54 protein-coding genes and 6 pseudogenes (1 of these 60 running past the window's edge) are annotated in these 56,030 nt (G+C 68.2%); 25 read left to right on the forward strand and 35 right to left on the reverse strand.

Features of this window, described 5'->3' with window-relative positions; genetic code table 11:
- Window positions 1-249: 249 nt before the first annotated feature.
- On the reverse strand, window positions 250-621 hold the full coding sequence (locus tag ACWIHY_RS26815) for an excalibur calcium-binding domain-containing protein (protein WP_454378239.1): 372 nt from the start codon (window positions 619-621) through the stop codon (window positions 250-252).
- Window positions 614-937, reverse strand: a complete 324-nt coding sequence (locus tag ACWIHY_RS26820) for a hypothetical protein (RefSeq protein ID WP_454378240.1) — start codon at window positions 935-937, stop codon at window positions 614-616. The genes ACWIHY_RS26815 and ACWIHY_RS26820 overlap by 8 nt, the downstream gene beginning before the upstream one ends.
- 496 nt (window positions 938-1,433) lie before the next feature.
- Here ACWIHY_RS26820 and ACWIHY_RS26825 point away from each other — a divergent pair, with 496 nt between their 5' ends.
- On the forward strand, window positions 1,434-2,210 hold the full coding sequence (locus ACWIHY_RS26825; RefSeq protein ID WP_454378241.1) for a hypothetical protein: 777 nt from the start codon (window positions 1,434-1,436) through the stop codon (window positions 2,208-2,210).
- Between the two features lie 868 nt (window positions 2,211-3,078).
- On the opposite strand, the gene ACWIHY_RS26830 is transcribed toward ACWIHY_RS26825, so the two are convergent.
- The 5 genes from ACWIHY_RS26830 to ACWIHY_RS26850 form a co-directional block, all read right to left on the reverse strand.
- Window positions 3,079-4,131, reverse strand: coding sequence for a hypothetical protein (locus ACWIHY_RS26830; protein WP_454378242.1), 1,053 nt, complete (start codon window positions 4,129-4,131; stop codon window positions 3,079-3,081).
- Between the two features lie 54 nt (window positions 4,132-4,185).
- Window positions 4,186-4,410 carry a DUF6087 family protein gene (locus tag ACWIHY_RS26835; protein WP_454378243.1) on the reverse strand — a complete coding sequence of 75 codons (225 nt, stop codon included), beginning with the start codon at window positions 4,408-4,410 and terminating at the stop codon, window positions 4,186-4,188.
- Window positions 4,411-4,480: 70 nt separating this feature from the next.
- Entirely contained in the window at window positions 4,481-5,296 is an 816-nt protein-coding gene (locus ACWIHY_RS26840) for a class I SAM-dependent methyltransferase (protein WP_454378244.1), read from the reverse strand.
- The gene (locus ACWIHY_RS26845) at window positions 5,293-5,571 is read right to left on the reverse strand and encodes a DUF6087 family protein (RefSeq protein ID WP_454378245.1); all 279 of its coding nucleotides are present in this window, start codon (window positions 5,569-5,571) and stop codon (window positions 5,293-5,295) included. The genes ACWIHY_RS26840 and ACWIHY_RS26845 overlap by 4 nt, the downstream gene beginning before the upstream one ends.
- 4 nt (window positions 5,572-5,575) lie before the next feature.
- A complete protein-coding gene (locus ACWIHY_RS26850) occupies window positions 5,576-6,949 on the reverse strand; it encodes a Tat pathway signal protein (protein WP_454378246.1) in 1,374 nt (457 codons plus the stop codon).
- Window positions 6,950-7,102: 153 nt separating this feature from the next.
- Between ACWIHY_RS26850 and tgmA the strand changes: the two genes are divergently transcribed.
- Genes tgmA through tgmC form a run of 3 tightly spaced genes read left to right on the forward strand, consistent with a single transcriptional unit; the run spans window position 7,103 to window position 9,545 of the window.
- The gene (gene tgmA, locus ACWIHY_RS26855; RefSeq protein ID WP_454378247.1) at window positions 7,103-7,369 is read left to right on the forward strand and encodes a putative ATP-grasp-modified RiPP; all 267 of its coding nucleotides are present in this window, start codon (window positions 7,103-7,105) and stop codon (window positions 7,367-7,369) included.
- A gap of 5 nt (window positions 7,370-7,374) precedes the next feature.
- Window positions 7,375-8,355, forward strand: a complete 981-nt coding sequence (gene tgmB / locus ACWIHY_RS26860; RefSeq protein WP_454378248.1) for an ATP-grasp ribosomal peptide maturase — start codon at window positions 7,375-7,377, stop codon at window positions 8,353-8,355.
- Window positions 8,352-9,545 carry an ATP-grasp peptide maturase system methyltransferase gene (tgmC, locus tag ACWIHY_RS26865; protein WP_454378249.1) on the forward strand — a complete coding sequence of 398 codons (1,194 nt, stop codon included), beginning with the start codon at window positions 8,352-8,354 and terminating at the stop codon, window positions 9,543-9,545. The genes tgmB and tgmC overlap by 4 nt, the downstream gene beginning before the upstream one ends.
- Before the next feature lie 498 nt (window positions 9,546-10,043).
- Here the strand turns inward: tgmC and ACWIHY_RS26870 are convergent, their stop codons facing one another.
- On the reverse strand, window positions 10,044-11,186 hold the full coding sequence (locus tag ACWIHY_RS26870; RefSeq protein ID WP_454378250.1) for a Fic family protein: 1,143 nt from the start codon (window positions 11,184-11,186) through the stop codon (window positions 10,044-10,046).
- 131 nt (window positions 11,187-11,317) lie between these two features.
- On the opposite strand from ACWIHY_RS26870, the gene ACWIHY_RS26875 reads away from it, so the two are divergent.
- Both ACWIHY_RS26875 and ACWIHY_RS26880 read left to right on the forward strand, forming a co-directional pair.
- Window positions 11,318-11,503 carry a hypothetical protein gene (locus ACWIHY_RS26875; protein WP_454378251.1) on the forward strand — a complete coding sequence of 62 codons (186 nt, stop codon included), beginning with the start codon at window positions 11,318-11,320 and terminating at the stop codon, window positions 11,501-11,503.
- A gap of 151 nt (window positions 11,504-11,654) precedes the next feature.
- A pseudogene (locus ACWIHY_RS26880) lies at window positions 11,655-11,940 on the forward strand (transposase); the annotation flags it as partial.
- Window positions 11,941-12,428: 488 nt separating this feature from the next.
- Here the strand turns inward: ACWIHY_RS26880 and ACWIHY_RS26885 are convergent.
- The 3 genes from ACWIHY_RS26885 to ACWIHY_RS26895 all read right to left on the reverse strand — a co-directional run bounded on the left by ACWIHY_RS26885 (window position 12,429) and on the right by ACWIHY_RS26895 (window position 14,046).
- Window positions 12,429-12,560 (reverse strand): hypothetical protein, encoded by a 132-nt coding sequence (locus tag ACWIHY_RS26885; protein WP_454378252.1) that lies wholly within the window; start codon window positions 12,558-12,560, stop codon window positions 12,429-12,431.
- A 641-nt stretch (window positions 12,561-13,201) separates the two neighbouring features.
- A complete protein-coding gene (locus tag ACWIHY_RS26890; protein ID WP_454378253.1) occupies window positions 13,202-13,426 on the reverse strand; it encodes a hypothetical protein in 225 nt (74 codons plus the stop codon).
- 239 nt (window positions 13,427-13,665) lie between these two features.
- The gene (locus tag ACWIHY_RS26895; protein ID WP_454378254.1) at window positions 13,666-14,046 is read right to left on the reverse strand and encodes a hypothetical protein; all 381 of its coding nucleotides are present in this window, start codon (window positions 14,044-14,046) and stop codon (window positions 13,666-13,668) included.
- 766 nt (window positions 14,047-14,812) lie between these two features.
- On the opposite strand from ACWIHY_RS26895, the pseudogene ACWIHY_RS26900 reads away from it, so the two are divergent.
- A pseudogene (locus ACWIHY_RS26900) lies at window positions 14,813-17,492 on the forward strand (Helicase associated domain protein).
- 139 nt (window positions 17,493-17,631) lie between these two features.
- On the opposite strand, the gene ACWIHY_RS26905 reads toward ACWIHY_RS26900, so the two are convergent.
- Complete coding sequence (locus ACWIHY_RS26905) at window positions 17,632-17,841, reverse strand: hypothetical protein (protein ID WP_141754356.1); 210 nt, start codon at window positions 17,839-17,841, stop codon at window positions 17,632-17,634.
- 411 nt (window positions 17,842-18,252) lie between these two features.
- A complete protein-coding gene (locus tag ACWIHY_RS26910) occupies window positions 18,253-18,903 on the reverse strand; it encodes a hypothetical protein (protein ID WP_454378255.1) in 651 nt (216 codons plus the stop codon).
- Window positions 18,904-18,963: 60 nt separating this feature from the next.
- Between ACWIHY_RS26910 and ACWIHY_RS26915 the strand changes: the two genes are divergently transcribed.
- Complete coding sequence (locus ACWIHY_RS26915; protein ID WP_454378256.1) at window positions 18,964-19,131, forward strand: hypothetical protein; 168 nt, start codon at window positions 18,964-18,966, stop codon at window positions 19,129-19,131.
- 189 nt (window positions 19,132-19,320) lie between these two features.
- On the opposite strand, the gene ACWIHY_RS26920 is transcribed toward ACWIHY_RS26915, so the two are convergent.
- Window positions 19,321-20,940 (reverse strand): hypothetical protein, encoded by a 1,620-nt coding sequence (locus ACWIHY_RS26920; protein ID WP_454378257.1) that lies wholly within the window; start codon window positions 20,938-20,940, stop codon window positions 19,321-19,323.
- A gap of 492 nt (window positions 20,941-21,432) precedes the next feature.
- On the opposite strand from ACWIHY_RS26920, the gene ACWIHY_RS26925 reads away from it, so the two are divergent.
- The 3 genes from ACWIHY_RS26925 to ACWIHY_RS26935 all read left to right on the forward strand — a co-directional run bounded on the left by ACWIHY_RS26925 (window position 21,433) and on the right by ACWIHY_RS26935 (window position 24,610).
- Window positions 21,433-22,332, forward strand: coding sequence for a hypothetical protein (locus ACWIHY_RS26925; protein WP_454378258.1), 900 nt, complete (start codon window positions 21,433-21,435; stop codon window positions 22,330-22,332).
- Window positions 22,333-23,398: 1,066 nt separating this feature from the next.
- Window positions 23,399-23,866, forward strand: coding sequence for a hypothetical protein (locus ACWIHY_RS26930; protein ID WP_454378259.1), 468 nt, complete (start codon window positions 23,399-23,401; stop codon window positions 23,864-23,866).
- A 480-nt stretch (window positions 23,867-24,346) separates the two neighbouring features.
- Entirely contained in the window at window positions 24,347-24,610 is a 264-nt protein-coding gene (locus ACWIHY_RS26935; protein ID WP_454378260.1) for a hypothetical protein, read from the forward strand.
- A 35-nt stretch (window positions 24,611-24,645) separates the two neighbouring features.
- On the opposite strand, the gene ACWIHY_RS26940 is transcribed toward ACWIHY_RS26935, so the two are convergent.
- The 8 genes and pseudogenes from ACWIHY_RS26940 to ACWIHY_RS26975 form a co-directional block, all read right to left on the reverse strand.
- A complete protein-coding gene (locus ACWIHY_RS26940; protein WP_454378261.1) occupies window positions 24,646-24,846 on the reverse strand; it encodes a cold-shock protein in 201 nt (66 codons plus the stop codon).
- 354 nt (window positions 24,847-25,200) lie between these two features.
- Window positions 25,201-26,055 (reverse strand): annotated as a pseudogene (locus tag ACWIHY_RS26945) (DEAD/DEAH box helicase); the annotation flags it as partial.
- 375 nt (window positions 26,056-26,430) lie between these two features.
- Window positions 26,431-26,634, reverse strand: a complete 204-nt coding sequence (locus tag ACWIHY_RS26950) for a cold-shock protein (RefSeq protein ID WP_014061102.1) — start codon at window positions 26,632-26,634, stop codon at window positions 26,431-26,433.
- Window positions 26,635-27,054: 420 nt separating this feature from the next.
- Complete coding sequence (locus tag ACWIHY_RS26955; RefSeq protein WP_454378262.1) at window positions 27,055-29,613, reverse strand: hypothetical protein; 2,559 nt, start codon at window positions 29,611-29,613, stop codon at window positions 27,055-27,057.
- Between the two features lie 392 nt (window positions 29,614-30,005).
- Complete coding sequence (locus ACWIHY_RS26960; protein ID WP_454378334.1) at window positions 30,006-30,371, reverse strand: STAS domain-containing protein; 366 nt, start codon at window positions 30,369-30,371, stop codon at window positions 30,006-30,008.
- Window positions 30,372-30,551: 180 nt separating this feature from the next.
- Window positions 30,552-30,878, reverse strand: a pseudogene (locus ACWIHY_RS26965) (STAS domain-containing protein); the annotation flags it as partial.
- Window positions 30,875-31,252 carry an STAS domain-containing protein gene (locus ACWIHY_RS26970; RefSeq protein WP_454378263.1) on the reverse strand — a complete coding sequence of 126 codons (378 nt, stop codon included), beginning with the start codon at window positions 31,250-31,252 and terminating at the stop codon, window positions 30,875-30,877. The gene ACWIHY_RS26970 and the pseudogene ACWIHY_RS26965, both read right to left, overlap by 4 nt.
- A 116-nt stretch (window positions 31,253-31,368) precedes the next feature.
- Window positions 31,369-31,965, reverse strand: a complete 597-nt coding sequence (locus ACWIHY_RS26975; RefSeq protein ID WP_454378264.1) for a hypothetical protein — start codon at window positions 31,963-31,965, stop codon at window positions 31,369-31,371.
- A gap of 492 nt (window positions 31,966-32,457) precedes the next feature.
- Between ACWIHY_RS26975 and ACWIHY_RS26980 the strand changes: the two genes are divergently transcribed.
- Window positions 32,458-33,627 carry a serine hydrolase domain-containing protein gene (locus ACWIHY_RS26980; protein WP_454378265.1) on the forward strand — a complete coding sequence of 390 codons (1,170 nt, stop codon included), beginning with the start codon at window positions 32,458-32,460 and terminating at the stop codon, window positions 33,625-33,627.
- Window positions 33,628-33,852: 225 nt separating this feature from the next.
- Here the strand turns inward: ACWIHY_RS26980 and ACWIHY_RS26985 are convergent, their stop codons facing one another.
- From ACWIHY_RS26985 to ACWIHY_RS26995, 3 genes are all read right to left on the reverse strand, one after another.
- Window positions 33,853-35,337 carry a peptidoglycan D,D-transpeptidase FtsI family protein gene (locus ACWIHY_RS26985; protein WP_454378266.1) on the reverse strand — a complete coding sequence of 495 codons (1,485 nt, stop codon included), beginning with the start codon at window positions 35,335-35,337 and terminating at the stop codon, window positions 33,853-33,855.
- 188 nt (window positions 35,338-35,525) lie between these two features.
- Window positions 35,526-35,918, reverse strand: coding sequence for an MmcQ/YjbR family DNA-binding protein (locus ACWIHY_RS26990; protein ID WP_454378267.1), 393 nt, complete (start codon window positions 35,916-35,918; stop codon window positions 35,526-35,528).
- Between the two features lie 742 nt (window positions 35,919-36,660).
- On the reverse strand, window positions 36,661-37,194 hold the full coding sequence (locus ACWIHY_RS26995) for an AAA family ATPase (protein ID WP_454378335.1): 534 nt from the start codon (window positions 37,192-37,194) through the stop codon (window positions 36,661-36,663).
- 150 nt (window positions 37,195-37,344) lie between these two features.
- Between ACWIHY_RS26995 and ACWIHY_RS27000 the strand changes: the two genes are divergently transcribed.
- A complete protein-coding gene (locus ACWIHY_RS27000; RefSeq protein ID WP_454378268.1) occupies window positions 37,345-37,623 on the forward strand; it encodes a hypothetical protein in 279 nt (92 codons plus the stop codon).
- A gap of 99 nt (window positions 37,624-37,722) precedes the next feature.
- Here ACWIHY_RS27000 and ACWIHY_RS27005 read toward each other — a convergent pair whose 3' ends face one another.
- Entirely contained in the window at window positions 37,723-39,561 is a 1,839-nt protein-coding gene (locus ACWIHY_RS27005) for a glycoside hydrolase family 15 protein (RefSeq protein WP_454378269.1), read from the reverse strand.
- Between the two features lie 719 nt (window positions 39,562-40,280).
- On the opposite strand from ACWIHY_RS27005, the gene ACWIHY_RS27010 reads away from it, so the two are divergent.
- The gene (locus tag ACWIHY_RS27010; RefSeq protein ID WP_454378270.1) at window positions 40,281-40,706 is read left to right on the forward strand and encodes a hypothetical protein; all 426 of its coding nucleotides are present in this window, start codon (window positions 40,281-40,283) and stop codon (window positions 40,704-40,706) included.
- Window positions 40,707-41,266: 560 nt separating this feature from the next.
- Here ACWIHY_RS27010 and ACWIHY_RS27015 read toward each other — a convergent pair.
- From ACWIHY_RS27015 to ACWIHY_RS27025, 3 genes are all read right to left on the reverse strand, one after another.
- Window positions 41,267-41,728, reverse strand: a complete 462-nt coding sequence (locus ACWIHY_RS27015) for an LppU/SCO3897 family protein (protein WP_454378271.1) — start codon at window positions 41,726-41,728, stop codon at window positions 41,267-41,269.
- Window positions 41,729-41,891: 163 nt separating this feature from the next.
- Entirely contained in the window at window positions 41,892-42,095 is a 204-nt protein-coding gene (locus ACWIHY_RS27020; protein WP_454378272.1) for a hypothetical protein, read from the reverse strand.
- 233 nt (window positions 42,096-42,328) lie between these two features.
- Window positions 42,329-42,802 (reverse strand): MarR family winged helix-turn-helix transcriptional regulator, encoded by a 474-nt coding sequence (locus ACWIHY_RS27025; protein WP_454378273.1) that lies wholly within the window; start codon window positions 42,800-42,802, stop codon window positions 42,329-42,331.
- 84 nt (window positions 42,803-42,886) lie between these two features.
- Here ACWIHY_RS27025 and yczE point away from each other — a divergent pair, with 84 nt between their 5' ends.
- On the forward strand, window positions 42,887-43,537 hold the full coding sequence (yczE, locus tag ACWIHY_RS27030; protein WP_454378274.1) for a membrane protein YczE: 651 nt from the start codon (window positions 42,887-42,889) through the stop codon (window positions 43,535-43,537).
- A 13-nt stretch (window positions 43,538-43,550) separates the two neighbouring features.
- Window positions 43,551-44,117: an NADPH-dependent FMN reductase gene (locus ACWIHY_RS27035; RefSeq protein WP_454378275.1), complete on the forward strand. Its 567-nt coding sequence runs from the start codon at window positions 43,551-43,553 to the stop codon at window positions 44,115-44,117.
- Between the two features lie 46 nt (window positions 44,118-44,163).
- Here the strand turns inward: ACWIHY_RS27035 and ACWIHY_RS27040 are convergent, their stop codons facing one another.
- The gene (locus ACWIHY_RS27040) at window positions 44,164-44,385 is read right to left on the reverse strand and encodes a helix-turn-helix domain-containing protein (protein WP_454378276.1); all 222 of its coding nucleotides are present in this window, start codon (window positions 44,383-44,385) and stop codon (window positions 44,164-44,166) included.
- Window positions 44,385-44,570 (reverse strand): annotated as a pseudogene (locus ACWIHY_RS27045) (DUF2975 domain-containing protein); the annotation flags it as partial. The pseudogene ACWIHY_RS27045 and the gene ACWIHY_RS27040, both read right to left, overlap by 1 nt.
- 317 nt (window positions 44,571-44,887) lie before the next feature.
- On the opposite strand from ACWIHY_RS27045, the gene ACWIHY_RS27050 reads away from it, so the two are divergent.
- The 5 genes from ACWIHY_RS27050 to ACWIHY_RS27070 all read left to right on the forward strand — a co-directional run bounded on the left by ACWIHY_RS27050 (window position 44,888) and on the right by ACWIHY_RS27070 (window position 48,234).
- Window positions 44,888-45,262 (forward strand): VOC family protein, encoded by a 375-nt coding sequence (locus ACWIHY_RS27050; protein ID WP_454378336.1) that lies wholly within the window; start codon window positions 44,888-44,890, stop codon window positions 45,260-45,262.
- Between the two features lie 140 nt (window positions 45,263-45,402).
- On the forward strand, window positions 45,403-45,573 hold the full coding sequence (locus ACWIHY_RS27055) for a hypothetical protein (protein ID WP_454378277.1): 171 nt from the start codon (window positions 45,403-45,405) through the stop codon (window positions 45,571-45,573).
- A 230-nt stretch (window positions 45,574-45,803) separates the two neighbouring features.
- Entirely contained in the window at window positions 45,804-46,166 is a 363-nt protein-coding gene (locus tag ACWIHY_RS27060) for a hypothetical protein (RefSeq protein WP_454378278.1), read from the forward strand.
- 358 nt (window positions 46,167-46,524) lie between these two features.
- On the forward strand, window positions 46,525-47,517 hold the full coding sequence (locus ACWIHY_RS27065; RefSeq protein WP_454378279.1) for a GlxA family transcriptional regulator: 993 nt from the start codon (window positions 46,525-46,527) through the stop codon (window positions 47,515-47,517).
- Between the two features lie 93 nt (window positions 47,518-47,610).
- A complete protein-coding gene (locus ACWIHY_RS27070; RefSeq protein WP_454378280.1) occupies window positions 47,611-48,234 on the forward strand; it encodes an isochorismatase family protein in 624 nt (207 codons plus the stop codon).
- Window positions 48,235-48,472: 238 nt separating this feature from the next.
- Here the strand turns inward: ACWIHY_RS27070 and ACWIHY_RS27075 are convergent, their stop codons facing one another.
- Window positions 48,473-49,591, reverse strand: coding sequence for a M20 family metallopeptidase (locus ACWIHY_RS27075; RefSeq protein ID WP_454378337.1), 1,119 nt, complete (start codon window positions 49,589-49,591; stop codon window positions 48,473-48,475).
- A gap of 86 nt (window positions 49,592-49,677) precedes the next feature.
- Entirely contained in the window at window positions 49,678-50,004 is a 327-nt protein-coding gene (locus ACWIHY_RS27080) for a LuxR C-terminal-related transcriptional regulator (protein WP_454378281.1), read from the reverse strand.
- On the opposite strand from ACWIHY_RS27080, the pseudogene ACWIHY_RS27085 reads away from it, so the two are divergent.
- Both ACWIHY_RS27085 and ACWIHY_RS27090 read left to right on the forward strand, forming a co-directional pair.
- Window positions 49,957-50,174, forward strand: a pseudogene (locus tag ACWIHY_RS27085) (carboxymuconolactone decarboxylase family protein); the annotation flags it as partial. The gene ACWIHY_RS27080 and the pseudogene ACWIHY_RS27085 sit on opposite strands and share 48 nt — an antisense overlap.
- A gap of 173 nt (window positions 50,175-50,347) precedes the next feature.
- On the forward strand, window positions 50,348-50,737 hold the full coding sequence (locus ACWIHY_RS27090; RefSeq protein WP_454378282.1) for a VOC family protein: 390 nt from the start codon (window positions 50,348-50,350) through the stop codon (window positions 50,735-50,737).
- Between the two features lie 410 nt (window positions 50,738-51,147).
- Here ACWIHY_RS27090 and ACWIHY_RS27095 read toward each other — a convergent pair whose 3' ends face one another.
- The gene (locus tag ACWIHY_RS27095) at window positions 51,148-53,517 is read right to left on the reverse strand and encodes a collagenase (protein ID WP_454378283.1); all 2,370 of its coding nucleotides are present in this window, start codon (window positions 53,515-53,517) and stop codon (window positions 51,148-51,150) included.
- 453 nt (window positions 53,518-53,970) lie between these two features.
- Between ACWIHY_RS27095 and ACWIHY_RS27100 the strand changes: the two genes are divergently transcribed.
- Window positions 53,971-55,146, forward strand: a complete 1,176-nt coding sequence (locus ACWIHY_RS27100; RefSeq protein WP_454378284.1) for a cytochrome P450 family protein — start codon at window positions 53,971-53,973, stop codon at window positions 55,144-55,146.
- Between the two features lie 55 nt (window positions 55,147-55,201).
- On the opposite strand, the gene ACWIHY_RS27105 is transcribed toward ACWIHY_RS27100, so the two are convergent.
- Window positions 55,202-55,579, reverse strand: a complete 378-nt coding sequence (locus ACWIHY_RS27105; protein WP_454378285.1) for a winged helix-turn-helix transcriptional regulator — start codon at window positions 55,577-55,579, stop codon at window positions 55,202-55,204.
- 89 nt (window positions 55,580-55,668) lie between these two features.
- Here ACWIHY_RS27105 and ACWIHY_RS27110 point away from each other — a divergent pair, with 89 nt between their 5' ends.
- Window positions 55,669-56,030, forward strand: the beginning of a protein-coding gene (locus tag ACWIHY_RS27110; protein ID WP_454378286.1) for an SDR family oxidoreductase. It continues 499 nt past the right edge of the window; the window shows 362 of its 861 coding nt (coding positions 1-362); it begins with the start codon at window positions 55,669-55,671; its stop codon lies off the right edge, out of view.

The following is a 56,030-nucleotide window of genomic DNA, read 5'->3' on the forward strand; positions in this document are numbered from 1 at the left end:
GCCCTCACCCGCACCAGCCACTTCGCAGCGCTGTGCCCCGCCGAGCTGACGCTCGGCGGGGCACAGCAAGGGCCGAATTAACCAACAGCGTCCGGACCGGCCTGGCCCCCTGCATTGCGCACCCCCGAGGTCAGCCAAACGGTGGGCCGGTGACAGACCACTGGGCCTGCGCGTCGCGGGGGCAAGCAGTTCGTGCTCGGGCGGCCCCGGGCTCAGGCGCCGTCAGGGCCGGTGACCGCGGGAGAGGGCCTACTCGCAGGCGACCCCGTCGCGGTCGAGGTGGGGTCCATAGCCGGGGTCTCCACGGCGGATCGGAGCTGCGCCGACCTCCCCGACAGCGGTGCAGTTCCGGTAGAAGGCGCTGCCCCCTCCCCCTGTGCTCGACCTGCCGCCGGAGGCGGATCCCCCGCCCGTCCCGGCATCGCCGGAAGTCCGCGCCTTGCCCTCATTTGGCGAAGATCTGAGCCAGAGGCTTTCTTGGATCTCAGCCCCAAGAATTCCTACTGCTCGGTCATGCCTCACTCTTCCGTGTCGGCGAGTAGCAGCGTCGGAGGAGCGCTGAAGCCAACCTGTCAGGCCACCGAGTCCTTGAGAGCGAAGCCGGGTTCGCCCTCTACCCACGGCCGACGAGAATGCCGCCCAGGCATGTGATGTGGAAGGCGCCCTGGTCCTGGATGGTGCGCGCGGCCAGCTCCTCAGCCCGCTGGATGATCTCGATAAACGGCACCCCCAGCTGCTCGGCCCAGGCTTCGTACGAGGCCAGGTGGGCCACGATGGGGGCGGGGTCCGTCAGTTCAATGACGCCCGGCAGCTCCAGCACCCGGATGTCGCTGAAGGCCATGCCCAGCAGCTCCGGGGCTTTCTCCAGCGAGAACCGGGCACTCAACGAGACTCGGGCCGGGCCCTTCAGCCACGCCCACACTCGCAGCGAGAGCAACGATCGGGATTACCCAGTCTGACGCCATAGACATAGGCACGTCCCGGCAGCACCCTCCAGGAGCTGTCCGGCCGTAGGCCTCATTCCACACAGAAGCATGGGCCACAGGCAAGGCGTTGCTCGGGGCCGAGGCCACACGAGGCACAGGCTGGCGTTCACTGGCAGGACGCGTCGCAGCAGCTCCGTCTTGGGCCAGCGAGCTATTGGTTCATGCGTGAACACCGCTGACTCAAGGGGCTGACCGGCATCCGGGTCCACTTCGACCGGTTGCGCGAGCGGGACCTGCTCTTCAGCCGAAGGGTCTGCGCGGTCGTCGGGTGGGGTAGGACCACCGAACACGGGGACCTGGCTACAGGCGACGCACAACGCCGGGCGGGGCGGGCAGCGGCCCGGCGGAGCTCCAGATGACCTGCACCGTGGTCGTTGCTTACGACTCAGTGGCTGATGACTAGGGGGCACCTCAGTCGCAGCGAGGGCCGACAAGACGGGGGATCGCATGAATGCCGTGGTTACAGCTGTGGTGTCCGTCGTGACATCGGGGGTGGTGGCCTTCCTGACCGTTATGCTCTCCGGTCGCCAACAGCGACGTGCGGCCGACCGCGCGGAGCGTGACCAGCTGAACGCCCAGTACCTCAACCCTCTCCGCTGGCAGGCAGCTGAGGTTCACTACCGGCTGGCCTTCATTGGTGCCGCGGTGGAGCGGACGGGCAGCTACGCGCCAGCTCTGGCCGTCGAGCAGCCAAGTCAGGTCGAGGGAAAAGACCCAGCCTGGTTCAACGGGCACGGCTGTGCGTTGCTCTCTGCCACCTATCTCATCGCCGGCTTGTTCGCCCAGCTGAAGCGAGTTCGAGACGACTTCCCGTACTTGCGGCTGGCCGGAGACGATGACACCCAGCTGGCCGCCCTTATCGTGCGGGTCCAGCTGGCCTTCCTCCGAGACGGCGGTGTGTATTACGCGGTGCAGCCCAGCATCGGGGACGACGTGCTGTGCGACCAAGGCAGTCGCGTGCGCACTTACCACGAGTTTTGTGAGCTGCTGATGGACCCGGAAAGGCGGGTCTGGCTCGACATCCTGATCCATTTCACGCTGGAAACTGCCCAGGGACGCAAACAGCAGCGACTGCATGACGTGCTGGAGGCGGTCCGGGATCTGTCTGACTTCCTCGATCGAAGTCTGGCCGGCGGCCAATCCCTGCGCGCTCGCTGGGCGGCCGAAGGCGCCCGCATGGATGCCCGAGAACTTCCCCGGGGCACAGTCCCGCCCATGCGATAGCGGAGAACGCTCAGAGTTCGAGAAGCGGGAACCCAGCCCCAGCCTCAAGGGGCGGATAGGGCATGACGCCAGAACCAGCCAAGGGGTTCAGGTCGCGCGGCGACCGGGGAGGTCCCGGTCGAGAGGAGGGGGGCAAGTTGTGGAGGCAGACGCCTGGTCGGCTCTGGCCGGACTCTCGTCGACAGTCCTGGCCATGGCAGCGGTGACTATTGCCCTGGTGGCCTACCGGTCCGAACATCGGCGGGCTCGCTTCGAAAGCGCTCGTGCCTTGCATCATGACCTGACTACCGGTGAAGTCGCTTCTGCCCGTGAGATCATGGGGAGCCTGCATTATGGCGGTTTCGGCTCTCCGGACAGCGCGCACGAACAAGCTTCGGCTCTGACCGCCTACTTCACCCTGCTCTGGTGCTTCGAGCGTATTGAGGCCGGCCGCGCCGCCTTGGTGGGTGGTTCTACCCACACTGGCCGGGGCGGGGATGAAGCCGTTCACTACCTTGATTCATTGGTTGCGTGGCATGTAGCCGAGTACGCCTGTGGCTTTGCCACCGCACGTCGCAAGCTTGCTGAGTCAGCTGGCGCGGAGGTGTCCGACACGGCCTCAACTGCTGCATTCAAGCGGCTACTCAGCGTCTTGCAAGAGCGGGGACTAGTGGATCGTTCCTACCGGGCAGGCCAGTGTCCGGGAGCCGAATGCCCGTGCGCGTGTCACGACGCCCCACCTACCTGACGGCGAAGCTCACGGCAACCTGCTACCGGTAGGTCCCGCTTCCCAATGTCGGGTGGGCGCGCTCAGTACCAGCAGACTTCTCCGAAGGGCGCGCCGTCACGGGGCAGCCCACTGCTCCCGTGACGCTCACCGCCACAACGGTCAGCCTCCGGTGATCAGGCCAGTGAGCCTCTCAAGCCCAGCCAAGATGGCCCCTCCGGCGACCTGACTACCGCCGCTGGACAGCGCGGCTTTGATTCGCTGACCGGCACTGAGTCGTTCTTCCGGATCGTGACTAGGGTCCTCCAGGACTTCCACGTCATGCAAGAACTCTTCCTGTACCGCTGGCGGCAAGTGCGGCGCGAGGCCGCGGAGCTGCTGGATGAGGCCGGCCAGTTGTTCTGCCTGGATGCCCACGTTCTGAGTCACATACATGCCTTGGCCGCCCGTGCCGCCGTAGACGTTCTGGTTGAACACAGGGCCGGCCCCCGCGGTGTTCTGCTCGTTCATGAGCGCCCTCACTTTCACTTTGGCCAGTGCCACTGAGACAATTACTGGATTCGCTCGAATAGATTCGAAGATGACCCGAAGAGCGTTCCTGATGTCACCCCAACCCCAATCACGGAAACAAACATATTCCCGCCGCCCCCAGCTGTCCCAGAAAACTATGCCTGGAAGTTCGGAAAGCCTCACGCTCCCAACCGCCGTGATCGCTGACACCGCATCGATGGCGCTGTAGGCGTCTTCCTGCCCATGCAGCTGGCTGAGACTCGGGTGGATGTCACAAAAATCCGCTGACAGTCGATCCAAAGCGTTCCAGTTTTCCGCTATGTACGACCCCAGAGCGGCGTCTTCGCTTGTGTAGAGGAAGACGGCATGCAGCGGTACGCTGCGGTAACGCTCGAGCTGATCCCGTCGCTCACTCCAAGCTGTATCGAAGTCTGCCGACAGGAGACGTCGAAAACTTCTGGCGAACCTGCGCGCCTCCCTGTAGCCCGTTAGGCCAGACTCCGAGTCCGCTTGTACAATTCGAAAGGCCCTCTCCCATTCACGTCGGCGCCACCGATGCCGCCGAAATGTGCCGCCACCTTCAAACTCATCCGCTAGGCGGAGCAGTCGATCAGTCGACAGCTCTTCGAGTGATTGAATCTGCGGATGGTTGGCGGCGAGCCAGTGTAGAAAAAACAGCATGGTGAAGCCCGGAAGCACATTCATGAGTACATCCCCCAGTCCCTGACGGCTCGTGACGGCGGCCCACTACTCAGCGTTTCATGTGTCGTATTTGGCGGCCCAGACCCGCGCCGCCGCCAGGTTCGGCGCTGTCCCGACCGGCTGGTACCCAAAGCCGTCCCACTCCTCCAGCACGCGGGGCTCGTCTGGCCGGAGATGGCTGGCTCCGCCGTGCAGCGGCCGATGCCGCCGGGCCTGGTCCAGCGGCGGTCGCCGTCGCTTGTTATAGGCCGCCAGCGGTTCGTTGGGGTCCACCGACGGCACGGCGCGTGACGGCTATTCGGCGGTCCGGGGCGGCTGTGCTTGCCCAATGGCTTCTCCTGATGCTCTTGCTTTAGCTACGGCCGACGAGAATGCCACCCAGACACGTGATGCGGAATGCGCCCTGGTCCCGGATGATGCGCTCGGCCAGCTGTTCGGCCCGCTGGACCGTCTCGATGAACGGCACTCCCGGCTGCTCGGCCCAGGCTTCGTACGAGGCCAAGTGCGCCACGATGGGCGCGGGGTCGGTCAGCTCGATGACGCCCGGCAGCTCCAGCACCTGGATGTCGCTGAAAGCCATGGCCAGTAGCTCCGGGGCTTGCTCCAGCGAGAACCGGGCGCTCAACGACACCCGCGCCGGCCCTTCTGGCACCCCTAGGACGTCACCGGCGGCCCGCCGCCACAGCTGGTCCAACTCTCGCTTGTCGGTGTCGCTGTTGGTCGAGGCCACCAGCAAACCGCCGGGCTTGAGGACCCGGGCCAGCTCCGCGACCGTCGCCGGGATATCCCGAGCGTGGTACAGCATGTGCAGCGCCAGCACAGCTTCGGCCGTGTCGTCGGCGAAGGGCAGGGCCTGGGCCTCAGCCACGGCCACCGGGCCGGGTACGTCCGCCAGGATTCCCGCCGAGATGTCCAGCCCGATGACGTCCAGGTCGGGCCGGTCCTGCCGCAACCGCTTGATGAACTTGCCGTTGCCGCAGCCCACGTCCAGCACCCGGCCGCTGGTGTCTTTGAGCTCTTTGACGACCAGACCCGGCAGGTCGTACTGCGGCTGCTGCCAGCGGTAGATCGACTGCCGAGCAGCCAGATGGCGCTCATCACCGTAGGCGCTGGTGGCCAACAGCTTGGCGTCGGTCACGGCGGCGTTCTGCCGGTCAGTGTTGCTCACAACTGTCCATGTCCCGGGTCGGCCCACGCCCTCGCCGCCGCCAGGTTCGGCGCAGTCCCAACCGGCGTATAGCCAAAACCGTCCCACTCCTCCAGTACGCGAGGCTCGTCCGGCCGGAGATGACTGGCTCCACCGTGCAGCGGCCGATGCCGCAGGGCCTGGTCCATCGGCGGTCGCCGTCGCTTGTGGTAGGCCGCCAGCGGGTCATTCGCGTCAACCGACGGCACGGCGCGTGACGGCTGATTCGGCGGTCCCGGTCGACTGTGCTTGCCCATGGCGTTAAGCCGCGACCGTGGTGGGCCGGGCGGCAGCCAGGTCTTTGGCCCGCGTGCGGACGTCCTCCACCGCCGTTGTCCGGTACGGCCGGGCCGCCTCCAGCAAGGTGTTCAGCCGAGAGGCCACCAGGGTCGAGTCGACGCGGGCGACGTCGTCAAGGGCCTGCTGCGCCGCCTGGGCCGCCTGCTCGAGCTCACCTTCATCGAACAGGGCGGCAGCCAGGCCCACCCGGTCCATGACCCGGACCCGGTCAAACCCGGGCGCGCGCAGCTTCAACGCCTCTTGGAAGTAAACGCTGGCCGGCCGGTGGGGCCGGTCCAAGCCAGCGAGGTCACGGGCCGACACCGCCCGGGCTCCAGCGTGCTCGGCGGCGTCGAAGTAGGCCACCCACTCCGGTACCTCGTCGCTGGGGCCATCCGCTAGCAGCTCATCGGCCTGGCCCAAGTGCCGGTCGGCCTGGCGCTCATCACCCAGCGCCGCCTGGACCCGGCCAGTCTGCGAGGCCACCAGCGCCTTGACGGTCGGTTGCTCGGCCTTGGCCGCCGCCACTTCCAACAAACCGAGAGCATCCGTCGGTCGGCCCAGGTAGATCATCTGGTGGGACATGCGGGTGACGATCTCGACGCCCCGGTCCCGCTGCCCGGCTTCACTGGCCGCGTAGATGCCATACGACCAATACCGCTGGGCATGGGCGTAGCGGCCGGAGTCGTGGCTAACCCACCCGGCCAGCGCCGCCAGATCGGCCGTAGCGGCGAAGACGCGGGCTCGCAGGCTGCCCGGGATACCGTCTTGAATGCGGCTGGCGACCTCGGACAACTGGGCCACGATGGCGGACCGGTACAGGCCGCCGCCCTTGGAGGCGTCGGCCCGGGTGAAGAAGGTAGTGACTTCTTCCAAGGCCGTGACGGTGGCGGCGTCGAAGCCACGGGTAGCGCGGTTCAAGGGGCGGGCGATACCGCCCAGCATCCGCTCGGCGGCCAGGATCAGCGGAGCGCCAATGGCGAGCTTAAGCGTGTCGCGGCGGTTCATCAGCAGGTCCGTCTGCGTCCATCCGGCCAGGGTCTGGGCGGCCGCCTCGGTCAGCAGGGGAAGCTGGATCGTGTCCACGGTCGGCCCGGCAGCCGTCAGACCCAAGTCACTAGGAGTAAGGGGCTGACCGACCGCTTCCGAGAGTACCTGGGCCAGCAGCGCCGGCACCGGCGGCCGGGGTCGTTCGCCGTCGATCCAACGCCGGATGCGGGTGGTGTCGGGGGCGACTTGCCGGTGACCTTGGGCTTGGGCCAGCGATGCCACGCGGCGGGCAATCTCTCCCTGCGACAGGCCAGTAGCCGCGATCCACAGCCCCAGTTGAACGTTGCCCGCTTTGCTGGCCGTCACCGGTTCGCCCTCCCCGTCAAGCGTGTACGGAGCGTGGCATCTTCGCCACGGTTCGCGACCCCTACGGTACTGGTCAGGGCTGGTACGTGGGGTCGATTCTGCTGGAGCGGCAGCTAACCGGCTGTTGCGTAGACATGAGGGGAAGGGATTCGCATGACGACACTCACGCCCGAGGCTCCGTGGGCGATGCGGTTGGTGACGGACCGGCTGCCGACCAGCCCGCCGTCGTACGCGGCCGTGACGCTGGACGCCGCCACTCAGACCGCCCGTTACGCCGATGCCGCCGGCATGGCAGTGGAGATGGGCGGGCACGGCACCAGCCGCACCACGGGCACCGCCTCGGTGTCCGGTGGAGGCGACGGTCAGAACCCGCAGCCGCAGACCCAGGACGACCACACCACCGACTACGAATCGGACTAACCCCCATGGCCTCCACCGTCCTGGTTGTTACTGCCCTGGAAGATGTCACGGCGGATTGGGTTGTCTCAGCCCTGAACGAGCGGGCTGTGCCCGTGGTGCGGCTGGACCCGGCTGATATCGGGCCTGGTCTGACGTTCGCTGCTGGCATCGGTCCGGGGGCGGCCGCGTGGGCTGGGTCGTTACGGACCGCCAGCCGGGAGGTGGAGCTCGGAGCGGTGGCGGCGGTCTACTACCGCCGCCCCACTCCGTATGCCGCCCGGTTCGAGCATCTGTGCCCGCAGCAACGGGACTTCGCCGCCGCTGAGGCTAGGCACGGCCTGGGCGGCATCCTCAATCACCTGCATGGCGCGCTGTACGTCAATCATCCGTTGGCAGTCACCCGAGCTGACTTCAAGCCCGCTCAACTCCGACTCGCCGCCCAGCTCGGACTCAACATTCCGCCGACTCTCATCACCAACGACGTTGAGGCGGCCCGCAAGTTCGCCGCCGACCACGGCCCCATCATCTACAAGACCTTCCGTGGCCTGCCGCGATCTGACGATGAGCAGACTGGTGCCATCTGGACTCAAGCCGTCGACCCGGATGACTTCGATGACTCGCTGGCGGTGACCGCCCACCTGTTCCAGGCCGAGGTGCCCAAGACTGGTGACGTGCGAGTGACGGTGGTGGGCCGCCGGGTGTTCGCCCAGCAGTTGGCCGCCCCGGACGGGGCGCTCGACTGGCGCCGGGGTAATTGGGACGACCTGATTCACGCCCCCATCACCGTGCCGCCCCCGATTGAGGCGGCGCTGCACAGCTACCGGGCCGCCTTCGGCTTGGTCTTCGGCTGTTTCGACTTTGCCCTGACCGGCGATGGGGACGACCCGGACCATTGGACCTTCATCGAGTGCAATCCGAACGGCCAGTGGGGCTGGCTGCCTGACGCGCCGGCCATCACGGAAGCGTTCGCTGACATCCTCAGCCGCACGGAGGCGGCCCACCCATGACCCTGCCTACTGACGCTGACATCGACGCGGCCGAGCTGCGTGCCGCCATGACCGCCGCCCTGACTGGTGGGCTGTCCGATCCGGCCTGGCGAGCGGCCGTGGCTGAGGTACCGCGACATCGGTTCGTGCCGGGCTTCTACCTGCCCGCCGACGAGCCGGGTGAGCACGGGTTGACGGTCTGGGAGCCAGTCACCGCCGAACTCGACTACGGCCGGTGGTTGGCCACCGCCTACTCCGACACGACGCTGATGACGCAGTTCGACGGCGACGAGCCGGATTGGCAGCGACCGGCCCAGCGTCACGGTGGCGCGCCGACCTCCTCCTCCACCTTGCCGTCGCTGGTTGTCCGCATGTGGGCCGACGCCGAGGTCCAGGAGGGCCACTCGGTGCTGGAGATTGGTACCGGCACCGGCTACTCCACGGCCCTGGCCTGCCAGCGTCTTGGCTCCGCCGCGGTCACGTCGATTGAGGTTGACCCGCACCGGTTGGAGATGGCAGCTGGCGCGCTGTACGGCTCGGGCTACACCCCCACGCTGGCGGTGGCCGATGGCCTGTATGGCTACTGGCCCGAAGCCCCCTTCGACCGCGTCGTGGCCGCCTGTTCCTTCCGCGCGGTACCGCCGGCGCTCGTCGCTCAGACCCGGCCCGGCGGCAAGATTCTGCTGACCTTGAGCGGCTGGCTCTACGGCTACGCCCGCGTGCTGCTGACGGTCGGAGCCGACGGCACGGCCGAGGGCTCACTGCTGGGCGGCACCGTGTCGTTCATGTCGGCCCGGACCCACGCCGCGCCGGCCTTCGGCAATCCGGCTCATTGGGCCGCCAGCCTGCCCGAGACCGCCCGAGCCGCCCGCCACAGTCCCGAGCGAATCACCGCCGCCACCGAGGCAGCCTTCCATCTGCGGTTCCTGGCCCAGTGCGCCGGGCCGGATACGCAGCTGACCACCGTGGGTGAGGTGGTGCATCTGGTTGATGTCGTCAGCGGTTCGGCGGCCAGCCTGACGCCGGAGGGCGGCACCTGGCAGGTGCGCGAAAGCGGCCCGCTCCAGCTGTGGCAGCAGATCGAGACGGTTCTCGACGCCTACGACGCGGCTGGTCGGCCGAATCCCGAAGCGTTCCAGCTGTACGTGGACAACAGCAGCCAACAGCTGCGGCACTCACTCATGGCTGGCTTGTCGTTGCCGCGACCATGACCGACCTCCGCGTTGTACGCCCGGCCCGAATGTCATGAGTCAGGGCCGGGCTCCCCCTCATTCGTCACTCCCTCATGGGAGGCACTTCACCGTGTCGCAAGTTCGTCCTGCCCTGAGTCAGCTGGCCCTGGCTGATACCCCCAACGCCGCCGCCTGGGCTCGTCGCCACACCGTCGATGTTTTGCGGCATTGGCGGGTGCCGCCGGACTTCATTGAGACAGCCCGACTGCTCGTGTCGGAGCTGACAACCAACGCCATTCAGCATCCCCAGCCGTCGGCGGCCGGCTCACCGGAGCCGCGGACCCTGACCGTGACGCTACGGCTGGTGGGACCGCGGCTGTACTCGGAATCGATTGGGCCGCTTGACCGTACCGACCGGCCACCAAGCTCGGTCTTTCTGCCTCACACCTGGCCGGTGTAAAGCAGCATGGCTTGTCGGGGCAGGGGGCTTGTTCTTCTCGCCGGCGTAGGAGGCTGTCCCACACCGCCAGCGCGGCTCTAGGCAGCGGCGTAGGGGTTGATGATGCGGTGTGGGCGGCGGGCGGTCGCGAGGACGTGCTGGGGGAACTGCGGGCCCGCGACGTAGTGGCGGCCCTTGGTCTGCCCGACCGCGGTCAGCACGCCGGCCTTCGTCAATGCTTGCAGGTCCCGGGTCGCCTGCTGGGTGTTGATCGCTTCCTGCCGTTCGTAGCGCGAGCGTCGTACCCGGTTCACCATGGCCACCTCGTGCAGAGCGGTCACCTGCCGCTCGCTGATTCCGTGCGCCTCGGCGTGCTGCATCAGCTCGAGCCACACCTGGTTGGAGCGGTCGACCCGGTACTGCACCCGCTGCGTCTGCTCGTGGTAGGCGCGCAGGTTGAACTTGATCCAGGGCAGGGTGTCGCGCTCGGGCGAGTACACCGGCCCGCCGACCTCCCGCAGCACCTTGTAGTACTCCCAGGTGTTGCCGGGCATGCCAAGCCACTCCTCGATCGAGGAGAACTCGGGTGCCAGGACCCCGCCACGGGCGATCAGCAGAGTCTGCAGGGACCGGGACATGCGGCCGTTTCCGTCGGACCACGGGTGGATCTTCACCAGGTTCAGGTGTGCCATCGCCGCCCGGATCAGGAAATGCGCCCCGGTGTCGCCGTCGTTGAGCCAGTCCACCAGCTCGGCCATCAGGTCCGGCACCAGCTCCGGATCCGGGCCGTCGTAGTCGGTGGCGAGCTCATCCCCGGGCGCGGTGATCCGGATCGAGGTCTTGCGCCACTGCCCGGCGGTGCGCTGCGGGTGGTGGTGGCCCTGCAGCATCCAGTGCAGCGCGTTCAGCAGTTCCTTGCTGTACCGGAAGTCCTCGACGTCGTGGAGCGACTGGATATAGGTCATCGCCTGTTGGTAGGCGAGGGTCTCCGCCTTGTTCTCCTCGCTGGCGTCCACCTCGCGTTCGCCGTCCATCAGGTCTGCTACGTCCTTGGCGTCGACCTGGTAGCCCTCGATCGTGTTCGACGCCGCGATCGCGCTGGCGGTCAGCGCCTTACGTAGATCCTGGGTCCACTTCATCGGCGCCTGCTGCACCGCGTCACGCAACCGCTCACGCAGGCCGTCCACCTCTTCCAGCACCTTGATGTCGGAAGCGTCGAGGGCAGGAGTCTCATACAGCATGAGCCAATGATACCAGCTACCTATCATTGAGTGCGGTGGCTGCAGCTTGGCAGCTGCTCGGCTGATCGCCACATCGTCGACCTTGGGTCACCGCCGTACTCGCCGTTGCCGACGCCGACGACAACCAAGAGGTGAGCACGGCCGAATGGGAGCGGATGCTCGCCATCATGGGCATGGAACCGGAGACGGCGCATGCCAGGGCCTCGGACATCGACACCGACAACGACGGCGTGATCTCCCTGGACGAAGCCCTGCAGTCGGGCCTTCGGTTCTACACGACCGACGAGCCCCTGAACCCGAACGCGCTCGCGCTCTGAAACCGGAGCGCGAGATGTCCGCGGGAGGTCCCCAGGGGCTATCGCCGGGGGCCTCTCGTCTGGCCGCTACGGCGTTCAGAAGAACGGCCGCCCCGTAGCCAGAGCCGCCGACATCGGCTCAAGCACACCAGCGAGAACATAGCCAAGCCGTCTGAGGCGCGGGCTCCTGAACGAGCTTGTGGCCCGGGCTCAGGCCGAGGGTCTGCAGCTGACGGATGAGGGCGGACTGCTCCAGCAGCTGACGAAGCGGGCTGCTGGAGCAGTCCGCTCTCGAAGGCGAGATGAGCGATCACCTCGGCTATGACCGGCACGATCCGGCAGGGAAGAACGGTGAGAACTCCCGGAACGGGCAACGCTCCAAGACGGTCGTCACGAACGTCGGGCCCGTCGGAGCCGCCACCCCGTCGTCCGCGGCGCGGGAGGCGAGCCCCGAACCGCCCAAGGGCTGGCTCAAGGGGATCGGACGCCGCCGGTAGCCCCTGGCACCGCCCGGCGGGACGGCTCCCGAAGTCACCGCGCCACCAGGCGGGACGACCAGGGCCTGTCCGTTGCCACCGTCACCACCCGCCGTTCCGGGAGAACCCGAGGAACCACGGACGGGATCGCTCTTCGGGGTCGGGCACGCAGCCAGCCGCGGTACTCGCCATCCCACCGGTTCCGCCGCTGCCGCCTGTCGGCGCACATCTCCCCGGCCGTAGCCCGGTGGCCCACTACTGCGGTTCCATCACCGTCGACGACGAGCACGAATCGGCCCAGCTCGACGACCAGGGGGCACCGGCTGCTGCGAACCGCTGGCGTGGACGGAGCCGGGGTTGTAGGCGGTAATTGCCTCGGCGCCGCCCCGCGGGGCGGCGCCGAGGCCAAACAGGCAGGCGCTACGGGCCGTCACCGAAGGTCTCCGGGTCCTGCTTGGCCGTGACCTTGGCTAGAACACATGCCTGATCTGGACAGACATGCCGCCGGCGACCTCGGTCTGGGGGACGCCGGTGGGTTCGATCAGCACCACTCCGCGCCCTACGGGGCCGGAGAACTGCAGCTTGCCCCCCTGGTCCCCCACGGTCCCAGAGAAGTTGTACGGCCCAGAGGGGCCAGAGAAGTTGGCGCTAGCTCGGGCGACGACACGGCTGCTCAAGGCCGGTGCGTAGGTCCCTTCGGCCTCAAGGCCCCCGTCGGCGGAGGTAAGCCTGATCTGACCGTCGGGCATGAAAGAGACGGTCCCGTAAAACGTATCCCAGCGTTTTTGTCCCGCTTCGACACCGGCGGACGCGGGAGAGGCCGAAAGCAGGACCGAGAGCACCAGCGCGGCAGTACCGGCCAGGGACAGAGAGCGACGGGTGAGCGTTGCACGGGGCATGGGGAAACCGTTCGGCCGTACCCCGGCGGCTCCGGAGTGTACACCGCTTTCCTACCAGCGGCATCCGTCTCCCGCGCTCAGTGCGCGCCCGCGTTCACCCGTATACATGATCGGTATTTCCGCCCACCGGGTGCCCCCGGCGAACACCCTACCCCTACCCGCCACCGCCGCTGCCGCTACTCGGACCTGCGGCCCTCCCAACCCACCGCCCTGCGCTACCTCATACAACCGGCATGCCGCGGCGATCATGCTTCGTAAGCCCCTGACGACATCGCGGTTATAACCTCAGTCATAGGTGCTGTCGAGCGACGGCCGGTGCCTCCACTCCGGCTGGCGGGCATCACCTACGGCATTGGCCGCCGGTTGGCAAGGTCCGTGATGCAGGCGCGAGTTGAAAGCTGCTGTTCCAGGGCCTCGTTGGTCTCCATGAGCCGGTGATTCTCAATCTCCAGGACCTGGACGATCCGGGCCAGGAGCTGGGCCTGGGTGCGCAGGTCGTCGCGTTCGGCGCGGACGCGTGTCAGGTCCTGCTGCTGCTTGGCCGCGCGGGCCTGCGCGGCCTCGGGCACCGTTTTCGGGAGGGGATCGCGGGCCTTGATCAGGGCGCTACAAGGCCCCTGTAGAGGCTCGCCACCGCTTCGTCAGGCGCCCCAGGCTGCTGAATCAGGGCGATGCGCCCGTCCCGGGGGAACCGGATCACCGGGCTGGGGCGCTGCTGAGACGACACCGGCCAAGAGCCACTTCAGGAGTGGAAGTCGGCCGGCGTCCTGCCACCGGCGGGTAGCAGGGGCCGTGGTTGCGGGAAGGGCTACTGCACCAGCGCGGCGAGGGCCTGGTCGGCCATCTGCACGCCCATCGTGGCCGCGATCGTGGTGCCGGCCTCCAGGAGCTTGTCCTTGAGCTGGGTGGCGAACTGACGCAGGCGGCCCGGCTCAGGGTTCTCGGAGGTCGCTTCAGCGTGGAGGTCCTGGGCGACGCGCTCCAGCTCCACTCGGTTGGGTCGGACATGCCCAGGGTGGTGCTGACCTGGCCGATGTACCCCGCGAGCTGGGCGAACAGCGTCGGGTCGACGCCGTCGGTGTTTGTTCTGGGTGAAGTACTGCTGCTCGCCGATGATGACGCCCTTGGCGTTCGGCATGTAGTTGTTGCACGTGGTGCCGGGGCGGGGCTGGTTGATGTGGTCCTGCACGCTTCCTCCTGCCAGGGCGCAGCTGACGCCCTGGGGTGTGATGGCGACCGCAGCAGACGACCCTAGCGAGGTCATTACGCACAGCCCTGACCAGCAGCAACACACTCCACGCTGTACCGACCGGCAACCAACTGACCTGCACACTCACCAAAAACGACAGCACCAGATCGGCATCCATGTCACCACCCGAACCGCTCACAGCAACCAGCTGAACAGCACAGACACCGCAACCTACGCACTGACATCACGTTGCCGAATAACCACCGACAAATACGCGCAGATCATCACCTGGTGGCGGCGCTGGAGGCCCGGGGCGGTAGCCGGGGGCGCAGCGTGAATTGGTGGAGCTGGGCGGCATGGCGTCTGTCGGGAACCGCGGGCTCAGGCGCGCCGCTCCCGGCAGGCCTGCACGGACTTGATGCAGACCCACACGGCCAGGGTGAGGACGCCGGCCAGTACGACGACGCCGACAAGGAAGGGAATGATCATGCCGCCAGCATCTCAGGCGATCATCCATCGACCTCCAGTACCCCCGGCTGCGGGGTGGAGCACCTGGAAAAGCGCATGTCCGGGAGACGGTCCTGCCGCGCACCCACCCGCACACCACAGTCTGACTGGAGGCGCTCGGCGTGGTCAGCGTTCTGTGCCGGCGCGGAGTGGAGTTGTCCACCGGGCTGGTCGCTTTTGAGTGACGCCGGTGTGGCCTGCATTCCGCACATGGCCGTCTGAAAAACCACAGAAATTTGAGCATCGGGGAGGCGCGGAAATGTCAGCAATTCAGCTCAAGGAACACCAGGTAGATCAGCGGTCGGCGTTTCGTAAATGGGTAGGATTCCCTGCAAGGTCACCGGTGCCCCCGCAGGGTGCCCGGGGCACGATCGTGTCCGCGACCGGATCGAGTAAAACGATCACGGCCGCCGCGTGCGCGCTGGAGTCCTTCGCCGGCGGCCGGATCCTCGTCACCGTCCCAACCCTGGACCTGCTCGCGCAGACCGCCCAGGCGTGGCGCCTGGTCGGCCACACCGCCCCGATGGTCGCGGTGTGCTCACTGGAGAACGATGCAGTGCTGGGCTCGCTCGGGGTGCGCACCACCACCAACCCGATCCAGCTCGCCCTGTGGGCCGGGCAGGGGCCGGTCGTCGTGTTCGCCACGTACGCCTCTCTGGTGGACCGCGAGGACATCGACGCACCCGAGGGGCCAGCGGAAGGTTCGCGGGCCGCTGGAAGCCGCTCTGGCGGGCGGGGAACGGCTGTACGGCCAGCAGATGGCCCCGTTCGACCTCGCCATCATCGATGAGGCCCACGGAACCGCCGGTGATCTTGGTCGGCCCTGGGCCGCGATCCACGACAACGCCCGCATCCCCGCCGACTTCCGGCTCTACCTCACCGCCACCCCGCGCATCCTCGCCTCACCCCGCCCGCAGAAAGGCGCGGACGGCCAGGAGGTGGAGCTGGCATCGATGGGACAGGGCTCCCAGACCTACGGGCCGTGGCTTGCCGAGCTCGGGCTGAGCGAGAGCATCGAACGGGGCATCCTCGCCGGATTCGAAATCGACGTGCTCGAGATCCGCAACCCCTCGCCGGTTCTCGGGGAGTCCGAAGAGGCGCAGCGGGGCCGGCGCCTGGCGCTGCTGCAGACCGCGCTCCTCGAGCACGCCGCCGCGTACAACCTGCGCACCGTCATGACCTTCCACCAGAAGGTCGAGGAAGCCGCCGCGTTCGCGGAGAAACTGCCCCAGACGGCATCCGAGCTGTACATGAACGACGCCTCGGACGACGACCTGGCCGCCGCGGACAAGCTGCCGAAGTCCTCGATCGACGCCGAGTTCTACGAGCTGGAGGCCGGCCGCCACGTCCCGCCGGACCGGGTGTGGTCGGCGTGGCTTTGCGGCGACCACCTCGTGTCCGAGCGGCGCGAGGTCCTGCGCCAGTTCGCCAACGGCATCGACGCCAACAACCGGCGCGTGCACCGCGCGTTCCTCGCGAGCGTTCGCGTGCTCGGCGAAGGCGTGGACATCACCGGCGAGCGGGGAGTCGAGGCCGTCTGCTTCGCGGACACCCGCGGCTCGCAGGTGGAGATCGTGCAAAACATCGGCCGGGCGCTGAGGCTCAACAAGGACGGCACCACGAAGGTCGCGCGGATCATCGTGCCGGTGTTCCTGGAGCCCGGCGAGGACCCGACCGACATGGTCGCCAGCGCCAGCTTCCGCCCCCTTGTAGCCGTATTGCAGGGCCTGCGCAGTCATGATGAACGACTCGTCGAGCAGCTCGCCTCCCGTGCGCTCACCAGCGGTAAGCGCAAGGTTCACGTCCGGCGTGACGAGAACGGGCAGATCGTCGGGTCCGGCGGCGAGGGCGACGGCGAGGACCAGGAGGACGACACTCAGGCCGCCGCAGAAGCGGCCTTGCTCCACTTCTCCAGCCCGCGTGACGCGGCGACGATCGCGGCGTTCCTGCGCACCAGGGTCTACCGGCCCGAGTCACTGGTGTGGCTGGAGGGCTATCAGGCGCTGCTGCGCTGGCGGAAGGATAACGAGATCACCGGCCTCTACGCCGTGCCCTATGACGTGGAGACCGAGGTCGGCGTGACGAAGGACTTCCCCCTCGGGCGCTGGGTGCACCAGCAGAGGAAGGCGCTGCGGGCCGGTGAGCTGGAGGAGCGGCGCAAGACCCTGCTGGACGCCCCGGAGGCTGCGATGGTGTGGGAGCCGGGTGAGGAGGCGTGGGAGAACAAGCTCGCCGCGCTCCGGTCCTACCGGCGGGCCATGGGGCACCTCGCGCCGCGTCAGGACGCGGTGTGGGGCGAAGGCGAGGCGATGGTGCCGGTCGGGCAGCACATGGCCAACCTGCGCCGGAAGGGCGGCCTGGGCAAGGACGCGGAGCGGGCCGCCGTGCGCGCGCAGCAGCTGGCCGCAGTCGATGAGGACTGGAACTGCCCCTGGCCACTGGACTGGCAACGGCACTACCGCGTCCTCGCCGACCTCGTCGACGCCGACGGCCACCTGCCGGCCATCGAACCCGGCGTACTGTTCGAAGGCGACGACATCGGCAAATGGCTCCATCGGCAGAAGAACCCGGGCACCTGGAAGCTGCTGTCGACCGAGCAGCAGGAACGACTGACCAAGCTGGGCGTACAACCCGCTGAGGTACCGTCGCCCGCCCCGGCGGCCACCCGTGCGGCGAAGGGTCCGAGCAAGGCGCAGCAGGCGTTCCAGCGGGGCGTGCAGGCCCTCGCCCAGTGGGTGGAGCGAGAGGGCGACCGACCGGTGCCAAGGGGGCACAGCGAAGAGATCACGGTCGACGGTGAGCCGGAGCCGGTGATCGTGAAACTGGGCGTATGGATCTCCAACACCAAGGCCCGGCGCGACAAGCTCGATGCCGAGCAGCTCGCCGCCCTCGCCGAGGTCGGCGTGCAGTGGGCGGGACCGGTGCCGGCCGGTCGCTGAGCCGGACCGTACGAGGTCCCGGGCCACGATGCCCGGGACCTCGTGGGTGGGCCGTGCTGCAACGCGGTGATGCAACAGCGGCCCCGGCTGTTCTCTGTCATTGCGGTTCAGGGGTGCAACCCGATGCGGACCCGGCCTTTTAGGAAGCCGGGAGCCCGGTCTGGAGCAGGCCGCCGGGGCCGAGATTCAGAACGCTGGCGGGGCTTACGTCGATGTCCGGGAGTCTGATTGTGACCTTGCCGAAAAGGGGGTCATCAGCGGGAGCTGCTGATGCGGGAGCGACGGGCGTGAGAAGGGCGGCGAGAGTGAGGGCGAGAACGCCTGCCAGCCGCTTGAATGATGTGGCCATGCGACAGACGTACCCCGGCCGACCGGTGCCGTGCGGGAAAGTCACCCGATGGAGTACGGGTGCCTGCGGTCAGCCGATGGCACGCGCGGGCGGCATCCGGCCGCCCAATCCTGCTGAGGCTGCCGAAACGGGGTGCCGGCGGCGTGAGCGGTGTTCCGCCACACCCGCCCACAGAGGCGAGGAACACCCCACCCACCAGGCGGCAACAGCCTTCACCAGGAAAGCGGCACCCCAGTACACCGCCGCAGTCGGTGTCTGGACCACCAACACCTCCTTTGAAATGAGGGACCGAGGCGGGGCGATGAAGCATGCTGCGGATGACCCCAGTGACGTCGGTGCCGGGCCGGTGATGACGGCCAGGCGGTGGCCGTGGGCTTGCGTGGCCGGGTGCTGTGGGGATGCAGGCCGGGTTCAGCGCCGGTACATCACATACAGCTTGCCGTTGTGGGAAGCCGCGGCCGCCTCGTCCATGGGCTTGATGGCTCCCTGCCCGCTCACGTAGTGGGTGTCGCTCCGTGCGGAGGCGCTGCGGGTCGCCGCCCGCAGGGTGCCGTCGGTTGCGCGCAGGAAGATCCACAGCTTGCCGTCGTGGGAGGCCAAGGCCGGGCCGTGGGTGGCCTTCCACTGCCTCTGCACCTCGGCCTGGTGCCACTTGCCGCCGTTCGAGGCGCCGATGTAGAGGTTCTGGTCCAAGCCGGTGGCGGCTCGCCAGATGTGGCTGTGAGCGGTGGCCGAGGCGACGGGCTTTTCCACCGTCCACACGAGGTCGTCGCTGAAGGGGCCGTACCAGCGGCCGTCGTGGATGTCGTGGTAGAGCCTGCCGTTGGTGCCGACGTGCGTGAGCCACGCCTTGTTCTGATAGGCGGCCAGAGCCGGCGCGAAGTTGGGCTCGTATTTGGAGAACTGTGTGATCGAGCTCCAGTTGCCGGACTCGGTGAAGGTCCGCCAGTGCAGGGTGTAGTTCCTGCCGGTGACGGCGTAGAACAGCTTGCCGTCGACCGCGCACAGGGCGGGGGCGAAGTAGCTTTTGTCCCCGCCGATCGGCTCGGGCCTGCGCCACACCTGCCCCTCCAGGCGGGGGCCGTCGCGATCCGCGCGGTGGCCCGTACGTGAGGAGCCGTCATGCCCGACACCACCGCGCCGCTCACCCCGATGACCCCGCATGCGGCGAGCAGCGCGTTCAGCTACCTCCGGGCCGTCCAGGCCGCGGACGTCGAAGCCGCCCGCGAGTTCGCCGGCGCCGAGCCGCGGATGGCCGAGCTGCTCGTCGACGTCGTCAAACTCCCCTGACACATCCCAGCGACCGTCGTTGATCCGCAGGCCGGGGCGGGGACAGGCACTGAACGGACCCGCCTCCCCCCAGACCGAGGCAAACTGGATGCACGGCAGGGCAGACGGTCGCCTGCTACCGATCGCGCACACGATCAGTACGAGAACCCCAGGCCGAAACGCTGTACCACCCCAGCTGACCAGCAGCTTTCAAGATGGAACGGCCTCACTGTGAGCCGCCCCGGGCTCGACGAGGGACGGTTCGGGGTGGGAGCCCAGGGAGGTGTCATCGGGCTCTCCCAGCCCAAGGTTGTGGTACATCAGCGTCCCCCAAATCGTGACCTGATGCACTCCTGTCGTGGGCCGGTTGTCCACCTGGGCCAGGAACAGGGCGTCGCCTACGCAGACGGGGCATCCTCCGGCGGGATCGGGCCAGGCTTCGATGTCCTTGCCTACAATCCGCCGTTTTCCTGTCCACGCGTTGAAGAACCTCGTAATCAGCTCGATCAGATTGGCGGGGAGACCCTTCTCTGCGTGGATGCTGCCCAGGACGATCGCCGTGACGGTCAGGTCCCACGCGCCCTCGACGAATCGCAGGTCGCCGGAACCCGCGCTGCTGAATTCCGGTGCCGCGCCCGGCACCCTGCCACGGGTTTCCAGGCATCGTTGAATCGCCCCGAGCATCAGTTCCTGCTGCTCCAGACTCAGATGGGCGACTCTGGGCCTGCTCCACTCCACCATCCGCTGCACGAATTCAGCCGTTACGTGGGGCCTTGATTCACGCAGTACCGATGGCAGCGCGCCGAGCAGCATCAGCTCCCGGACCCTGTCATTGTCGTCACCCCGCCCACGCCAATGCGCGGTGATGTTCGCACCCCAGCTCTCGATCCTCGACTTGCACTCCTCCACCTCGGAGACGGTCAGGTCGTCGGTCGTCGCCTGCACCGCGTCCTTCATCTCGTCCCACACCTGGCGGAGCCTGGTCTTCAGCCTGGGAGTGTGGTCCCCGACAAGGAATCCGCGCATCCGCTCCTGATGGACAGGATCGAACGGCAGGTTGGTCCAAGAGTTGACGTGCTTCGCTCCCCGTACCAGGACCGCGACCATGTCCTCCGGCCACCCGTGCTCCTCGCCGAACCTTCTGATGGCGGCCTCGCCGGGGGCACGTCCCCGTACGTCAGCACTCCACCATTTGTGCGGGTGCTCGCCGCGATAGGCCGACCACATCACGCCTGCACAGTGGTGGGCTGCGATCACGGCATGCATGCGTTCAAGAGCGGCGTCGTTGTCCGGGTCCGCTCCTGCGACATCAACCGCGATGGGCATGCAGGCCAGAGCCCACATCGCGGTCCCTTTGCACCAAGCCTCGCCGGCCGAGGGTAACTCCCACTCGGTCACACCGTTCTGACGCAGCCATTTGAAGCCCTGGTGCACGGCTGCCGCACACATCTCGCCGAGCTTGCCAATCCATTCGGCTCCACTGGGCGTCCGGCACAGTCCCCGGAAGGCGCCGTGCAGGAAGGACGCCTGCAGGATCGCGAGCACCCGGAAGTCATCCGAGTCATCCAGGATCTCCAGCGGAGCTTGGCCATGGGCCAAGTAGCTGCCCTCGAAGTCGATGAAATCCTCGACACCCTCCACCCAGGCTTTGGTGCTGCCGTGCACCCTGTCCCGCAGCAACCCCAGCTGCTTAGCTTTCGCGACAGGGTCGGTGCACCGGTCGATCGCATGACAGTCGTCGTAGACGCCCGCCATGAAGCTGTCTTTCTCGTGGTCGTAGAGCCAGTCCGCCCAGATGTGGCCATAGCTGTAGTCGGATGAGGTTCCCACAGTCACTCCTGAGAGTCGCTTTCACTGGCCAGCCGGGAGCCCCGTTCGGTCAAGGCACCGGTGCTCGAAGATGTCGGATTTCCGGACTGGTCGGGGGGTCCTGTAACAGCGCGAGCCTGACATCCACCATCCCCAGGTTCGGGCCCAGATACCCCATCCGTGGCACCCATCTTGCTTGCCGACGCAGACCTGATCACGAGGCGGCTGTGGACACGGGGCCGACTGTGCGTGGGTGGGGGGCAGCAGGGACTGGTGTGACAACGCAGCACAGTTGGCAAATCAGCACCCTTGTTGGCAAGCAAGGCTGAAGTCGCTCTGTGATCACTCTGCGGAGCGGGGGTGTTGGCCGACGTTAACCCGACCGCAGAGTTTCCCGGCGTCGGGTAGCTCATTGATCTTCGGTGCGGTCATCCGGCCTCACGAAGACAACACGCCCCCCGACCGTTGTAGGGGGCGCCGGGCAAAGCCCAGCCAACTGAACGGAAGACCCGTATGCAAGCTCGCAAACGCTTGTCCGTCGCCACGATCGCCGTCGGTTGTGCCGCCCTCCTGGCCACTGCGGCTCCAGCGGACGCCGGGCCGTCCGCAGCCCAGGCCGCTCCGGTCGATGCCGTACAGGCATTCGCACAGCCTGGCGAGCACACTTTCACCGCACCCAAGGGGGCGAAGACAGTCATGATCGCCATTGTCGGGGCGGGTGGCGGAGGGGGCGGTGGCGGAGACGCGGTCGGCTCCGCTGCCGGAACCGGGAAAGGGGCAGGCGGCGGAGGGGGCGGCGGCGGCTCAGTGCTCCTCTGCGGCGGGCCCTCAAGGGAAGGGGCCAAGAACAAATTCATCGTTGGCGCCGGCGGCAAGGGAAGGTACAACGATGGTGTCGACGGCCACAACACCGAAGTTCGCTTCTCCGACGGACTTCTCATTGGGCGCGCAACGGGAGGTGGCCGAGCCACTGAGGCCCAGAAGGGCGTTCGCATCGGTTACGGCGGTGCTGGCGGTGCAGAAACCCGCTGCTTCCTCAGGCACCTCGAAAGTCCCGTGAAGCAACAGGGGCACAAGGGCGGGAATGGCTTCGGTCCCGGATCGCCGGGCAACGGCTACGGAGGCTACGGCGGAGCGCCCGGCCGTCAACTGAAAGCTTGCCCGCAGGCAGGCTTGGGCGGTCGTGGCGGCACCGGCGGTTACAGCGGACTCAATGTAAATTCACGCGGCCAAGACGGGTCGGACGGAGAGCCCGGCTGCGTTGTGGTTCTCATCAATGCCAAGAACACCACCGTCGACGATCTCTTCGTGTCGGAAGAGGCAGCCCCCGCAGAACCTGATGGGCAGCACGAAGGCGTCCCCGCCCTTGAGCCCGGGGACGAGGAATCCGCAGACTCCGGGGACGAGGTCTGAGCCTTTTCAGGAGTCGGTGTCGTGCTGGGTGGGCCGCCCGGGGAGCCCCGGGCGGCCCACCCAGTTCGTGACGAAGGCCCGGTGGCTTCTGCCGCCGATCACTGCACGTGACGACAGCTTGCCAACTAGCCCGCGTCATCCTCACCTACTCCGCCGGCGTGTGGGACGGCATCAGCGCCGACGGTTGGGAGAATTCCGTCCTGGCCGAGGCGCAGCGGGCGAAGCTGCGCCACCACCTGGACCGGGTGGCCGTCCCGGTCGGGGGCCGGCTGTTCCTCGCGGAATCCGCCGAAGGACTGAGCAGGGCGATCGGCGCCGCTGGCATCCTGACGGAGGTGCCACCCGCGGGAGACCGCCCTGGTGGATCTGGGGCTGTCGCAGCGGGCGCTGCGCGAAGTCCACGGCCGGCTCGACGACCTCACCACCCTCGTCACCGAACGGCTCACCACAGCCGCCCAGGCCGGACAGGTCCAGGGGCCGGCGGTCGGCGGTCGGCGGTCGGCGGTCGGCGGTCGGTGGTCGGTGGTCGGTGGTCGGTGGTCGGTGCCATCGTGGGCCAGGCCGTCGACGAGCTCCGCCGCGAACCGCTCCCCACTCCCGGCAACATCGCCGACGACACGGGCGGGGGTGACGGCGGCGCTCTGGAGTGGTCACTCACTGACACCCAGCGACATCCCGCTGACGCGAACGCGATACGGCGCCTAAGGCCGCCGGTTGCCTCCAGTACCGCCTGGGTGAGGTCCTGCTAGCCGGTGACGACGACCGTGTCGGCCCCGGCCTGCTTGAAGCAGGTCGCTCTTGGCCGCCGTACGCGTCGTGGCGATCGCATGGCTCGCTCCGAGGGTGACGGTCTCGCCCGGGTGGGCTTCGAACGAGCCTCCACCAGCCGGTGGGGGGCGAGCCGGCCCCCGACTGGGACACCCTCACCGCCAGCACGGGCCGTATCGCCCGTGCCTCGCTGAGCCACCGGGGCCAGAGCCGGTCCGGGCGGCCGGCCAGGGCCGTTCCGTGCCGGTTCTGGATGGTGTGGTGGGCCTTCGCGGTGGGTGCGCTAGCGTCCGGCGGCATGAAGAGAAAAGGGGTGGGACCCCGCCTGGCCGCCGTCGTGGCTGTTTCGGGGCTGTTGCTGGTGGGGTTGCCCGCGTCGTACTTCCTGACTGTCTACGGCTGTGGCGAGGAGGAGGACCGGCTCGCCGAAGTGATGGCCGGCGCGGCGGTGCTGGACGCGGCACCGGAAGGGACGGACGGCCGGGAGAAGAACCACTACCGGGAGTGCGACGACGACGATCGCTTCGTGGTCGTGGGGAAGCAGTACCGGTACGACCGTTCTTCGAACTTCGCCCTGGGACACTACCGCGAGGCTGCCCGGGCGGACGGGTGGCGGCCGCGGACCACAGCCGAGGGTGAGACGGTGCCCGGTTGTTTCACCAAAGCGATGGGCGGCACGACCGCTTACCTCGGTGTGGAGGGCCCGGAAGACGGCCTGCTTCATGTGGAGATAGTTGCGGACCGCGCAGGTTCGCCATGGTGCTGAGGAATCGATCAAGGCCGCTGGCCGTACCCAGCTGTGCCCATTCGGGTGTACGCCGACAGCGGTGGGAAGTCGCACTGTCGACTACGCGCGGTGACAGCGCAGGCTTTCGGCTGATCGGGTCCGGTCTGGGCAGAATACGAGTACCAGGGGCATCAGTCCCGTCTCCCGACGGAGGGCCGGTCAAGTGGGCAAGCGCGCACCATGCGAGCAGCTGAGCCAATTCGCGTGCGGCCGTCTCGAACAGCTGGAACCCAGTATCCGGCGGGACGACAGGATCGTCGCCGGAGTGAGCAGTTTTCTGGCCGGCCACGCCGAGACCCTTTCCCGCCTCGACGGATCAGGATGTGAATACGCTGCCGCCGGGGCGGACGACGGCCGCGGCATCGTGCGGCGCTGCACAGCCTCCGGCTCGCATCACCATCCCGGCTGCGAGGCGTGGATCAGGCCAGTACGCCCTGCCGCCGTGAAGGGCCGGCGCGGGTGAACACCGCTGCGGCCACCGGGCTGCTTCTCCTGATCGCCGCCGAACCGGAACTGCTTGCCGCGGCGCCCGCCGGGGCGGACCGCGACGAGCTGACCCACCGTGCACGCGACGAGGACCATCTGTGCCTGGGGTGCGGCGCACCGGCGCTCTGCGCCGTGATCGTCAACTCCCCCACGGCGGGGCCCCGCTGGCTCGACCTGTGCTCCGACTGCTGGTTCACCGTCCGCCTGGCCAACGACTCCCCACAGTTGCCCGGATGACCGCCCCAGCACCGAACCAGCGAAGCGATGGACCGTCAGGCAGTGACAATGTTCTGCGCGTACAGGGCTCTTGGCGCCTGTACGACGTCGAAGTGCACGCTCTGACCTTCGCGCAGTGCGAAGAGGTTCCGGTCGGCGATGTGTGAGAAGTGGGCAAACACTTGGGCGCCACCAGCCTGCTCGATGAAGCCGAAGCCCCTGGCCTCGTTGAACCACTTCACAGTTCCAGTGGCCATGCCGTACACCCCATTCTCTGAGCAGCGGTGATCATTTGCGGCCCGCCCGCCCGGAAGCGCACGAAGAGAAGCGAGTCCGCAACTCTTCTACGTGCGGGGGCACTTGCATATTGAGGTAGCACTGGAGCGAATCCCCACAATAGCATGACCCGCACATTCGACCGGCTGCCGCATATCGCTCATCCACCCGCCCATAAAACCCCTCCCCCCGCTTTGCCGCACTTTCAGTGCCGACGGGCTCACACAGTTAGCCCTTTTCGCGATTCCTTGTGGCGTCATTCAGGCTTGACGGCGCCTGCGCCCCGGTGATCCGGGTCAGCTCGGTATCACTGGCGCGGCCCTGGGAGTTGCGCGCTCCATCGTCGTCACCGCGCCGGCCGAGGGGTCCACCGAGTGAACCACGGGGTCGTGCAGGTAGCGGCGTACAAGAAGGTCGACGTCACGGTCCACGGCGGCCGAGAACAGCATCCGCTGGCCCTCGGGCCGCACTTGGTCGAGCAGTTGGGCGAGCTGCGGCATGAAGCCCATGTCGGCCATCTGGTCGGCCTCGTCGAGCACCGTGATGGCGACGCGGTCCAGACGGCAGTCGCCGCGCTCGATGAGGTCCCGCAGGCGCCCAGGCGTCGCCACGACCACCTCCGCACCGCCGCGCAGCGCAGTGTCCTGGCGGCCGATGGACATGCCGCCGACCACCGTGGTCAACCTCAGTCTCAACGACCGGGCATAGGGGGTGAGCGCGTCGGTCACCTGCTGGGCCAACTCACGCGTCGGTACCAGTACCAGAGCCAACGGCTGACGCGGCTCGGCCCGCTGCCCCGCCGTCCTCGCCAGCAAGGCCAGCCCGAAGGCCAGAGTCTTGCCCGAACCGGCACGCCCGCAGCCCAGGACGTCGCGCCCGGCCAGCGAATTCGGCAGCGTGGCACCCTGGATCGGGAACGGCACCGTGACCCCCTCCACACCAAGCGCGGCCAGCAGCGGAGCGGGCAGCTCCAGGTCCGCGAAGGCCCCGACGGCCGGCAGCACCGGCGTCGTGGTCACCGGAAGGACGAACTGCCCCTGCGGGGCGCCTGAACGACGCTCGAAGGCACCAGAGCGGCTCGGAGCGCCAGAACGGGCCGGAGCGCCGGAGCGGCCCCAACGTCCTGACCCGGCGGAAGCGCTGGTGCGGGTAGGGGAATGGCGGTCGTCCGGGCGAGCAGTGCGGTTCACTCAGAGCCTTCCTCGATGCGGCACGTATCAAGGAATTCCGGCACGGATGAGCAGCGCAGAGAACCGCAAGAACGAGCCGAAGTAAAGACGAAAACGAGACCGGCCGATGCGAAACATCTGAAGCCAGGTACATCGAAATGGTCCGGGCATGCCGAGAAAGCGGCGGGATACCGGATCAGGGGGCTCGGACGGACCTGCGTCCGGAGCCGTGGGTGGAGCGTCCGCCGTGCGGTGGGACAACCAGAGCACTTCCATTGGCTCGCGCGCGCACCGTCACGGCGCGGTCGGCGTGCCCTGGAGAAAACCTCTGACAAAACAACGAGCTGGGGCCCGCACCCCAAGGTGCGGGCCCCAGCTACGCCGTACGCTTCAGCGTCAGGCGGGGACGATGTTCTCGGCCTGCGGGCCCTTCTGGCCCTGCGTGACGTCGAAGTTCACCTTCTGGCCCTCCTGCAGCTCGCGGAAGCCCTGGGCGGCGATGTTCGAGTAGTGGGCGAAGACGTCAGCGCCGCCGCCGTCCTGCTCGATGAAGCCGAAGCCCTTTTCCGCGTTGAACCACTTCACGGTGCCAGATGCCATGTCATATCTCCTTGGGGGCAGTACCCGGGCTCGCCCTGTGCGAGCCCCGAGTCGCCGCGATGATCGCCCCGTCCGGAAAAAAAATTCCGGCATACAAAAATGCATCCACCGAACGAAGATCCGGCACATGCATTTGAAGTCTTTGGGAACCACAACTGCAACTGAGATCGACAGTAGCACGGATGAAATACTCAGGGGCGGAAATCGATACCGCTCCCCCGGATGCGACATAAACCCTCACTGCGCATTGCACTTAATCCTGCGCCTGCCGCGACAGATATTCAGTGGTGAGGACAGCAGCGCCCGCCAGGCCGGCAAGCACCACGACCGCCGGCTCGTCACCTTGCCGTGGCGCCGGAGCGTCTCCTGCCCCGGCGTCCGGGCCCCGGAGAACCTCCCCGACAAGCCCTGCCGTCGGTCTCAGCCGCCCGCCGGCAGTCCCGTCGTGCGCAGCCGCCCGGCCAACTGGGCCGATGCCGCACGGGGCACCTGCACCGCCAAGGCGGACAGCAGACCTTCCCAGGCGTCGAGGCGGCCCGCATCCACTGCTGTTCGGTACGCGCCGCAGGCCTCGGTTGTACGGCCTGCCTCCATGTACAGGGCCCCGAGCGCGGCGTACGCGTCCGTGTCGCCGGCTTCTCCGCCACGCACGTAGCAACGTTCGGCCGCCGCGGTGTCGCCTCGCTCTTCGCGCACCCGTCCCAGTGCGGTCCATGCGTCAAAGGCGCCGAGAGCGGCGGCCCTTTCCACCGCTCGCCGGGATCCGTCGCGGTCTCCCCCTCGTTCCCGCATGCGGGCCAGTGCGGACCACGCCAGTGGAGAGCCCCGGTCGGCTGCCTGGTCCGCGGCGAGCTCCGCTCCTTCGGTGCCTCCGGCCCGTTCGCGGCTGCGGGCAAGGGTGATCCACGCGTCGACATCGCCCGCACGAGCCGCCTCCGCCGCGGCGCCTGCTGCTCCCGCGTCGTCGCCGCGTGCCTGGCGGGCCTCAGCCAAGGCGGTCCAGGCGTCCGGGTCGCCGGTGCGCGCCACCTGGGCAGCCGCTTCCTCCGCGGTGACGCTGTCGCCTTCGGACTCGGCGAGCAGGGCGAGATCGCGCCAAGCCGAGCTGACACCCAGGGCCGCTGCTTCGCGGTGAGCGGCGGCCGCCCCCGACCTGTCGCCGGCCCCGATCCGCAGTCGTGCCAGAAGTGACCACCCCTCGGCGTTGCCTGCCTCCGCGCCGTCCGCGGCGGCCCGTACGGCTGAAGCCTGATCGCCGCGCGACCAGTTCAGCCGCACCAGCAGCGCCCAGGCCGCGGTGACGCCCGCGTCCGCCGCGCGGGTCGCGTGTTCCGCCGCTCCCGGGAGGTCACCGGCTCGTTCGGCGACATGGGCGAGGCCCATGTGCCCCCACCCGTCGCCGACGGTCACCGCCCGCTCGAATGCCCCTGCTGCTTCCACTGCGCGGGCCGCCCGCATCCGCCCGAGGGTTCGCCAGGCGACGGCCTGTCCCACCGCGGCCGCCCGGGTCGCGACGGCGTCCGCCGCGGCCGTGTCACCCGCTTCCTCACGCATCCGGGCCATGGCCGCCCAGGCCCAAACGTCGCCCAGCTCGGCAGCGCGACAGTAGGCGGTGTAGGAGGCTTCCTTGTCGCCCATGCCCTCCCGTGAAACGGCGAGGGCCGCCCAGGCGGTGGGATCCGTTCCGGCCGTCTCCTCGGCCGCGTCCTTGCCTTCGGCCGTCTCCCGCAGCACCGCCCAGGCCGCCCGCGCCCGCCCGTCGCCCAGTTCGACGGCCTGCGCGTACAACGGAGCCGCCCAGCTGTAGCGACGCCGCTCCTCCGCGGCCCGCCCGAGCGCGTAGGCGTCATCGGCGGTCCTGGCCCACCGCGCCGCTTCCCAGAACTCGGCAGGCGGCGCCCGATGCGCCCTGACACGGCGCACGTGCTGCTCGAGATAGTCGTCCGGCCGGTAGCTGTCGGGCTCCCCCACGCCCGGCTCGTGCCGGTCCGCGACCAGAGGCGTGGGGCCGCCGCCCGCGGTCGTGAGCGCGCCGATCGCCGCCGGGAACCACTCCTTTCCCGCCGTCGCGCGGGCGGTGGAGTCCATGAAGCCGGCCGCGGCCTCCATCAGCAGCCGAGCCGGCACGGCGCTCGCGTGTCCGAGCCTGCGCGCCTCGACAGCCGCCGTCAGCACGGCGTGTTCGGGCGCGGTGAACCAGTGGTCCGGGCCCAGCTCCCAGCGGCGAACCAACTCCGGTCCGCCAGTGAGATGTTGGAGCACCCGGTTCCCTGCCCCGGCCGCGCGCACAGCGGCCGCCATGCGCGGATCACGGGCCGCGGCTCCGGCGATGCTCGAGACATGGCTGGCCAGCGTGTCCGGCACCCCGATCGTCGCGTGGCGTCCGGTCAGCAGCGCCCGTGCGTGCGGGGACTCTTCCGCTTCGTTCCCGCGGTTCTCGGTCAGCCGCCTCACGTGTTCGGGCCACATGGTGCCCACGACCGCGAGCGGTGCCACCTGGTCGAGCAGGCGCCCCAGTGCTCGGGCGGCCCGCTCCCCGGACGCGCCGGTCAGATAGCGCTGTGTCTCGTTCAGCCAGAGCACGGTTCGTGGGTCTATGGCCCCGGCCTCGATCCACTGGGTCAGTTCCTCCGCGTCCGCGGGGAACAGCACTGGCCAGTCCGGCAGAACGGCGGCCACCGCCTCGTAGGCGGCACGCGTCTTGCCGCTCGCCGAACGGCCCACCAGGAGAGCGAGCACCGCATCGTTCGTCGCCGCCGTGCGGGCCAGACGCTGCCGCAGGGTCTCGTCGTGCGGGCGCTCGATGTACTCCGGCAACGGGAGGTCCAGTGTCCCGTCGAGTCCAGGGGCAGGATGCACTCCCAGGCGTAAGGGATCCCACTCGGCGGCGGTGCGCAGGCGAACCACCCGCTCCTGTCCCGCTCGTGCCCACAGCGTCCGCACTTCGGCCGTCACCGTGTCCGGATCCTCGCCGGCCATTTCTGCGAGTGCCGCGGCGAGAGACACCGTGGCCTGCAGTGAAGCCGGTCTCTCGGTGAACAGCAGCTGCGCAATGGCGTCCTGCGCAGCTTCACTTGCCGCTCCTTCGCCTGCCGAGAGGCTGCCTGCCGAGCTGGCGTCGGCCACGACAATGGCGGGAAGAGACCCCGCGACGGGCCGGCCCGCCGCCTGATACAGGACATGGAGCCGCTGCCGCAAGGTGCGCAGCGGCCCCGGGGGCAGACGCGCCGGCACGGGAGGGTGCGCACCGGACGCCGGCTCCGCTGTCCGGTCAGCTCGTTCAGGCCGATCACCGTCAGACATTCGGTACCTGTCGCCTCCCGTCGCGCAGCACTTCACGTCGACCCGAATCCTATGCGGAGGGGGCGAGATCAGCCCGCGCCGAGCCTCCTGCCGAGTTGCGTCCCTGGGGACTCTCGCCCGAGGAACTCAACAGCCCGGTCGACTGTGTCGAACCGGGAAAACACCGTGGCCAATCCGGTAGTTCTGAAAATACTCAGCACGTTCTCGGACGACACGACCAGGGCCATGGAGCCGTCGTGGGCGCGGATGCGCTTCAACGCTCCGACGAGCACGCCCAGCCCTGTCGAGTCGAGATATTCTATTGCTGTCAGGTCCACAACCAGGCAGTGCCTGCCCTGGTTGACCAGGTCCCACAGTGCCTGGCGTATGCGCGGTGCGGTGTAGACGTCCATCTCTTCGAGCGTGACCTTCACCAGGGTGATGTCCTCGGACAGATGCTCGTACGAAAAGTCACCCGATACGACGACGCTGCCGGTCGTGACGGAGACGACGGCTCCGGAATCCTTGGTCCGGAGTCGCTGGGCGGCCCTCGCCTCTATCGCCGCGAGTCTCTCCTCGACGGTCGTCTCCGCGAAGTCGGCCGAGAGCGTCCCGACCGCGCTCACCGCAGTGTCATGGATGCGGAAGACCCTATTGAGGCCACAAGCGATCAGCTTGGTACGCACCCGCTCGCTCGTCACCACCAACGCGAGCTCGCCGCCCTTGAAGTGAACCCGTTTCAGGCCTCCGACCAGCACCGCCGCTCCCGTGCCGTCGATGTCGTCCATCGTGCTCAGGTCCACGGCCAGGATCAGCCGTCCCCCATCCGCCAGGTCCGACAGCGTGTTGCGCAGAACAGGTGCGGAGTAGAGGTCGAGCGCGCCACCTTGCCCGTCACCCCCGACCCGGACCAGAGTGACGCCTCCGGGTAGATGCTCGTACGACACCTTCAGATCTGTCACGGCGCCACCGGCGGAGGGGGAGGGACCCTGCCAAGGAGTTCCAATGCGCGCGGCACGCTCTCGGACACGGTGATGAGGTGGTCGACGCCGAGGGTGCGCAGCAACTTCCGTGGGCGTCCACCTGCGGCCACCAAAGCCAGTGAACCGTGATGCGCCCGGCAGCGTTTCAATGCGGCGACGATCACGGCGAGCGCACCGCTGTCGAGATGGCCCACTGCGTTCAGGTCGAGAATCAGGGAGAATCGCCCTTGGCGCACCAAATCGACAAGAAGGATGCGCAATGTGGGCGCATTGTCGTTGGCCAAGGAGCCCGCAAGGCTCACCAGAGTGACCTCATCCGTGATGTGCTCGACCGAAGCCGAATAGTCGTCCACCTGGCCCCCGCTTCATGCGTTTCAGCTCAGCGAATCAGTTTGTCACGCAACTGATGTGCGGCAAGCGGGAATTCGATCGACCGCGACCATGCGGATCGCACCCGCCCCAGTACAGGCTACGTGGGGGTGAGCGCCGCGCGAGCCGCCGTCAGAAAGGCTTCCTGCGCAGTGGAATACCGGGTTCCGGGAGCCGTGGGGCCGAGTGAGTCCTTCAGGGCCTCCGCCGCAGTTGCCACGGGCCCGGGACCTTCGAGGCGGATCACGTCGAGTGCTTCACCCACCGCGCCCACGGCAGAGTCGTAAGCCTGTCGGCACGGCGACTCATTGGCGCTGCCGAGGGCGTTCTGCCAGGCCAGATACGCCTTGTGAGCCGTGTCGGCACGGCCCAGGCAGGTGACGTAGGCCGCTCGCCGCACATCACGCTGACCGGCGAGCATCTGCTCGTTCAGGGTCCTGCGCGCGACATCGAGCTGCGCCGTGGCCTGGAGCTGCCCGGCGTCCCACGCGGCAGCCGCCTGCTGCCTGCCGGCCTCCCACGCAGCGGCCGCCTGGCGCTCGCCGGCCGCCCAGGCAGCTGCCGCCTGCCGCGCGGCGGCGTCCACGGCGGCCTGCGCCTGCTTCTTCGCGGCGAGAAGGGTGAACAGCCCCGTCACCATTCCGCCGCCGATCGCGGCCCCTGCGGCGATCAGCGCCGTCACGACTGCTTCGTCCACCGTGCCCCTCCCCCGGATCAGCGCAGTCTCTCATCACTGATGCCGTCGCACACGAAGGCCGCTCAAAGACGGGCCTTACCCACATCCGCGCGTACGGACCTCGTTGAGCTTTGCGACATGCCCAAGTGACCTTCCAGCAGGGCCAGTTGCGCTCGGCAGACACAGCAATGGCTCAGGCAAGAGCACCTGCGCGAGATGGACGCCGCGCGAGCCTCCGACGCCGATCGTGTCATCGCCGATCTGCCGTAAACCGTGGCCTGTACAAGCAGGCGCCTCTGCTTCTCCTGGACGAGCCGACTGCGGGCATGGACCCGACGTCCGGGAGTCTGCCAGGAGAAGGACTGTGACGCCCAGCCCAGTCGGCTGGGCGTACCGGGGGTTAGCCCTACCTGGAGCTGGGCGGGTAGCAGGATCGTCCCGGCCGGTCGCCTCCAGAAAAGCTGGGCCCAGCACATACCGCTGGTTTCCCGACGATTCCGTAGGAGTTGGCTCGTGCGTGAGCAGGCATGGCAGAGGTTTCGTTCTTCCGGGCGGCGGCGGGGCGGTCGGCGCAGAGCCGTGCCGGTCGCGGCCGCGGTGGCCGTGGGCGTCATGACGACGGGTGTTCTGGCGCCGCCCGCGGCGTCCGCTGCCGCCAGGCCGGACACCGTCCAGCAGGGCCTGAGCGCGCTGGTGCACTCCGATGGCCTGCCCGCTGCGCTGGCGAGCGTCAAGGACCGTGGGGGCCGCACTCGTACGTACACCGCGGGGGTGGGCGACCTGGCCACCGGCTCGAAGGTGCCCAAGGACGGTCAGGTGCGGATCGGCAGCAGCACCAAGACGTTCACCGCGGTGGTCGTGCTGCAACTGGTCGGTGAAGGGAGGATCGGCCTCGACGCCACGGTCGACACCTATCTGCCGGGCCTCGTCCGTGGGGAGGGGATCGACGGACGCCGCATCACCGTCCGTCAGCTCCTGCAGCACACCAGCGGACTTCCCGACTACGAAAAGTACGTCGAGGACGACATCCTTCAACACCGGTACTTCGAACCCCGCGACCTGCTCGACATCGCTCTCCAGCGCAAGGCCGACTTCGCCCCCGGGACGGACTGGAAGTACAGCAACACGAATTACGTGCTGGCCGGCCTGATCGTCCAGAAGGTCACCGGCCGGCCCCTCGCCGAGGAGATGGACCGCCGCGTCATCAAACGCATCGGGCTGCGCCACACCTATTTCCCCGCCCCCGGTGACATGACCATCCGAGAACCCCATCCCAAGGGCTACCGGGGGGATGCAGCAGGCGCGCCTCTGCGCGACGTCACGGAAATCGACCCCTCCGCGGCCTGGGCGGCGGGCCAGGTGATCTCCACCAACTCCGACCTCAACCGGTTCTTCACCGCGCTCCTGGCCGGCCGCCTCCTCCCGGCGGCCCAGCTCACCCAGATGCGCACCACCGTTCCTCTCGGGGACACCGGCGCCGGCTACGGACTCGGGCTCATGAGCAGGCCGCTGTCGTGCGGCGGTGTCTACTGGGGCCACGGCGGTGACATCGAGGGATACGAAACCCGGGGTGGAGTCACCGACGACGGCCGCGCCGCCAGTGTCGCGATGACCAGCATCCCGACCGACGGCGCAGCCACGAAGCATCTCGAGAGTGTCGTGGACACGGCCCTGTGCCGTTGAACCGCGCCTCCTGGCGACTGTCCGGCGGGGGTCAGGGGCGGGGCCAGAGACGTACGGCAGCAACGTTCACGGTGTCGTGCAAGGCGTGCGCCCTCTTGTCACGGTGATGCGTACGCTTTGTCCCCGCTCACTTCGTCCGGCCGGTGCGAGGGTGCCCGCCCCGGCCGGACTGGCACGCGGATGCGTTCCAGGAACGGGGAGGGCCGCCCCGAGAGGGTGCCGGCACTACTTGGTCAGCACCGCCTGCATGACCTGCTTGGCGATCGGGGAGCCCAGCTTGCCGCCGGAGATGTCGCCGCGCGAGATGTCCATGTCCGTCGGGTCGATGAAGACGGCCACAGCCACCGAGGCACCGTCGGCATTCTTGCCGTACGAGACGAACCAGCCGTACGGCACCTCGTCGCGGACGTTGGTGCCGCGCTGCGCCGTGCCGGTCTTTCCGCCGACGGTGATGCCGTCGATCAGCGCGCCCTTGGCACTGCCTTCGCGGGCGGTGAACTCCATCATCTCGCGCACGCTGCCGGCGGTCTCCTCGGAGATCGCCTGGCTCTTGAGCTTCGGCTCGTGCTCCTCGATCGGCGACAGGTCGGGACCGACCAGTTTCTCGACGATGTACGGCTGCATCAGCTTGCCGCCGTTGGCGATGGCGGCCGTCACCATGGCCATCTGCATCGGCGTGCTGGTGAGACTTCCCTGGCCCATACCGGTCAGCGCAGTGCCCGGCTTGTCGAGGCGCTCCGGGTAGAGGCTCTTGTACGCCAGCAGGTCGCCGAAGTCCTCGGAGTAGACGTCCTCGTTGAAGCCGAACTTCTGCGCCGTCTCCCTCATCTTGTCCGGTCCCAGCTTGGACGCGGCGTCCAGGAACACGTTGTTGCAGGAGTACTGCATGGCCGTCTTCAGCGACGCCTTGTCGCACACCCCGTCACCGGCCTCGCTGCCGATCCGGTTCGTGGAGAGCGGCAGGGGGTACGGCGACGGCGCGTCGGACGGGGCGTCGATGTCTGTGACCACGCCGTGCTCGAGGGCGGCGGCGGCCGTAAGGATCTTGAAGGTCGACCCCGGCGGGTAGGTCTCACGCAGCGCCCGGTTCGCCAGCGGCTTGCTCTTGTCGGCGTCCAGCGCCTTGAACCGGTCGCCCTCCTTGAATGTCACCCCGGCGAACACCGACGGGTCGTACGACGGCGCGGAGGCCAGCGCGAGCACCTTGCCGGTGTCCGGTTCGAGGGCGACGACAGCGCCGCGCGCGCCGAGGTCGGTCAGCCCCTTGTACGCGGCCTTCTGCGCCTTGGGGTCGATGGTGGTGACGACGGATCCGCCGCGCAGCGGCTTTCCGGTGAGGAGGTCCCGCGCACGCTGGAACGCGAACCGGTCGTCCTGGCCGCTGAGCACCGAGTCGTATGTCTTCTCCAGCAGGGACATCCCCACGGCCTGCGAGGCGAATCCGGTGACGGGAGCGTACATGGGCCCGTCCGTGAAGGTCCGCTTGTACTTGAAGTCCTGCCCGGCCACTTCCTTCGAGCCGGTCACGGGGCGGCCGCCGACAATGATGTCCCCGCGGGGCTCCGCGAACTGGGCGATTTTCACCCGCGGGTTGTTCTCGTGCTGCGCGAGGGACTCCCCCTGTACGAACTGCACCCAGTTGACCCGCAGCAGCAGAGCCGTGATCAGGATTCCGCAGAAAATCGCCACGCGTCTCAGCGGCCTGTTCATTGATGCCCCACCCCTCCACGCCCGCTCCACCGCATGCGTGTCCGAAAAGATCTTCTGGGGAAAGACGATGAACATGAAGGTCTGGTTGCGTACAGAGGCGTCCCAGCAGGACGAGACCAACCTCAACCCCTGTGGATCCAGGCGTTTCCGTACGGCTTGCGCGCCAGGCTCGGCGCCGTGCGGCTCGCCTAGCCGTTTGCCTCGATCCGTGCGTCGAGTTCCTTGACCTGCCGCTTGAGGGCGACGGTCCGGTAGCTCTCCTCCACCCACTCACAGAGCACCTCGGCCGCCGGCGCTCCCTTCTCCCCCAGGGGCACGGAGACCCAGCCCGCCTTGCCGAGTCCGTAACCGGTGGGCTCAGCCCCCGGCGCGGTCATCGCGTGGCCGTGCAGCGCCTCGTCCTTCAGCTTGACGGAGAGACCCGGGGGCTGGGGCCCCTCGGCGTTGCCGAGAAAGACGAAGATCTTCCTGTTGACCTTCATTACGCAGTCATCGGGGCCCCAGGGGAACTCTTCCACAGCTCCCGGCAGCCCGAGAGCGAACGCCCGCACCGCCTCCCACTTGCGCACCGGAGCCTTCACGACGCCTCCTCCTACCCAGTCACCCTGCCTCACCCGGACAGCCGCTTCTCACGCTAGCCGGAGCGAGCGAGGGCATCCGGCAAGAGCAGCCGCACCGGATCCGACGAGTCGGCTCGCATCGCGCGGACGACGTCGTGGTTCGTCGGCGCCACCTCAACGCAAGAGACGGACACGAGGATCACGGTGCTCTACGCGACCCCCTGCCCCAACGATTACTCAAGCGTGCTGCATGGCCGTGTGTCCACAGAAGTCCCGCGCACGCTCGTCGCCCTCCTCCGGAGGATCGAAGCTCGAGCACGTGCAGACATAGCAGTACAGGAGGTCGCCCGGCTCATAACCTGCGTCCTGCACGCATGCGTCGGCAGTCTCATGGACCGCCGCTTGTGCTTCTCCAACTCAGCGAAATCGGCTGCGTTCTGCTTGAAGGCTTCGCGCTGGGCGTCCCTCAGATTCGCTTGGGGATCCATGGCGTCTCCCGGAAGAGAGCGACGCAAGCCCCTGAATCAACCGTAACCAAGCCAAGATATGTCCGCACTCCAGCCGCCGGTACGCCGTGCCGCTCAGCGTCACTGGACGGACGAGGAACCGCTCATGATAGCGATGGAGCTCACTTGCCCCGCGTGCCAGGACTTCGGGGTCGCGTCCGCCGCTCCTGCTGAGGTACGCCACCGACTGTGGAAATCTGAATCAAGTCATTGCGACTCGAAGCGATCGCGGCCATCGTGACGCCTGCGGCGTGCTGTCAGCGGTCCAGCGCGGGAAGGCCGGCCAGTCCCGTGTCGTACAGGATGCGGTCGACCGTCTCGGTCAGGGTGCTGTCGGTGCCGATGACCGTCTCGGTACCGCCCGGCAGCAGATCGAGGTGCCGGTACCAGTCGCGCAGGTCCGCCTCGCCGACCTCGTCCGCAATGGGCTTGGTGGCATGCCGGGCGAGCGTCTCGGCGAGCGGCACATGCAGGTAGTAGCCGTGCGTCGGGCCGCGATGGTCGGCGCGCAACTGGGCGAGCGTGTCCCCGTAGTGGTCGGCGTAGAGGATGCCTTCGAGTACGACGTGGTATCCGGCGTCCAGGGCGTAGCGGGCGACGGTGTCGATCAGGCCGATGTTCGCCGCTCCGGGCCGGTCGCGTTCACGCAGGACGATCCTGCGGAGGTTGTCCTGGCCGACAAGGGCCAGGCCCCGGCCGAAGCGGGCCCGGATGCCGGCGGCAACCGACGATTTGCCCGAAGCGCTGTTCCCCCGCAGGACAACCAGCCTCGTGTTCTCGGTGCCCACCATCACCCGCACGAGGCTACCGGCAGCGCCGCCTGCCGACCGACGCTTGTCGTCGACCAGCCAGGCGCGGTGCCGGCATCGCCGAGCTGAGTTGCGAACAGCGCGACCTGGCTCACGATAAGAGGGGCCGAAGCCAACCGGAAGGAAGATCCCATGGTAAGTCTGACCCGCACTGAGCAAAAAGAAATGTTGAACGTCGATGTTTTCGACGTTGAGCTGGACGAGGGAGAGATGAGTGCGCTCCTCGCGGCTCCGGAGAAGTTCATCAGAGAATATCTCGAGCGTGAAGGTCACACGGTCAACAGTCTGCTGATTGACACACGTCTGCTGAACGGGGAAGGCTGCCCCGGGGGCAGCCAGAGACTCGTCCATTCTCGCGCCGACGACTGGACCTTTTCCTCGCATTACTGGCAATGCGTGCCGTTGATGTGACAGTCGTGGAGTGGCCAAGAGGGCAGCCACGGTTCACGAGCAGCGTGGACTGCGGTGGGAGTGGCCGCGCGACCTGGTGGCGCCCCCTCGGGACACGGCTCAGTCGCCCGCGCGGTCCAGCTCCTCGTCGAGAGCAAGCGCCGCCATGATGAGCGCAACGTGGGTGAACGCCTGCGGGAAGTTGCCCAGTTGCTCGCCGGTCGGCCCGATCTCCTCGGCGAAGAGGCCGACGTGGTTGGCGTAGGTGAGCATCTTGTCGAACGCGTACCGCGCCATACCCAGCCTGTCCGCGCGGGCGAGGGCCCCGGCGTACAGGAAGCTGCACAGCGAGAAGGTGCCCTCGTCGCCGCGGAGCCCGTCGGGTGAGGCGAGCGGGTCGTAGCGGTGGACGAGGCTGTCGGAGACCAGCTCGGCCTCCATGGCGTCCAGGGTCGACAGCCAGCGCCGGTCCTTCGGGGAGAGGAACCCCACGACCGGCATCAGCAGAAGGGACGCGTCCAGGACCTCGCTGTCGTAGTGCTGTACGAACGCCTCGCGCCGGGCACTCCAGCCTCGCTCCATCACCTGCTCGAAGATGGCGTCCCGGGCCGCGGTCCACCCGGCGACATCGGCGGGCCGGGCCAGCTCGCCGGCCAGACGGATGCCTCGGTCGAAGGCCGTCCAGCACATCAGGCGGCTGAAGGTGAAGTGGCGGCGGCCGCCCCGGGTCTCCCAGATGCCTTCGTCGGGGCGGTCCCAGGTGCGGGCCAGCCAGTCGAGCAGGGCACTGAGGTTGCGCCAGCCGTCGTACCCGGCGAGCTGGGCCACGTCGTGGGCGTGGCTCAGCGCGTACGCCACCTCGCCGTAGATGTCGAGCTGGAGCTGGCCGGCGGCGTCGTTGCCGACCCGTACCGGAGCTGAGCCACGGTAGCCCTCCAAGTGGTCGAGGACCTCCTCGCCCAGGTGCGGGTCGCCGTCCACCCGGTACATGATCTGGAGTGGCTCGCCCGTGACCGTCGCGCCCGCCGCGACGCGCGCGCCCAGCCAGCGCCGGAAGGCGTTCGCCTCCTCCTCGTACCCGAGGTCCAGCAGCGCCTTCACCGATAGGGACGCGTCCCGCACCCAGGTGTAGCGGTAGTCCCAGTTGCGTTCGCCACCCAGGCGTTCCGGGAGCCCGGCGGTGACGGCGGCCACGGGCGCGCCGGTGGGGGCGTACGTCATCAGCTTGAGCGTGATCGCGGAACGGTTGACCACCTGCTGCCAGCGGCCCCGGTACCGGCTGCGGAGTACCCAGCGGTGCCAGTGGTCGTACGTGGTCCGGAAGTCGTGCCGGACGGCGGCCTCGGTCGGTCGCGGCGGGGGCTCGGCGTCCTGGCCGGGGCACACGGTCAGTACCGCCGCCGCCCGCTGTCCCTGGCGGAGCGTCAGGTCGGCACGTACGTCCTGTTCCTCGTGCACCAGTTCCACGGGCTCCGCCACGTCCCGGCCGATGTGCAGGAAGACCGTCGTGTCCGGACCGGTGAAGCGGACCGTGTCCTGGTCCATGTCGAGCTGGTGCGCCCCGCGGCCGTAGTCGAACCGGGGGCGGCAGGAGAGCCGGAAGCGGATCGTGCCGCGGGTTACGCGCATGACCCTGATGATGCGGTGGCGGCCTTCGGGGTCGTCGGCGTCATCGAGCGGCATGAAGTCGACGACCTCGCCGACGCCTTCCTCCGTCATGAACCGCGTCACCAGGATGGCGGTGTCGGCGAGGTAGAGCTGACGCGTCGTCGTGTCGTCCGCTTCCGGGGTGATGGCGAAGTGGCCGCCCCGGTCGTGGTCGAGCAGGGCCGCGAAAACACTGGGCGAGTCGAAGCGTGGTGCGCAGAACCAGTCGAGAACTCCGTCCGACGAGATCAGCGCGGCCGTCCGGAGGTCGCCGATGAGTCCGTGGTCGGCGATCGGTGGGTAACGGCGCATGGCGTTCCCTTCGCGAGCTCGCCCGTCTCCTCACGCTACGTCGGGGTACGCCGCCTTGCATGCGGGACGGTCTGGCGCCCTGCATGCGGGACGGTCCGGCCGGGCGTGGTCACTTTGCGGGGAGCCGGCCTCACAGCCCTACGGCATCAACTGAGCACCCGCGCCCTGTTAGATCATGTGTGTGGCAACCTCCCCGCGGCTCTCAGCCCTGGGGCTGCGCAGGCTCCGCATCCTTGGACAGGGGGACCTGTCCGGTGTTTTCAACGTGCCGGGCCGCAACCCAGACGGGCTTGTCGCGCAGCAGGTACCAGATGCCGTTGCCGTCGATGACCTGGGCACGGACCTTGCTCTAGGCTGGCGGAGCCCATGCCACCCGGGCAAGTGTGTGTTGGCCCCGTGCCGGGACGAGCTTGTGGGCCGGTTGCAAGCGGCCCACATCCCATCGCACCCCGCTGCCGGCTTCCCGGCCCCGCTCTGCGGTGGCGAGGGCCATGTGTCGAATGGCCGTCGGACGGTTGCTGGTGTCGGTATTGGCGTGGGCGCCGAGCCCGTCGAGGACGACCAGGATCTTGATGGCCGTGACCAGGGGGCCGTCCGTGCGGAACTCGCCTCGTTCGGCACCGTCGCGGATGAGCCCTTCGAGGCGTGCACGCCAAACGGTTTCCTGAGCGGCGACGCGGTCGGACGGGACCGGTCGGTAGCGGCTGAGGTGCCGGGCGTTGAGCCACAGCCGGCGGATGTTGTCGTACGCCTCCCCTGTGGCGTGCGCGAAGAAGCGGGCGAGGTGCCGCGTCGGGCTGCTCGGCCGGGATCAGGGCGTCGAGTTCGGCACTCGCGGCATCGCCGAACGCCTCGGCCACCAGGTCGTCCACGACGGGGAAGTAATGGCTGATCAGTCCCGGGCGTATGTCGCGCTCCTCGCCGATCCGCCGCAGAGTGATGCACTCGAGTCCCTCGGTCAGGGCGATACCGGCGGCCGAGGCGACGATTTCCGCACGTCGCTCGGCCGGATCCTTTCGATTTCGTTTGCGCTGGATGCCGGACGACATGACCCACACGACCGGTCGGCGGCGTACACATCGACGCAGGCTGCGCCGGGGCCCGCATGCAGGGGCCGGAGCGAACCGTACCTGTTGCAGGACTGATGCGACCGATGAGGCGCGAGAACGACACCCCGCACAACCAGAACGGACCTTGCCGAGAGCAGCGAGTCGGACTGGCCACAGCGGGCGGAACTGATGTGCGCCCGGGGGGAATCGAGAGGACAGGATACTGGAGCGCAAGTCGCCGTTGAGGACGTCCGCCAGGAATTGTGTGGCTGTGAGCTGATGGTGCTCCCAGCGTTCACCACGTGCTTCGTTCACCATGACGGTCCACTCGGCAGGATCGGTATCTGGCCGCACGAGCCAGTAGAGGCATTCACCGTTGTCTGTGGTCGCCCAGGGGATGACTCGAGAGCCCACGCCCTTGAGTTCTTCCGGCCTATTCTCAAATTCCCAAAGTCCTTCAAGGGCTTCAGCCTGCTGGTCCTCCCACTCGATGAGGTCGTAGCTGTCGTTCGGGCAGCCTGGCTCCAGGAGGTTCAGCGCTGTCCGCGTGCTGGTTGTGGCATCGAGCGCCGTGCACTCTGCTTGTGAGCCCACCGGACACCGCACCGCGCGCCGTCCGGAGGCGTGGAGCGACGCCCCCTTATGAAGCTGTGGGGTCAGAGCTTGTTGAAGCACATCGTGTAGTCGAACCCGCGGGTTTCCGTGTGCTGAATGCCGTAGTCGAACTTCGGCCCGCACTTCATGTCCTGGCCGGGAAGGATCTCGCCCGTCTTGTACTGGGCTGCGGGCGAGTCGCAGTCCACGATGGTCGGCACCGGTTCGCCCTGGGGGTCCTTGATCTCGACGCAGTCGCCGGGCTCCGGCGCGTGTGTCTTGTCCTCTTCGTACTGGGCGCGCCCTGCGGCTTCCTTCTTCGCCTGGCCGCCGTTGGGATTGGTGTTGTAGTCCCACACGTAGTAGCCCACGCCACCGAAGACTGCCAGGACGAGGAGAGGGCCGAGCAACCTCTGCAGCGGACTCACCTGCCGCGGCCTGTTCGGGCCGCCCGGCGGCGGCTGCTGGGGCTGCCCGTACGGGTGCTGCTGCGGGTGGTTCTGATAGGGCGGCGGTGCGGACATGGTGGTCCCCCGTGGGATATGTGCGAGAAGGAAGGGCCAACGAGACGTTGACCGATGAAGGCTACCTTTCGACATCTGACGGCCCACCAGCCACCCTGGTTCGTGTGCAACGGGAGCCGAGCCCATGCCTCCTTGCCATCACTGACAGCGTCGGCGTAAGGACCTATTCCGCGATGTACCCGGTGGTGGGGTCCACCTGTCGCAGGAACCCTCGCGCGGCTTCCTCAAGCTCCGCCGCACCCAACGTCACTCCCCCGTGCACCGCAGCCGTGAAGCCATACGCCGCGTTCGGGCCCGATTCCCACGCGAAGTCAAACACTCCACTGTTGCCGGCCCGTTGGGTAACGGTGAAGTGTTCACCGTCCACGACCGACAACATCCCACACCCCCTCCCGTGTCGTCTGCACTGCCCGTGCGATGTGCTGCGCGCTCTCGCTCAGCTGCCAACGGCCTTTACCTTCGCGTGGAGTTGCTCGAGGGTGGGCCACAGGACGGCGAAGGGTCCGGCCGCCTCGCAGGCTGCACCCGGGGTCGACTCCCCGGGGTTCGGGTGAGTTTTCCCTTCACCCGCTCGACGCGCCCTCCGGCCATTCCAGAGATCTACGGGCGGTCCTTGGCGCCGCCGAGACGGTCGACGACGGTTTCGCCGACCGTGGCGAACGCGTCGATCTGCTCCGGGGTCAGCAGGTCGATGAAGTGTCTGCGCACCGACTCCACATGCGGTGGCGCCGCCGCCTCGATCGTCCGCAGCCCCTCGTCGGTGAGGGTGACCACCGAGCCCCGGCCATCCGTCTCGCATTCCTCGCGCACGACCAGTCCCCGCTGTTGCATGCGGGCCAGATGGTGCGACACGCGACTTCTGGACCAGAGCATCCGGTCCGCGAGCTCGCTGATCCGCCGACGGTGGTCAGGACTGTCGCTCAGCGTGGACAAGACGTCGTAGTCGGGCTCAGAGAGCCCGCTGTCTCGTGCGAGGTCGCGCGAGAGCTGGGCGTTGAGCAGGAGGAACATCCGGCGGTACGCCTGCCATGCGCGCTGTTCGCGATCGGTCAGCCAACGTTGGTCCTGGTTCACGTCTCCACCCTACGCGCCTTTGATTGACACGTCACTTACATGGGCTTACCTTCTGAGTGACACGTCAACTACATGGAGGCGTTCATGGCGCTCACCGCCCCTCACCGAAAGGGTTCAGCAGACCGGCAGGGTTCACGGGACCGGCAGGTGCACGGCGTCCCGGCCTCGCGCAGACTGCTGCACCTCTACGCGGGACTCACGCTGTTCGGCGTGAGCGTCGCCCTCCTGGTGGCTGCGGGCCTGGGTGTCCCCTCGTGGGACGTCCTCCATCAGGGCATCTCGCGCAGCACCGGCCTGCCCTTCGGCTGGGTCGTGAACGGCGTCGGCGCCCTGGTGCTGCTGGCCTGGATACCCCTGCGGGAACGCCCCGGCATCGGCACGATCAGCAATGTCGTCGTCGTGGGACTGGCCGCCGACGCCGCGCTGAGTCTCCTGCCCGAACCCGACAGCCTCGCCGTTCGCGTACCCCTGCTCCTGGTGGGTATCGCGCTCAACGCGGTGGCGACCGGCCTCTACGTGGGAGCCGGCCTCGGCCCGGGCCCGCGGGACGGACTGATGACCGGCCTGGCCCGCCGCGGTGTCTCGATCCGGGCGGCGCGCACCGCGATCGAAGCGGTGGTCCTGGCCGTCGGCTGGCTGCTGGGCGGCACGGTCGGCGTGGGCACCGTTCTGTTCGCCGTGGCCATAGGTCCGCTCGCCCAGCTCTCCATCCGCCGCTTCGCCCTCACCCCGTAAAGGATCCGCCGCCATGCCCCGTCTGCACATCCTCTCCGCCAGCACACGCCCCGTGTCCGCCGGTCGCCCCCTGGCCCGCTGGATCGCCGAACTCGCCCGGGCCCGTGAGGGATTCGACGTCTCCCTGATCGATCTGGGCGAGGTCGGGCTGCCCTTCCTCGACGAGCCCGAGCACCCTTCCAGCGGTCGCTACGTCCACCAGCACACGAAGGACTGGAGCGAGACGATCAGCGCCGCCGATTCCTTCGTCTTCGTCATGCCGATGTACAACGGAGGCTTCAGCGCCCCACTGAAGAACGCCCTCGACTTCCTGTCCCGCGAATGGCAGGACAAGCCGGTGGGCCTCATCAGCTACAGCGCCGGAGGTTCGGGGGGCGCTCCCGCCGTCGAGATGATCCGGCCAGTGCTCGGGCGACTGGGCATGCGCCCTGCGGCGGAAACCCTGTCCGTTGCCGGGATCGAGGAGCGCGTCGGCCCGGACCAGCGCTTCCGGGGCACCCCGGACCTCGCCGGGCAGGTCGAGGCCGTCCTCGACGGGGTGGCGGCGTTGCTCGCCGCGCCTCAGCCGGCCACCGTGTGACGGACGATGGGTAACGGGCTGTCGCGGGCAGGCGAGGCCTGATGCGTCACCCGTCCGCGGCGACCTCGGCCTCCCAGCGCAGCAGGTCTCCCGGCTGGCACTCGAGCACCTCGCAGAGCGCGGCGAGCGCCGCGAAGCGCACCTCCTTGGCACGGCCGTTCTTGAGCACCGCCAGGTTGGCGGGCGTGATCCCGACGCGGTCCGCGAGCTCGCCCACGGACATCTTCCGTTTGGCGAGCATCACATCGATGTCCACGGCGATCGGCATCAGATGACCTCTTCCAACTCGGCCTGCATCTGCGCCGCCTCGACGTCGCGCGCGACGGCCTGAGCGAGCAGCATCCGCAGGACGAGCACGATGAGCGCGACCCCCAGGATGGCCACGACAGCCCCGCACATCAGCAGGACGACCCCCAGCACCACGAGCACGGCCCGCGGCGCAAGCGCAGCGCTGGTCGCAAGTCGCCCCCGCCTCGACCCCGTGAACAGCCTGCCCCGTCGAGGGGGGCGCCGGAGACGAGGCCGACAGCTCGCGGCGCCGCAGGGGCGGCCACCCTCGGGCCGCCGAACCTCATACCCGGCGCCCGGACAACTTCTGTGACCAGAATGGAAGCCGGACGGGGGCCGGGCAACGCGGGGAGCGATGAGTTCGCGACTCCGGCCCGGTCCTTACCAGTGACGGCCCCGGACGGGCCCCTACCGCCAGAGGGCCGTCGGGCCCGAACGGCCCGACGGCCCGGATGAGTGACGACCGCACCCAGGAGGCGATCATGTTCGGTACGACGAAGGCGTTCAGCGGCTTCTCGGTGGACGACATCGAGGCGGCCAAGGCGTTCTACGGTGAGACTCTCGGCATCAAGGTCTCGGAGGAGAACGGCCTGCTCACGCTGCATATTGCGGGTGATCGGGACATCCTGATCTACCCCAAGGACGACCACACGCCGGCCACGTACACGGTGCTCAACTTCCCTGTCGACGACATCGAGGCAGCCGCCGACGGGCTCGCAAGCCAGGGAGTTACCTTTCTGCGCTACGACCATCTGCCGACGGACGAGAAAGGTATCTTCCGGGGCGGGGGCCCTCTGATCGCGTGGTTCGCGGACCCGGCCGGCAATGTGCTGTCCGTCCTCCAGGCACCTTCGTAGACCCAGCCCCGGCACCACACCTGATCAGGGGCCGCCGGTGTGACCGCGCCTGCCGAAGCGCCTGCCGCCCCACGTCCATGGACGGCAGGTGCGCCCGACTCTCGGGACGTGGCGCCCGCGCCAGAGGCAGCTTGGGTGTCATGCAAGAGCGCGTGAGCCAAGAGGCCGCCCGCGACCTCACCACCGCAGCGGCCGTCGGCGCCCGCACCGTCTACGTCGTCGACCGCTACCCGTTGGACGAGATCGCCCAAGCCCACGAACGCGCCGACGCCGGTGGCCGCGGCCGCGTACTGCTCACCCTCGCCCAGTAGCGCACGGTGCTGCGCCTTCGGCTCCGCCGCCGACTCACCCACGGCAGCATGATCGTCGTCGGGCGGTGCAGGACGCGTCACAGCGATCTGAGGGACGCAGAGTGGGAGCGCCCTACGGTCAGCGACGAGAGGGGAGGAACAAGCTGCTTCCGCCCGCAGGACAAGACTTGGCTGGAGACCATAGAAATGCCGCCGGCCGCCCCTCGTGCATCAGCGGTCAGCCTGCCAGCATGCTCACCATGGACCAAGCGTTGAAGACCCTGGAGCACGAATTCCGTTCCGAGCCCGGCAGCTTCTTGCTGGGACTGCGCACTGAACTGGTATGGGACCGGGACGGCTTCTCCAGGCTGGAGAGAGCCATGCGCACGGTGTGCGAACGCCTGCAGGAATCAGAGCAGCTCCCTCGATGGCTCGCAGAGGGCTATTACCACGTAGCCACCGACGTTCCCTCCTGGACGTCCCATTCGAATTTCCCCAGGCCGCAGCCGGACGACCACTACGTCGCATGCATGGAGCGGTTGACAGACCTGGCGGACTGGTTTTTCCGGGGCGAGCACGCTTACCTGGAGCCGCACGCCTGGTCGGATCTGTAGAGCCGCACAACCAGGCCCGTGTCGTGGATGACGAGCCGAACCGGCCGGCCGGTCGCGATCGCTTGGACTACGAGTGCCTGGTCGACGATCTCGCCGTCGGCGCTGGGAAGCCGATTGTGGCCGGCCAGGGCAGACCATTCGCCGTACTCCGTCACAGGACGCGCCGGCGTCCAGCAGGCAGGCATGTTGCCACTCGGTGGTCGGTGGTGGCCGGTCACCTCGCCGCGTCGCCGACGCGGCCCGGGCGCGAGGGGAAGGTCGTCGGTGCGTCCTGTGGTTCCGGTCACTCCGGCTGCATGTCCGGATGTGACAGAGAATCGTCATTGCGGCCATGTGCGGTGGCCGTGAGGATGGGTTCATGCCCAGTTCGCATCGTGTCGTCATCGCGGTCTTCCCCGATGTCGACCTCCTCGACGTCACCGGCCCGGCCGAGGTCTTCGCCCTGGCCAACCGGGAGACCGCAGGCCGCGTCGACTACCAGGTCCGCCTTGCCGGGCCGGTCGCCGGCGCGGTGCGGACGTCGGCGGGTGTGCGGTTGTTGGCCGATCTGAGCTTTGACGAGGTCGGCGGGCAGGTGGACACCCTACTGGTGCCCGGCGCGGTCGACATGACCGACGACGGCCCCACCGCCCGCATCGACGCCGATGTCGTGGCCTGGGTGAAGGAGACCGCCCCGCGGGCCCGGCGGGTGGCGTCCGTGTGCGTGGGTGCGCACGTGCTGGCAGCGGCCGGGCTGCTGGACGGGAAGACCGCGACAACTCACTGGTCGACCGCCGCCCAGCTCGCCGCCGACCACCCGGCCGTCACGGTCGACCCGGACCCGATCTTCGTACGCACCGACCGCGGCCGACTGTGGACAGGAGCCGGGATCAGCGCCTGCCTGGATCTCGCCCTCGCCCTGGTGGCCGAGGACCTGGGCGAGGACGTCGCACTGGCGGTGGCCCGGCAGCTGGTCATGTACCTCAAGCGGCAGGGCGGGCAGAGTCAGTTCTCCGTGCCGCTCAGCCGGCCCGCCACCGCTCGCCGCGACATCGACGAGCTGCGGCTTTGGATCGCCGAACACCTCGACGAGGACCTGTCGGCGGAGTCCCTTGCCACCCGGATGTGCCTCAGCGAGCGGCATTTCGCCCGCGTCTTCAGACAGGAGACCGGCGCCAGCCCCGCCGCCTACGTGGAAGCCGCACGGGTCGAGGTGGCCCGGCGCCTCCTCGAGACCTCCGACTGCCCGCTCGGCCAGGTCGCAGCTGCGGCCGGACTCGGCTCGGCGGAGACCCTGCACCGGGTGTTCAAGCGGCAGCTCGCCACCACCCCGGCTGCCTACCGCCGCCGCTTCCGCACCCATACCACCTGAGCCCCTCCCACCACCGGCATCCCCTGCCAGTACCGCAGGCAAGGCGGACAGCTTTGCCATGCGTCACTCCACCACGCCATGAGAGGCACACCCATGAGCATGCACCAGCCCTCCACGACCCTGCGCGACGTCATCGGCCTGGACAACCGGCCGCCCAAGCTGAGCGACTCAGTCCTGATCATGATCGACTTCCAGAACACCTATCGCACGGGCGTCATGGCACTCGAAGGAGCCGGGGAAGCCCTCGCAGCCGGAGCCCGCCTGCTGGAACGCGCCCGAGCCGCAGGCACCCCGGTCATCCACATCATCAACGACGGCGGCGAGAACACCCCCTACGACATCCATGCCCACATCGGCGCCATCAGCGACGAAGTCGCCCCGGCGGACGGCGAGGCGGTCGTGGTCAAGCACTTCCCCAACTCCTTCCACGCCACCGAACTGGAGAAGATACTGTCCGGCTTGGGCGTCGAATCCGGTAGCGGCAAGGACCTTGTGCTGGCCGGCTTCATGACGCACATGTGCGTCAACTACACCTCCCAGGGCGCCTTCAACCTCGGCTACCGCCCCACCGTCGTCGCCGAGGCCACCGCTACGCGCGCCCTCACCACCCCCGACGGCACCGTCCTGCCCGCCGCCACCCTCCAAGCCGCCGCCCTGACCACCATCACCGACCTGTTCGGCACAGTAGTCCCCACCGTCGACACCCTCCCCGCCTGAATCCAGAGCCGGCGATGCGCGGCAGGGACACCACGCACTGCCGCGCATCCAGCGCCAGTCGACACCACCGCGCGACTCGAGCCCCGTACGAGCGTCCGGCCAACTGTCGGCCATGGACGAGCTCGGCCATGGCAGGGCTGCGGTTGGCAGTGGCCAGAGGAAGCCACGCCGGCCCCCGGGCGGCTGGTGGCGTGCGCCGGCGCGGAAGCGAGGCCTCAGATGATCCGCCGGACAGGCCCTAACCGCCGGACCCGGCCCGCAACGCCGTATCCCGAATGGCGTTCACCAGGCCGGCAACAAGGTTCGCCCGCTCTACCATGGCCCCGATCACCAGGTACTCGTGGTCGGCGTGGGCGCCGCCCCCGACTGCCCCGAGACCATCGAGTGTCGGCACCCCCAGTGCGGCGGTGAAGTTGCCGTCACTTCCGCCACCGACTGCCTTGCCTTCGAGGCCCGGAAGCAACTGCTCTGCCACCGCGAAGAGTTCGGCCGAGGCCGACTCGGGCATCGGGGGCCGGCCGACAGCTCCCTGAACCGCGACCTCCGCCCCCTTGAGGTGCGGAGCCAGTGCCGCGAAGGCGGATTCGACCCGTTCTTTCTCGTCGGCCGACTCGACGCGGACATCGACGATGACGGTCGCCTCTGCGGGAACGACGTTGTCCAGCGTTCCCGCGGACGCGACGGTCGGGGTAACAGTCGTGCCGATGTCGGGCCGGCCAAGCGCTGCAATGTCCAGTACCTGGTGTGATGCCTCGATCAGCGCGTTGACCCCGGCTGCGGGCTCGAGGCCCGCGTGCGACGCCCGGCCCGCGACAGTGACCTGGAACGTACCGCAGCCTTTACGGCCGGTCTTCAGAGCTCCGCCATCAGCCGCGCCCTCGAGCACAAGTACGGCGCCGCAGGCAATGGCTCGTTCTTCGATGAGAGCGCGAGAGGATCGGGAGCCGACCTCTTCGTCGGCCGTCACCAGGATCTCGACGCCCGACCGGTCATCGAGTGTTGCCAGGCCGTGAACGGCCTGGACCAAACCGCCAAGCATGTCAAAGACCCCGGGGCCGGTTGCATGCCCGTCTTCGACCATGAACGGGCGGCGTTCAAGGGTGCCGAGCGGAAACACCGTGTCATGGTGACCGAGGATCAGAACTTTGAGATCGCCACCGGCCGACCAGTGGACGTGCGGCCCCGCTTCGCTCTCAACGAGGACGGCCTGCCCGCCGAGACGGCTCTCGATGACAGCGGCGACAGCTTTGGCCGATGTCGTCAAAGCGTCGAAATCGCGCGAGGGAGACTCGATCTCAACGAGTGTCCTGAGGTCCTCGATCATCGCGTCAACACTGGGATCGACGGTCTCGTGCATCGTCACGTGGCAAGGGTACTTGGTGACCCGTCACGGGATGGAGCTACCTACCGGGGCATCGAAGGCGACGCGGTACTCCGCGCGCGTCAGCGGTCGTCCACGTCGTGAATCAGGAGAGCGAACTGCACCCGGTTGTCGAGACCGAGCTTGGTCAGGATGCTGGAGACGTGGATCTTCACCGTTGTCACACCGATGAAGAGCTTCTCGGCGGCCTCGGCGTTGGTCAGACCCCTGCTGACCGCCAAGGCGACCTCCCGCACCCGGTCACCGACGACCGCCAGCCGCTCGCGGGCCACCCGTCGCCGCTCGTCGGCGTCCGACTCCACCGTCACGGCCGTGATCAGCTGATGGATCACGGACGGCGAAACGGCTGCGGCTTCTGCACCGACACGCACACCAAGGAGGCCGCGCACGCAGGTGAGACCTCGGTGCGCCTCAACCTGATCGCGGCCTGGCGGGAGGCCAAGGTATTCACCGATGCCGAGCGCGCTGCCCTGGAGCCGGCGGAGCAGGGGCCCGCACCGCCGACGCGGCCGGTGGCGTCACGGACGAGGCTGCGCCTCGCCGCCACCGTCACCCCGACGTCCTTGTCGAGGCCGAACGGGCGACGACCCGCTGCTCCGCCACACCTACAATGCCTTGCGACCCCAACAGGCCCTCGACGAACGCACACCAGGCGCGGCTTACCTCGCCGTCGAACACTGCGATTGGCGTATGACCTTTGGCGGAGTCGCCACTTGACTGGGAGGTCCTGACATGACCAGTAAGTTCACCGAGCTTGCGATCGACTGCGCCGATCCCCACGGTCTCGCCCGGTTCTGGTGCTCGGTCCTTGACTACGAGGTACAGGACGAAGACGACGTCATTGTCACCATTGGCTCCCCTATGGTTCCTCAAGGCAAGGACCACCTTGGCCCAGTGCCACCGACGTTGACATTCGCGCGCGTGCCCGAGGGCAAGACCGGCAAGAACAGGCTCCACCTCGACGTCAACCCAACCGACAGGGACCAAGACGAAGAGGTCCGTCGCCTGCTCGACCTGGGTGCTCGACACGCCGACGTCGGCCAAACGGGCGATGAAAGCTGGGTCACGCTTGCCGACCCGGAGGGGAACGAGTTCTGCGTCCTTGCGGGCCGCCGCCCCTGATCGGAGGCCGCACACCACGCCAGACCTACTTCCGCCGCAATCGAGGCCCGAGCCTGGGATTGGAAGAGGAGTGGAGGCTGTTCAGAGTCGATCACGACTGCCCGCTCGCCTGGGATCGGCCGGAAACGGTCAGCGCCGTCGGTCCGGTGTGCATGCGTGGCATCCAGTTCGCAGCGGGGAATGATCGCGCCTGGTCGAGTACGGGGCCGAGGGCGGCGAACGGCCTTGCGCCGGGCGTGGGCGTGTCGAGTGGCTGCCGTCGGACGGTGGCAGCGGAGGTGAGGGCCATTCCTTGGGCGCGGCTGTTCACCGAACCGATGCCGAGCAGGCAGCCCTGGGGCTGACCGAGCAGGGCACCCGCGTCGCATGGCGGTCGGGACAGCCGTCACGCCGCCCCGACCGCCGTGGAGTCAGCTGCGCAGGGGGCCTTCGCACGCATACGAAGACGTACCCGCACGGTTGTCGGGCCAGATATGCACCTCACCGAAGGAACAGTTCATGTCGGTGAGATTGTTCGAGGCGGCACCGGCTCGGTCGAGAATGAAGTGGTCGACCGTCTCGGACATGTCCTTGAATACCCGGCTCGCGTCTGCCGCGTCCGAGAGGCGGGCGGTGATCCGGCCGGTGCATGCGAAGCGCCGCTTGCCCGGTTCGCCGCTCTCGACGCAGTCGGGGTTCGCGGCCGTCGCGGACCGCAAGGAAGCGCGGACAGCGGCCACTGAGTCGTCCCTGAGCTGTGCGTTGGGCGTGTAGGTGGTGTTGGGTACGAACAGCTCGTCCACCTTGGCGATGTGTGTGTCCAGGAAGCCGTCGTACGCTCGCTGGAGCCCCGCGTCGCCACCCATCCGCGCTCGCCAGGCGTCGAAGGCCTGTGTGTCGTCCGCGCGCAGGTGGCGGTACATCTCCCTCAGCAACGCGGGCCGCTCGGTCCACAGGTACTCGAAGAACGTCCCGGCGTAGTTGTAGAAGCGGAAGCCGTCCCCGTCGTACGTGGCATGCAGCAGCTGGTCCACGCTCATCCGTGGACCGCCACCCGCCGTGTCGTTGATGATGCCGCGAACCAGGGACTTGCGTACGGCAATGCCGTCGTCGCGGGTGGCGCCGTCGAAGAACTCCGCGGTGCCCTCGTCCATGGCCGTGGTGCGGTCACCGCTGTACCAGGGCCCCTCGCCGAAGTAACCGGGTACCGCCCAACGGCCGTTGAGGTAGTGGACGTACTCGTGGCGGAACAGCTCTTCGAGCGTGAGCGAGGAGTCCTGCGGCACCCTGCGCTGATACGTGTAGAACGTCGCGCCTCGCTCGATGTAGACACCACCGTTCGCGGTGCCCATCCCGGTGAGGATGGGGTGGTAGTTCTCGTAGTCGGCCCGGGAGGCGTAGAGAACGATGTTGAGCGAGGAGTTGGTGTCGCCGGCCAGCGGCTCCAACGAGCCGAGTACGCGGTGGAAGTGCGCCTTGACCTGCTTGCTCGCGTAGTACAGCTGGTCGACGGTGGCACGGTCGAGCCCGGTGCGGACCTTGATGGCTCCGCCGTCATACGTGTACGTGTACGGAAAGATCCGACGCTCGATGTCCGCCTTGCAGACGCCGTACGACGCGCACGCCCCGTAGAAGTTGAGCCAGGACACCAGCGAAGCCCAGGGCGCGCGGCCGGCACCGAAGTTGCCTTCGGCGACAGGCAGTAGGGCGCCGAGGTCGGGTACGGTCCGCGCGGTGAGTTCGGCGATCTGTCCGAAGCGGCCGTACTCGCTCAGCGCATCGCGGACGACCCACTCGTTGACCGTGCCCTTGAGGTGGGTGTGGTTCACGAAGGCCCGGAAAGCGGCGCGGTACGAGGCGTTCTGCGTGACCACGTTGTGGAAGGCCGAGTCCCTGTTGCCGGGGTAGATGCCGAGGTAGTTCACGGAGAGGGCGGCCAGTGCGGCGCCACCCCAGGAGGCGTTGTCGTACTGGCCCTTGTGGTACTTGTCCATGGTGGCCAGGACCTTTTTGATCAGGCCCAGCTGACTGTGACGCAGGCCCGGGGCGCTGCCCGCGTAGAGGGTCTCGCGCAGACTCTCGGCGTTGGTCCTGGTGACATCGAAGGTGCGGGCGGCGGTGCCGAAGGCGTTGAGAGCGCGCCGCATGGCCTCAGTGGTCGGGATGTCGGTGACGTCGATCTCGGTGCGCGAGAAGTCGTGGTACGCCACGGCGTGGAGGTAGGTCAGCATCTCCAGCAGGTGGGTGGAGTTGCGGCCGTCGTGGGCGGCGGACCGTGCGGAGACGCGCCGGCTCACAGCCTGGACGTGGGCGTCGGACATGACGGGAGTCAGCCGGGCGTCCCACCTCCAGATGAGGCCGGCGAGACAGCCGTCCGCAGTGACCGCTTCGTCGGCGAGGAAGTCCGCGAACCGCTCGGGCGCGAGGCCGGTGATCCCGTCGAGAGTGCAGGGCACTCCGGCTGCGCCGGCGTCGTGACGGGCGGCGGCAGGAGGACTCTGCCGGCCGGGTGTCCGGCCCTGGGGAGATCCCCCCGGCGGCGGTGCGGGGGCCGGGGTGAACCTGGGGGCCCGGGCGAGACGGTCGACCTCCTCGTGCGGGTTCTCGCCGACGGGCCCTGGCCTCGCGTCATCGGCGGACGACGCCATGCCCGGCGAGAGGGGGCCGGAACGGGCAGCGAGGGTGACGGGTGGCTGCTGGCCGGACTGCTCGGTCCGGGCTACTTGCCCCAGAGGCGCGAGCAGTGCGACGGCGACGGCTGCTGCAAGCAGAGGCCGACGCAGGGATCTGAGCTGGGACACCAGTGGACTCCTGTCGGAGGGGGGTGCGACAGCGGTGCGGGAGCCGCGAAGTGCCCTGTTGCGTAAGGGGATTGAGGGCCGGGCACGACTGCGGTGTGCCGCGTAACATAGTAATGTGACATTGCACTGACAAGAGTCGCGGCCGGATTGGCTCATCCGGCCCGGTACGGAGCTCAGTTGAGAACCCCTGTCATGGCATGTGGGGGCGTGGCTCGCAGGGCTCGGCACTGGGCCGCCTGCGGTTCACCATCGCCCCAACCGCCCTCGGGCCGCAGCGGATTCGGCGGCGCCCGGCACTCTCGTCTCGGCGTAGCCTGAGGCGTGGCGCAGAGCCGGTGTGGGCCCGGAGCCGGGAAGCGCGATGCCCGGATGGCTTGAGGAGCAGTGAGGGGCGTGGATGTGACAGGGTGCGACTCTGAGGTCAACTCGTCTGCTGCACGCAGCCTCACCACCATGAGCGGTCCCCTACGGGATCCGCTGTTCTCCAGCGACCCCTACGAGACCTGTGCGCGGCTGCGGGACTCGGCTCCCGTACAGAAGGTGCCCACCGGATCCGAGGGGCGCTACAGCTATCTCGTCACCGGCTACGCGGAGGCCCGTGAGGCGTTCGCCGATGCTCGCCTCTCGAAGGACACCGCCCGCTTCTTCGCCGGGCAGCCGTCACGGCGAAATCTGCATCCCGCCGTATCCCAGAACATGCTTGCCACTGATCCCCCACAGCACACGCGGCTCAGGGGCATCGCCGCGAGGTCGTTCACCGCCGGTCCCGTCGCACGTATGCGCCCGTACATCACCGAGGTGGTCAACAGCCTGCTCGACCAATGGGAGCCAGGCGGACAGGCGGACCTCGTCGCGGGTCTGGCCGTGCCGCTTCCGGTTGCCGTGATCTGCCGGCTGCTTGGGGTGCCCGAGAACGACCGGCCCCTGATCTCGCAGTGGTCGAACGAGCTGTTCGCAGCCGGCGCGCCGCGAAGGATCGACGATGCCTCCCATGCCCTCGCCGGATACATGAAGAAACTCGTGGCATCAGCAGGCAGCGGATGCGGCGACAGTCTCCTGCACGACCTCGTCGCACGAAGCGCAGAGGGCGAGCTCGGCAAAGACGAGGTCGTCTCGCTCGCGGTGCTGCTGCTGGTGGCCGGCCATGAGACGACGACCAACTTCATCGGCAACGCAGCTCTGGCCCTCATGCAGCACCCGGCCTCATGGGCGAGAGTGCGGACGGAACCCGGGCTGATCGTCACCGCGCTCGATGAGCTGCTGCGCTTCGACTCCCCTGTGGGCATCGCCACCTTCCGATACAGCACAGAAGCTCTCACGCTCGGCGGGACTGAAATCCCCGCCGGGGTACCCGTGCTGATCGCTCCAGGAGCTGCCAATCACGACCCGTCCCGCTTCGCGGAGCCGCGACAACTCGACCTCGGGCGAGACGCGAAGGGCCACCTGGCTTTCGGCCACGGTATCCACCGGTGTCTGGGCGCCCCGCTGGCCCTGGCCGAAGGGGAGATCGCCCTTCGAGCGGTCCTCACCCGCTTCCCCGAGATGCGTCTCGCTGTCCCGAGCGAAGACCTGGAATGGCGACAAACGCGCCTGATGCGTGGTCTCACAGCCCTGCCTGTATCGCTGTAGCCGGCGCTGTTCAGTAGGGGGACGGCCTCCTCCCCGGCGTCTCGTCCGCTGGCGCTCAGGTCGCCTCGCGGGCTTCGTCGTATGCCTTACGGGCCTTCAGTACGGCGTCCATGCGCTGTTCGGTCCAGTTCGCCAGTGTCCGCACTTGTACGGCCGCCTCCCTGCCGAGCCCGGTCAGCGAATAGTCGACCCGGGGCGGGATCACCGGCTTGGCGTCCCGGTGCACCAGGCCGTCGCGCTCCAGCGTCTGCAGGGTCTGGGTCAGCATCTTCTCGCTGACCCGGCCGATGGAGCGGCGCAGTTCGCTGAACCGGTACGAACGCTCCTCCAGCGCGATGAGCACGAGGACTCCCCAGCGGCTGGTGACGTGCTCGAGGACGAGCCGATGCGGGCACATGGTGTCGTCGCCACCGACAAAGCTGCTTACTTTCATGTCAGTACCTTACTTCAAAGTGGGTACTTTCGATTCGATAGCACCCTCCGTAGGGTTAGTGGAAACCACCCCTGGAGGAGAAGCCACCCATGAGCATCGTCGTCACCGGAGCCACCGGAAAGCTTGGCCGCCTCGTCATCGACGGGCTGCTGTCGGCGCGGGTCCCGGCCGATCAGATCGCCGCTGTCGTACGCGACAAGGAGAAGGCGGCGGACATCGCCGCCTGCGGGGTCGAGCTGCGCATCGCGGACTACAGCGCACCCGAGACGCTGGAGGGAGCCTTCGCGGCGGGCGACCGTGTGCTGCTCGTCTCCGGCAGTGAGATCGGGCAGCGGGTGCCGCAGCACCGGGCAGTGATCGATGCCGCGAAGCGCGCGGGCGTCTCACTCCTGGCGTACACCAGCGTCCTGGGCGGTCCCGACGCCGACTTCGACCTGGCAACGGAGCACCA

The sequence above is a fragment of the Streptomyces sp. NPDC055287 genome (assembly GCF_053646035.1).

Coding starts and splice junctions, on each gene's coding strand:
- ACWIHY_RS26825 (WP_454378241.1), top strand. CDS start 1,434: ATGAATGCCGTGGTTACAGCTGTGGTGTCCGTCGTGACATCGGGGGTG.
- ACWIHY_RS26830 (WP_454378242.1), bottom strand. CDS start 4,131: ATGAATGTGCTTCCGGGCTTCACCATGCTGTTTTTTCTACACTGGCTC.
- ACWIHY_RS26845 (WP_454378245.1), bottom strand. CDS start 5,571: ATGGGCAAGCACAGTCGACCGGGACCGCCGAATCAGCCGTCACGCGCC.
- tgmA (WP_454378247.1), top strand. CDS start 7,103: ATGACGACACTCACGCCCGAGGCTCCGTGGGCGATGCGGTTGGTGACG.
- tgmB (WP_454378248.1), top strand. CDS start 7,375: ATGGCCTCCACCGTCCTGGTTGTTACTGCCCTGGAAGATGTCACGGCG.
- tgmC (WP_454378249.1), top strand. CDS start 8,352: ATGACCCTGCCTACTGACGCTGACATCGACGCGGCCGAGCTGCGTGCC.
- ACWIHY_RS26870 (WP_454378250.1), bottom strand. CDS start 11,186: ATGCTGTATGAGACTCCTGCCCTCGACGCTTCCGACATCAAGGTGCTG.
- ACWIHY_RS26905 (WP_141754356.1), bottom strand. CDS start 17,841: ATGGCCACATCATTCAAGCGGCTGGCAGGCGTTCTCGCCCTCACTCTC.
- ACWIHY_RS26915 (WP_454378256.1), top strand. CDS start 18,964: ATGCCCGACACCACCGCGCCGCTCACCCCGATGACCCCGCATGCGGCG.
- ACWIHY_RS26925 (WP_454378258.1), top strand. CDS start 21,433: ATGCAAGCTCGCAAACGCTTGTCCGTCGCCACGATCGCCGTCGGTTGT.
- ACWIHY_RS26930 (WP_454378259.1), top strand. CDS start 23,399: ATGAAGAGAAAAGGGGTGGGACCCCGCCTGGCCGCCGTCGTGGCTGTT.
- ACWIHY_RS26940 (WP_454378261.1), bottom strand. CDS start 24,846: ATGGCCACTGGAACTGTGAAGTGGTTCAACGAGGCCAGGGGCTTCGGC.
- ACWIHY_RS26950 (WP_014061102.1), bottom strand. CDS start 26,634: ATGGCATCTGGCACCGTGAAGTGGTTCAACGCGGAAAAGGGCTTCGGC.
- ACWIHY_RS26955 (WP_454378262.1), bottom strand. CDS start 29,613: ATGGCCGGCGAGGATCCGGACACGGTGACGGCCGAAGTGCGGACGCTG.
- ACWIHY_RS26985 (WP_454378266.1), bottom strand. CDS start 35,337: ATGAACAGGCCGCTGAGACGCGTGGCGATTTTCTGCGGAATCCTGATC.
- ACWIHY_RS26995 (WP_454378335.1), bottom strand. CDS start 37,194: ATGGTGGGCACCGAGAACACGAGGCTGGTTGTCCTGCGGGGGAACAGC.
- ACWIHY_RS27000 (WP_454378268.1), top strand. CDS start 37,345: ATGGTAAGTCTGACCCGCACTGAGCAAAAAGAAATGTTGAACGTCGAT.
- ACWIHY_RS27005 (WP_454378269.1), bottom strand. CDS start 39,561: ATGCGCCGTTACCCACCGATCGCCGACCACGGACTCATCGGCGACCTC.
- ACWIHY_RS27015 (WP_454378271.1), bottom strand. CDS start 41,728: ATGTCCGCACCGCCGCCCTATCAGAACCACCCGCAGCAGCACCCGTAC.
- yczE (WP_454378274.1), top strand. CDS start 42,887: ATGGCGCTCACCGCCCCTCACCGAAAGGGTTCAGCAGACCGGCAGGGT.
- ACWIHY_RS27035 (WP_454378275.1), top strand. CDS start 43,551: ATGCCCCGTCTGCACATCCTCTCCGCCAGCACACGCCCCGTGTCCGCC.
- ACWIHY_RS27040 (WP_454378276.1), bottom strand. CDS start 44,385: ATGCCGATCGCCGTGGACATCGATGTGATGCTCGCCAAACGGAAGATG.
- ACWIHY_RS27050 (WP_454378336.1), top strand. CDS start 44,888: ATGTTCGGTACGACGAAGGCGTTCAGCGGCTTCTCGGTGGACGACATC.
- ACWIHY_RS27055 (WP_454378277.1), top strand. CDS start 45,403: ATGCAAGAGCGCGTGAGCCAAGAGGCCGCCCGCGACCTCACCACCGCA.
- ACWIHY_RS27060 (WP_454378278.1), top strand. CDS start 45,804: ATGCTCACCATGGACCAAGCGTTGAAGACCCTGGAGCACGAATTCCGT.
- ACWIHY_RS27065 (WP_454378279.1), top strand. CDS start 46,525: ATGCCCAGTTCGCATCGTGTCGTCATCGCGGTCTTCCCCGATGTCGAC.
- ACWIHY_RS27070 (WP_454378280.1), top strand. CDS start 47,611: ATGAGCATGCACCAGCCCTCCACGACCCTGCGCGACGTCATCGGCCTG.
- ACWIHY_RS27075 (WP_454378337.1), bottom strand. CDS start 49,591: ATGCACGAGACCGTCGATCCCAGTGTTGACGCGATGATCGAGGACCTC.
- ACWIHY_RS27090 (WP_454378282.1), top strand. CDS start 50,348: ATGACCAGTAAGTTCACCGAGCTTGCGATCGACTGCGCCGATCCCCAC.
- ACWIHY_RS27100 (WP_454378284.1), top strand. CDS start 53,971: ATGAGCGGTCCCCTACGGGATCCGCTGTTCTCCAGCGACCCCTACGAG.
- ACWIHY_RS27105 (WP_454378285.1), bottom strand. CDS start 55,579: ATGAAAGTAAGCAGCTTTGTCGGTGGCGACGACACCATGTGCCCGCAT.